Annotated in this window: 46 protein-coding genes (1 of these 46 only partly in view); 16 read left to right on the forward strand and 30 right to left on the reverse strand. The window is 61.2% G+C overall.

The genetic code is table 11. The annotated features are described in order from the left end of the window. Nucleotides 1–21 carry the 5' end (the start) of a bifunctional diguanylate cyclase/phosphodiesterase gene (locus tag AACW30_RS12515; protein ID WP_200625097.1) on the reverse strand. Its footprint begins 1749 nt before the window's first position, so the window shows 21 of its 1770 coding nt (coding positions 1–21); the start codon lies at nucleotides 19–21; its stop codon lies beyond the left edge, outside the window. A 117-nt stretch (nucleotides 22–138) separates the two neighbouring features. Continuing rightward, nucleotides 139–2220, reverse strand: coding sequence for a carboxy terminal-processing peptidase (locus tag AACW30_RS12520; RefSeq protein WP_234452694.1), 2082 nt, complete (start codon nucleotides 2218–2220; stop codon nucleotides 139–141). Nucleotides 2221–2358: 138 nt separating this feature from the next. Here AACW30_RS12520 and AACW30_RS12525 point away from each other — a divergent pair, with 138 nt between their 5' ends. Continuing rightward, complete coding sequence (locus tag AACW30_RS12525; protein WP_200625098.1) at nucleotides 2359–3321, forward strand: zinc-binding dehydrogenase; 963 nt, start codon at nucleotides 2359–2361, stop codon at nucleotides 3319–3321. Nucleotides 3322–3472: 151 nt separating this feature from the next. On the opposite strand, the gene AACW30_RS12530 is transcribed toward AACW30_RS12525, so the two are convergent. The 6 genes from AACW30_RS12530 to AACW30_RS12555 form a co-directional block, all read right to left on the reverse strand. Next, complete coding sequence (locus tag AACW30_RS12530) at nucleotides 3473–4126, reverse strand: HAD family hydrolase (RefSeq protein ID WP_179607099.1); 654 nt, start codon at nucleotides 4124–4126, stop codon at nucleotides 3473–3475. 30 nt (nucleotides 4127–4156) lie between these two features. After that, nucleotides 4157–5146 carry an ABC transporter ATP-binding protein gene (locus AACW30_RS12535; protein ID WP_200625099.1) on the reverse strand — a complete coding sequence of 330 codons (990 nt, stop codon included), beginning with the start codon at nucleotides 5144–5146 and terminating at the stop codon, nucleotides 4157–4159. After that, nucleotides 5143–5943, reverse strand: a complete 801-nt coding sequence (locus AACW30_RS12540) for an ABC transporter permease (protein ID WP_106580568.1) — start codon at nucleotides 5941–5943, stop codon at nucleotides 5143–5145. The genes AACW30_RS12535 and AACW30_RS12540 overlap by 4 nt, the downstream gene beginning before the upstream one ends. Next, entirely contained in the window at nucleotides 5930–6793 is an 864-nt protein-coding gene (locus tag AACW30_RS12545) for an ABC transporter permease (protein ID WP_442793537.1), read from the reverse strand. Before AACW30_RS12545 ends, AACW30_RS12540 begins: the two co-directional genes overlap by 14 nt. Continuing rightward, nucleotides 6772–7578, reverse strand: a complete 807-nt coding sequence (locus AACW30_RS12550) for an alkaline phosphatase family protein (protein ID WP_106580570.1) — start codon at nucleotides 7576–7578, stop codon at nucleotides 6772–6774. Before AACW30_RS12550 ends, AACW30_RS12545 begins: the two co-directional genes overlap by 22 nt. A gap of 204 nt (nucleotides 7579–7782) precedes the next feature. Further along, the gene (locus AACW30_RS12555) at nucleotides 7783–8850 is read right to left on the reverse strand and encodes an ABC transporter substrate-binding protein (RefSeq protein ID WP_200625101.1); all 1068 of its coding nucleotides are present in this window, start codon (nucleotides 8848–8850) and stop codon (nucleotides 7783–7785) included. A 353-nt stretch (nucleotides 8851–9203) separates the two neighbouring features. On the opposite strand from AACW30_RS12555, the gene AACW30_RS12560 reads away from it, so the two are divergent. Next, nucleotides 9204–9917 carry a UTRA domain-containing protein gene (locus AACW30_RS12560; protein WP_106580572.1) on the forward strand — a complete coding sequence of 238 codons (714 nt, stop codon included), beginning with the start codon at nucleotides 9204–9206 and terminating at the stop codon, nucleotides 9915–9917. Between the two features lie 170 nt (nucleotides 9918–10087). Here AACW30_RS12560 and AACW30_RS12565 read toward each other — a convergent pair whose 3' ends face one another. From AACW30_RS12565 to AACW30_RS12600, 8 genes are read right to left on the reverse strand one after another with little or no spacing between them, the layout of a single operon-like run. Next, nucleotides 10088–11044: a metal ABC transporter substrate-binding protein gene (locus AACW30_RS12565; protein WP_106580573.1), complete on the reverse strand. Its 957-nt coding sequence runs from the start codon at nucleotides 11042–11044 to the stop codon at nucleotides 10088–10090. Continuing rightward, the gene (locus AACW30_RS12570) at nucleotides 11044–11943 is read right to left on the reverse strand and encodes a metal ABC transporter permease (RefSeq protein WP_179677925.1); all 900 of its coding nucleotides are present in this window, start codon (nucleotides 11941–11943) and stop codon (nucleotides 11044–11046) included. Before AACW30_RS12570 ends, AACW30_RS12565 begins: the two co-directional genes overlap by 1 nt. After that, nucleotides 11940–12686 carry a metal ABC transporter ATP-binding protein gene (locus tag AACW30_RS12575; protein WP_200625102.1) on the reverse strand — a complete coding sequence of 249 codons (747 nt, stop codon included), beginning with the start codon at nucleotides 12684–12686 and terminating at the stop codon, nucleotides 11940–11942. The genes AACW30_RS12570 and AACW30_RS12575 overlap by 4 nt, the downstream gene beginning before the upstream one ends. Beyond that, nucleotides 12683–13603: a metal ABC transporter substrate-binding protein gene (locus tag AACW30_RS12580; RefSeq protein WP_179677923.1), complete on the reverse strand. Its 921-nt coding sequence runs from the start codon at nucleotides 13601–13603 to the stop codon at nucleotides 12683–12685. The genes AACW30_RS12575 and AACW30_RS12580 overlap by 4 nt, the downstream gene beginning before the upstream one ends. 20 nt (nucleotides 13604–13623) lie before the next feature. Beyond that, entirely contained in the window at nucleotides 13624–14184 is a 561-nt protein-coding gene (locus tag AACW30_RS12585) for a DUF6162 family protein (protein WP_200625103.1), read from the reverse strand. After that, on the reverse strand, nucleotides 14181–14510 hold the full coding sequence (locus tag AACW30_RS12590) for a hypothetical protein (RefSeq protein WP_200625104.1): 330 nt from the start codon (nucleotides 14508–14510) through the stop codon (nucleotides 14181–14183). The genes AACW30_RS12585 and AACW30_RS12590 overlap by 4 nt, the downstream gene beginning before the upstream one ends. Continuing rightward, nucleotides 14507–15043, reverse strand: coding sequence for a thiamine pyrophosphate-binding protein (locus AACW30_RS12595; protein WP_200625105.1), 537 nt, complete (start codon nucleotides 15041–15043; stop codon nucleotides 14507–14509). Before AACW30_RS12595 ends, AACW30_RS12590 begins: the two co-directional genes overlap by 4 nt. Further along, on the reverse strand, nucleotides 15043–16242 hold the full coding sequence (locus tag AACW30_RS12600) for a PepSY-associated TM helix domain-containing protein (protein WP_119735582.1): 1200 nt from the start codon (nucleotides 16240–16242) through the stop codon (nucleotides 15043–15045). Before AACW30_RS12600 ends, AACW30_RS12595 begins: the two co-directional genes overlap by 1 nt. A gap of 290 nt (nucleotides 16243–16532) precedes the next feature. On the opposite strand from AACW30_RS12600, the gene leuC reads away from it, so the two are divergent. From leuC to AACW30_RS12630, 6 genes are all read left to right on the forward strand, one after another. Further along, complete coding sequence (gene leuC, locus AACW30_RS12605; protein ID WP_200625106.1) at nucleotides 16533–17951, forward strand: 3-isopropylmalate dehydratase large subunit; 1419 nt, start codon at nucleotides 16533–16535, stop codon at nucleotides 17949–17951. Continuing rightward, entirely contained in the window at nucleotides 17948–18562 is a 615-nt protein-coding gene (gene leuD / locus AACW30_RS12610; protein WP_169368613.1) for a 3-isopropylmalate dehydratase small subunit, read from the forward strand. Before leuC ends, leuD begins: the two co-directional genes overlap by 4 nt. 517 nt (nucleotides 18563–19079) lie before the next feature. Further along, nucleotides 19080–20144: a KamA family radical SAM protein gene (locus AACW30_RS12615; RefSeq protein ID WP_234452695.1), complete on the forward strand. Its 1065-nt coding sequence runs from the start codon at nucleotides 19080–19082 to the stop codon at nucleotides 20142–20144. A gap of 20 nt (nucleotides 20145–20164) precedes the next feature. Beyond that, nucleotides 20165–21535: an ATP-grasp domain-containing protein gene (locus AACW30_RS12620; protein WP_234452696.1), complete on the forward strand. Its 1371-nt coding sequence runs from the start codon at nucleotides 20165–20167 to the stop codon at nucleotides 21533–21535. A 5-nt stretch (nucleotides 21536–21540) separates the two neighbouring features. Continuing rightward, entirely contained in the window at nucleotides 21541–22266 is a 726-nt protein-coding gene (locus tag AACW30_RS12625) for a 2OG-Fe dioxygenase family protein (protein WP_200625109.1), read from the forward strand. Next, nucleotides 22263–23495, forward strand: a complete 1233-nt coding sequence (locus AACW30_RS12630; RefSeq protein ID WP_200625110.1) for an MFS transporter — start codon at nucleotides 22263–22265, stop codon at nucleotides 23493–23495. Before AACW30_RS12625 ends, AACW30_RS12630 begins: the two co-directional genes overlap by 4 nt. Here the strand turns inward: AACW30_RS12630 and AACW30_RS12635 are convergent. The 4 genes from AACW30_RS12635 to AACW30_RS12650 form a co-directional block, all read right to left on the reverse strand. Next, nucleotides 23476–24390, reverse strand: coding sequence for a LysR substrate-binding domain-containing protein (locus AACW30_RS12635; RefSeq protein ID WP_200625112.1), 915 nt, complete (start codon nucleotides 24388–24390; stop codon nucleotides 23476–23478). The two genes, AACW30_RS12630 and AACW30_RS12635, sit on opposite strands and share 20 nt — an antisense overlap. A gap of 78 nt (nucleotides 24391–24468) precedes the next feature. Beyond that, on the reverse strand, nucleotides 24469–25779 hold the full coding sequence (locus AACW30_RS12640) for a dicarboxylate/amino acid:cation symporter (protein ID WP_106580587.1): 1311 nt from the start codon (nucleotides 25777–25779) through the stop codon (nucleotides 24469–24471). Between the two features lie 96 nt (nucleotides 25780–25875). Next, nucleotides 25876–26751, reverse strand: coding sequence for an alpha/beta fold hydrolase (locus tag AACW30_RS12645; RefSeq protein WP_119735587.1), 876 nt, complete (start codon nucleotides 26749–26751; stop codon nucleotides 25876–25878). 238 nt (nucleotides 26752–26989) lie between these two features. After that, nucleotides 26990–27448 (reverse strand): VOC family protein, encoded by a 459-nt coding sequence (locus AACW30_RS12650; protein WP_200625114.1) that lies wholly within the window; start codon nucleotides 27446–27448, stop codon nucleotides 26990–26992. A gap of 223 nt (nucleotides 27449–27671) precedes the next feature. On the opposite strand from AACW30_RS12650, the gene AACW30_RS12655 reads away from it, so the two are divergent. The 3 genes from AACW30_RS12655 to AACW30_RS12665 are packed head-to-tail and all read left to right on the forward strand — an operon-like array spanning nucleotide 27672 to nucleotide 30363. After that, nucleotides 27672–28895, forward strand: a complete 1224-nt coding sequence (locus tag AACW30_RS12655; RefSeq protein WP_200625115.1) for an SfnB family sulfur acquisition oxidoreductase — start codon at nucleotides 27672–27674, stop codon at nucleotides 28893–28895. A 3-nt stretch (nucleotides 28896–28898) separates the two neighbouring features. After that, nucleotides 28899–29564, forward strand: coding sequence for a methionine ABC transporter permease (locus AACW30_RS12660; protein ID WP_124416912.1), 666 nt, complete (start codon nucleotides 28899–28901; stop codon nucleotides 29562–29564). Between the two features lie 28 nt (nucleotides 29565–29592). Beyond that, complete coding sequence (locus tag AACW30_RS12665) at nucleotides 29593–30363, forward strand: MetQ/NlpA family ABC transporter substrate-binding protein (protein ID WP_200625116.1); 771 nt, start codon at nucleotides 29593–29595, stop codon at nucleotides 30361–30363. 122 nt (nucleotides 30364–30485) lie between these two features. Here AACW30_RS12665 and soxR read toward each other — a convergent pair whose 3' ends face one another. Beyond that, nucleotides 30486–30935, reverse strand: a complete 450-nt coding sequence (gene soxR, locus AACW30_RS12670; protein ID WP_106580593.1) for a redox-sensitive transcriptional activator SoxR — start codon at nucleotides 30933–30935, stop codon at nucleotides 30486–30488. A gap of 99 nt (nucleotides 30936–31034) precedes the next feature. Here soxR and AACW30_RS12675 point away from each other — a divergent pair, with 99 nt between their 5' ends. Next, nucleotides 31035–31400, forward strand: coding sequence for an antibiotic biosynthesis monooxygenase (locus AACW30_RS12675; RefSeq protein ID WP_124416913.1), 366 nt, complete (start codon nucleotides 31035–31037; stop codon nucleotides 31398–31400). Here the strand turns inward: AACW30_RS12675 and AACW30_RS12680 are convergent. The 4 genes from AACW30_RS12680 to msuE all read right to left on the reverse strand — a co-directional run bounded on the left by AACW30_RS12680 (nucleotide 31389) and on the right by msuE (nucleotide 35587). Then, on the reverse strand, nucleotides 31389–32492 hold the full coding sequence (locus AACW30_RS12680) for a sigma-54 interaction domain-containing protein (RefSeq protein WP_106580595.1): 1104 nt from the start codon (nucleotides 32490–32492) through the stop codon (nucleotides 31389–31391). The genes AACW30_RS12675 and AACW30_RS12680 overlap by 12 nt on opposite strands. Before the next feature lie 11 nt (nucleotides 32493–32503). After that, entirely contained in the window at nucleotides 32504–33691 is a 1188-nt protein-coding gene (locus AACW30_RS12685) for an acyl-CoA dehydrogenase family protein (RefSeq protein ID WP_200625117.1), read from the reverse strand. A gap of 180 nt (nucleotides 33692–33871) precedes the next feature. Further along, nucleotides 33872–35014: an FMNH2-dependent alkanesulfonate monooxygenase gene (ssuD, locus tag AACW30_RS12690; protein WP_119735593.1), complete on the reverse strand. Its 1143-nt coding sequence runs from the start codon at nucleotides 35012–35014 to the stop codon at nucleotides 33872–33874. Between the two features lie 9 nt (nucleotides 35015–35023). Continuing rightward, nucleotides 35024–35587, reverse strand: a complete 564-nt coding sequence (gene msuE, locus AACW30_RS12695) for an FMN reductase (RefSeq protein WP_200625118.1) — start codon at nucleotides 35585–35587, stop codon at nucleotides 35024–35026. 399 nt (nucleotides 35588–35986) lie between these two features. Here msuE and AACW30_RS12700 point away from each other — a divergent pair, with 399 nt between their 5' ends. From AACW30_RS12700 to AACW30_RS12710, 3 genes are all read left to right on the forward strand, one after another. Further along, entirely contained in the window at nucleotides 35987–36256 is a 270-nt protein-coding gene (locus tag AACW30_RS12700) for a hypothetical protein (protein ID WP_106580599.1), read from the forward strand. Between the two features lie 233 nt (nucleotides 36257–36489). Continuing rightward, on the forward strand, nucleotides 36490–37650 hold the full coding sequence (locus AACW30_RS12705; RefSeq protein WP_200625119.1) for a cysteine desulfurase family protein: 1161 nt from the start codon (nucleotides 36490–36492) through the stop codon (nucleotides 37648–37650). 49 nt (nucleotides 37651–37699) lie between these two features. Then, nucleotides 37700–39508 (forward strand): aminopeptidase P family protein, encoded by a 1809-nt coding sequence (locus tag AACW30_RS12710; protein ID WP_200625121.1) that lies wholly within the window; start codon nucleotides 37700–37702, stop codon nucleotides 39506–39508. On the opposite strand, the gene AACW30_RS12715 is transcribed toward AACW30_RS12710, so the two are convergent. Then, nucleotides 39501–40409 (reverse strand): LysR family transcriptional regulator, encoded by a 909-nt coding sequence (locus AACW30_RS12715; protein WP_200625122.1) that lies wholly within the window; start codon nucleotides 40407–40409, stop codon nucleotides 39501–39503. The two genes, AACW30_RS12710 and AACW30_RS12715, sit on opposite strands and share 8 nt — an antisense overlap. 124 nt (nucleotides 40410–40533) lie before the next feature. Between AACW30_RS12715 and AACW30_RS12720 the strand changes: the two genes are divergently transcribed. Beyond that, on the forward strand, nucleotides 40534–41514 hold the full coding sequence (locus AACW30_RS12720) for a zinc-dependent alcohol dehydrogenase family protein (RefSeq protein WP_200625126.1): 981 nt from the start codon (nucleotides 40534–40536) through the stop codon (nucleotides 41512–41514). Here the strand turns inward: AACW30_RS12720 and AACW30_RS12725 are convergent. The 4 genes from AACW30_RS12725 to rhtA form a co-directional block, all read right to left on the reverse strand. After that, complete coding sequence (locus AACW30_RS12725; protein ID WP_124416919.1) at nucleotides 41507–42097, reverse strand: 2-hydroxychromene-2-carboxylate isomerase; 591 nt, start codon at nucleotides 42095–42097, stop codon at nucleotides 41507–41509. The two genes, AACW30_RS12720 and AACW30_RS12725, sit on opposite strands and share 8 nt — an antisense overlap. 36 nt (nucleotides 42098–42133) lie before the next feature. After that, nucleotides 42134–42865, reverse strand: coding sequence for an SDR family oxidoreductase (locus AACW30_RS12730; protein WP_106580604.1), 732 nt, complete (start codon nucleotides 42863–42865; stop codon nucleotides 42134–42136). Nucleotides 42866–42978: 113 nt separating this feature from the next. Further along, nucleotides 42979–43260 (reverse strand): hypothetical protein, encoded by a 282-nt coding sequence (locus AACW30_RS12735; RefSeq protein ID WP_106580605.1) that lies wholly within the window; start codon nucleotides 43258–43260, stop codon nucleotides 42979–42981. Nucleotides 43261–43425: 165 nt separating this feature from the next. Then, a complete protein-coding gene (gene rhtA, locus AACW30_RS12740; RefSeq protein WP_106580606.1) occupies nucleotides 43426–44313 on the reverse strand; it encodes a threonine/homoserine exporter RhtA in 888 nt (295 codons plus the stop codon). Nucleotides 44314–44574: the final 261 nt, after the last annotated feature.

Consider the following 44574-nt stretch of genomic DNA (forward strand, 5'->3'; position numbering starts at 1 on the left):
CAGCTGTTCGGTCATGGTCATGGCGATCTCGATCGAAAAAAAGGACCGCAGGCTTGGCGCCTGCGGTCCTTCATTTCACGACAGAATGATGTCTATATGATGACACTCCGAGGAGCGATCACATTAAATTGCCATCATTTACTGCTTGGCCACCTGTTTGCTGATTTTCAGGTAGTCGAGCAGGATCCGGCCTGTTTCAGACAGGTAGGCGTCGTCTTCCGGCTTGGTTTTTTCCGGCTCGGTCGGCAGCGCATCTTCATCTTCTTTCTTCAGTTCCTTGAGCGGGTCTTCGCCTTTGGCCTTGCGGCGGGCGTTTTCCAGTACCAGTTGCTGATTTTCGATGCTGGTGTGCTGCGCACGGCGATCGGCTTCGTTGAGGCTGACGGTTTTCTCTTCCATCAGCTTCTTGGCCAGGGCCAGTTTGTCGCGGATGAACACAAACTCGGCATCCTTGGCGGAGCGCGCGTCATGGTCAGCCTTCAACTGCGTCAGGAACGGTTTGAACGGGTCCGACGCCGGCTTGATCGCAGGGCGGATGGTGTCCCACGGCATGGCTTCAGGCAGGGCGCTCTCGCCGATTTCCTTGGTGTCGATGATCGACGGGAAGTCGACATCCGGCAGCACGCCCTGATGCTGGGTGCTCTGCCCGGAAACCCGGTAGAACTTGGCCAGTGTCAGTTTCAGCTCGCCATGGTTAAGCGGCTGAATGGTCTGCACGGTGCCTTTACCGAAGGTCTGGCCGCCGACGATCAGCGCACGGTGGTAGTCCTGCATCGCGCCGGCGAAAATTTCCGAGGCCGAAGCCGAGAGGCGGTTGACCAGCAACGCCATCGGCCCTTTGTAGAAGGCACCCGGGTTCTCGTCCTCAAGCACATCGACACGGCCGTCAGCGTTGCGTACCAACACGGTCGGGCCTTTGTCGATAAACAGGCTGGTCAGCTCGGTGGCTTCCTGCAGGGAACCGCCGCCGTTGTTGCGCAGATCGATCACTACGCCGTCGACTTTGTCCTTCTGCAGTTCGGTCAGGATTTTCTTCACGTCGCGGGTGGTGGACTTGTAGTCCGGATCACCGGCACGGAACGCTTTGAAGTCCAGGTAGAAGGCCGGGATCACAATCACGCCCAGCTTGTAATCCTTGCCATCCTGCTTGAGGTTCAGGATCTGCTTCTGCACGGCCTGGTCTTCAAGCTTCACCGCTTCACGGGTGATGGAAACGATCTTGCTGGTCTGGTCGTTCGGTGCATTGGTGTGCGGAATCACTTCCAGACGCACCACGCTGCCTTTTGGCCCGCGGATCAGCTTGACCACTTCGTCCAGACGCCAGCCGACCACGTCGACCATCTCTTTGTCGGCCTGGGCCACGCCGATGATCTTGTCGGCCGGGGCGACCTGCTTGGTCTTGTCTGCCGGACCTGCCGGCACCAGACGCACGATCTTGACCTGGTCATTGTCGCTTTGCAGGACGGCACCGATGCCCTCCAGCGACAGACTCATGTTGATATCAAAGTTTTCCGCGTTATCTGGCGACAGATAATTGGTATGCGGGTCGTAGGACATCGCGAAGGTGTTGATGTAGGCCTGGAAGATATCTTCGGCACGGGTCTGGTCCAGACGTGCCAGCTGATTCTTGTAGCGCTTGGTCAACAGCTCTTGAATGGCCTTGGGCTCTTTGCCGGCGATCTTCAAGCGCAGCACTTCGTCCTTGACGCGTTTGCGCCACAGGTCGTCAAGGGCGGCGCTGCTGGTCAGCCAAGGCGCGTCCTTGCGATCCACCAGAAGGGTTTCCTTCTGGGTGAAGTCAAGCTTGTCGACGCCTTTGTCCAGCTCACCCAGGGCGAAGTCCAGACGCGCTTTGACGCGGTCCAGGTAACGCTTGTAGATGGTGAAGCCGGGCTGCAGGTCGCCGCTTTTGAGGAAGTCGTCGAACTGGGTCTTCCACTTATCGAACTCAGCGATATCGCTGGCCAGGAAGTAGCTGCGCGACGGGTCCAGCAGCTTGAGGTAGCTGTCGTAGATGATCACCGAGCGCGCGTCGTCCAGCGGCGGCTTGCTGTAGTGATGGCGCTTGAGCAACTCGACGACGTTAAGGCTTGCAATCACCTCATCGCGATCAGGCTGAAGGTTGTCCCAGCTGTTGGCTGCGAACGTATTGGTCGACATCGACGCGAAGCCGAGACCAATGAAAAAAGCGAGGGCGGTGCTGGGGAACAGATGCTTCATGCTGATTCGACGCGGGGGCAATTGATAACGCATATTAGGCCGTCTTTGAGGGAGCCGGTTCCATATGATCCGGTCGCATAATGCAAAAAGCCCGGCGCTACAGCTACGGGCTCAGTCCAGACTCACTATGGAGGCACTGTGAAAGCATTGCAAGGCGTTGAAGGTCATGTGGAGTGGCTGACAGAACCCAGCCCTACCTGCGATGTAGGCCAAGTTCGCGTTCGTGTGGCGGCTGCGGGCCTTAATCGCGCCGATTTATTACAGCGCGCCGGGCTCTATCCGCCGCCGCCTGGCGCCAGCCACGTGCTGGGTCTTGAGTGCGCCGGGGTTATCAGTGAGGTCGGGCCGGGGTCGTCCTGGCAGGTCGGTGACCGCGTTTGCGCATTGCTCGCCGGTGGCGGCATGGCCGAAGAAGTGGTGGTGGATGCGCGCCATGTACTGCCTGTGCCGGAAGGTTTGTCGCTGACCGAAGCAGCGGCTCTGCCCGAGGTGTACAGCACGGCGTGGCTGAATCTGTTCCAGCTGGCGGGCCTCAAGCCCGGTGAAAAAGTCTTGCTGCATGCCGGCGCCAGTGGCGTGGGCTCGGCGGCGATCCAGCTGTGCAAGGCGTTTGGCAGCCCGTGCTGGGTCAGCGTCGGCTCGGCGCAGCGCCTGGCGTACTGCGAGGCACTCGGTGCCCAGGGCGGCGTGGTACGTAATGACGGCATTGAAGGGCTAAGCGATTTCGGGCCGTTCGATGTGATCCTCGACCCGGTGGGTGGCAACTACGCCGCGCTGGACCTCAAGCTGCTGGCCCTGGACGGCCGTTGGGTATTGATCGGCTTGATGGGCGGGCGCGACGCGCAGCTCGACCTGGCGCAGGTGCTGGGCAAGCGCATTCAGCTGCTCGGCTCGACCCTGCGCAGCCGCAGCGATCAGTTCAAGGCAGACCTGTTCAGTGATTTGAGCCAGCATGTATGGCCCCTGTTTGCCGAGGGACGCTTGAGCCCGCAACTGGCCAAGACCTTCCCGATCAAGGATGCCGAGGCGGCGTTTGCCGAGTTGGCGAGCAACCAGATTTCCGGGAAATTGGTGTTGGTGATTGACGAGAGTTTGGTCTGACACCCGTCTCCGGCTGAAATGAGATCAAAGTGTGGGAGCGGGCTTGCTCGCGAAGGCGGAGTGTCAGATGAAACATTCTTCACTGACAAACCGCTTTCGCGAGCAAGCCCGCTCCCACAGTGGATTGGATTTCAATTCAAGGAGCGCAGTGTCACACCCAGTGATGAATCGGCCAGCCGGCCTTTTGCGCATGCTCACGCAACACCGGGTCCGGGTTCACCACCTGCGGGTGATCCACTTTCAGCAGCAGTGGCAAATCATTGCGTGAGTCCGAGTAGAAATACGCGCCGTCGAGCGTCTCGCTTTCTTGCTCCAGCCATTCCAGCAACCGCGTGATCTTGCCTTCACGGTACGTCAGTACACCCACGGTATGGCCGCTGTACACGCCATGGCTGACATCCAGGTCGATGCCCAGCACTTCATCAATACCAATACGTGCCGCAATCGGTTTGACCAAGTGGGTGCCCGACGCGGAAATCACCAGAATCCGGTCGCCGTTCGCGCGGTGGCGAGCGATGGTCTTGGTGGCGTCACTGTAGATCAGCGGCTCGATGACGTCCTCGACCCACGGCTCTACCAGGTGCTCGATCTCTTCCGGCGTGCGGCCGATCATGGGTTCCAGGCTGAAGTCCATGAACGCTTCCATGCGCAGCTTGCCCTGGCCGTAGGCGTCCATCAATTCGTTGTTCTTGCGCATGAATGACTCAGGGTCGACCCAGCCCAGGCGGCCCATCTGCTCGCTCCACAGGGTGGCGCAGTCGCCGTGGATCAAGGTGTCGTCCAAATCAAAAATTACCAATGCCATCCGTCATGCTCTCTGAAATAAATCGTGGCGTCAGGCTACTTCACACAACGCACTGGGGTCGATGGAAAGTGCCAGGCGCTGGCCATCCGGGTGCAGGTCCTCGGCGGAACGGTTGAGCACATCCACCACCAATTCCACGCCGCGTGCCTCGATGCGGTAGCGAATCACGTTACCCAGCAGGCTGTGGCTGCGCACCAGTGCGTCGAGTTCGCCGCTGCGGCTCAGTTCGATGGCCTCCGGGCGAATCGCAATGCGCCCACTGATCGGGCGTTGCAGCAATTGGCTGGCCTTGTCGGCGTCGAGCAGGTTGTAGTTGCCGATGAAACCGGCGGCGAACACATCCACTGGCGCGGTGTAGAGCGTCTCGGCATCACCGCTTTGCACAATCTTGCCCTGGTTCATCAGGAAGATGCGGTCGGACATGGTCAGGGCTTCTTCCTGGTCATGGGTGACGAAAATCGTGGTCAGCCCCAATTCGCGCTGGATCTGGCGGATCTGTTCGCGCAGGTGCTTGCGGATCCGCGCGTCCAGCGCCGACAGCGGCTCATCGAGCAGCAACAGGCGTGGGCGGGTCACCAGCGAGCGGGCGAGGGCCACGCGCTGGCACTGGCCACCGGACATCTGATGCGGGTAGCGGCCGGCGAGCTCTTTGAGCTCCACCAGTTGCAGCACTTCCTGCACGCGCTTATGGCTGTCGTCGGCGTTGACCTTTTGCATGCGCAGGCCGAAGGCAACGTTCTGCTCCACGGTCATGTTGGGGAACAGCGCGTAGCTCTGGAACACCATGCCGATGTGGCGTTTCTGCGGGCTGAGGGGAACGATGTCCTGGCCATCCAACAGAATTTTGCCACTGTCCACTGACGTGAGACCGGCGATGCAACGCAGCAAGGTCGACTTGCCGCAACCGGACGGGCCGAGCAGGGTGACGAATTCGCCCTTGGCGATCTCGCAATTGATGTCACTGAACACCGGGGTGCCGGCGTAGCCTTTTTGCAGGTGTTGGACGCTGACGAAGCTCATTGGCTTTTGTCCTTGTTCAAGATATTGGCGGCCCAGGTCAGCACCAGCACAAAGAAGAAATAGGAAATGACGACGGCACTGGTGAAGTGGCCGCTGCTGTTGCGCATGTTGTTGAGGTACACCTGCAGGGTTTCGTAGCGGGTGCCCACCAGGATGTTGGCGAACACGAACTCACCGAACAGGAACGAAAACGACAGCAGCAGCGCTACCATCAGGCCCTTGCGCAGGTTTGGCAGCACCACCAGGATTGCCGCCTGCCAGGTGCTCGCGCCGAGCAATTGCGAGGCGTCCATCAAGTCGCGCAGGTTGATCGCTTGCAGGTTGTTGGTGATCGCGCGGTACATGAACGGCAGGGCCACGGTGAAGTAGCAGCCGATCAGAATCCACGGCGTGCCCACCATCGCCAGCGGCCCGGAACCGTAGAGTTGCAGCAGGCCCACCGACGACACCACCGGCGGCACCGCGAAGGGCAGCAGGATGAGGATGTTCATCAGCGCGTCGAGCCGGGGGAAGTGGTAATGCACCACGAACAGCAGCGGCAGAATCAGCACCACTGACAGGATCAGCGCACCCACGCACACCAGCAGCGACTGGCCAAAGGCGGCCAGAAAGCGTGGGTCGCTCCACAGCTGCACATACCATTTCACCGTGAAGCCTGCGGGCAGGATCGTCGCTGACCAACTGCTGGCAATGGAGTAGACAAAGGTGCCCACCAGCGGCAACACCAAAATCGCAAACAACAGGTACACCACTACGCGATGGTAGAGGGAGGCCGAGCCGGCTTCAGCGCGAGACATGGTAGCTCCTCTTGAGCAGCAGTTGATGAACCACGGTGACCACGGTCATCAGCGCCACCAGCACCACCGCCAGGGCACTGGCCATGTTCGGGTCCAGGGAAATATCACCGGAGACCATCGCCGCGATGCGGATCGGCAACACGTTGAAGTTGCCGGTGGTCAGCGCGTACACCGTGGCATAGGCGCCCAGAGCATTGGCCAGCAGAATCACGAAAGTGCCGAGCAGCGCCGGGGTGAGCACCGGCAAGCCGATGTGCCGCCAGAACTGCCAGCCGCTGGCGCCCAGCAGCGAGGCCGATTCACGCCAGTCTTCACGCAACGCATCGAAGGCCGGGTAGAGCAGCAGCACGCCCAATGGAATCTGGAAGTAGGTGTACAGAATGATCAGGCCGGTTTTGGAATACAGGTTGAAGTCCTGAATGATTCCGGCCTGCTTGAGCATGATCGTGATGCTGCCGTTGAAGCCCAGCAGGATGATGAAGGCGAAGGCCAGCGGCACGCCGGCAAAGTTGCTGGTCATGTTGGCGAAGGCGGTGACGAAATTGCGCAACGGCCCATCGACGCGGCGCAACGAATAGCTGCCGAGCACCGAGATGATGATGCCGAACACGCTGGAGTAGAAGCTGATCTCCAGGCTGTACTGGATGGCTTGCAGGTAGAACTTCGAACTGAAGATCTTGATGAAGTTGGCCACGCCCCAGCCGAACTCGTCCGATTGCAGGCTGTTGATCAGTACCCACACCAGCGGGGCGATTTCAAACACGATAAAGAACAGCGCAAAGGGCACCAGGCAGAGGATCGCCAGCCATTTGCCACGGGTTAGGGAATTCACTTCAACAGCTCCCGGCATACAGGTTTGTCGTGGGGCACCCCGAGCAGTTCGCAGACAGTGCCACACAGTTCGGTTTGCTTGGGTCGGGCAGACGGGTCGAAGTTGAAGGCCGAGCCCAGCACAAACAGGGGCACTTCACGCTCCTCGGGCAGCAGGCCATTGTGCGAGCGATCGTTGTTCATGCCGTGGTCGGCGGTCACCAGCACCTGGTAGCCGGCGTCGAGCCAGCCTTGCAGGTAATCGGCGAGGATGATGTCGGCCGAGCGTGCGCTGTTGCGGTATTGCGAGGTATCGAGGCCGTGCTTGTGGCCGGCGTCATCGATGTTCATCGGGTGCACCACGAGGAAATTCGGCGCGTGTTTGCGGCGCAGGCTTTCGGCGTCGGCGAACAGGTGCGAATCCGGGTAGTGGTCATTCCAGTAGAAATGCCCGTGCTGGATCGCCAGCGCCTTGTCGTCGGTATGGCGATCACGCGCGGCAATAAAGGGCGTGCGATTATACAACTCGCTGACCCAGTGGTAAGCCGCCGCCGCTGTGGTGAGGCCGGCGTCGGTGGCGTAATGGAAAATGCTGCGCTGGTTGGACAGGCGCGAGACATTGTTGTGGACGATGCCGCTGTCGATGGGTGGCACGCCGGTGAGGATGCATTCATACAATGGCCGGGACAGGGCCGGCAGTTCACAGTCCAGTTTGTAAAGCGCTGCGCGTCCTGCGCCGATATAGGCCTGGAGATGCCCCATGGCATGTCGGGCAACCTCGTAGTTCAGGCCGTCGAGCACCACAAGGATGACGTTGTGCTTCATAGGGGCTGGGGCTCCGCGACGGTAGGTTCGACTCAATTTCCCTGGCTGAACGGGATCAAACATGTGGGAGCGGGCTTGCTCGCGAAAGCGGTGTGTCAGGCAACACTTCTTTCTCTGAACCACCGCTTTCGCGAGCAAGCCCGCTCCCACACAAGCCCGCTTCCACATTGGATCTCCAGTGGAGAGCCAATGTGGTTTGAAGCCTTACTGCATATTGATGATGACTTCTTCCTGCCATTTTTGCGGCAGTGCCTTGGAGGTCTTCTCCCAAGCGTCGGCATCCTTGATCGGCGTGACTTTCTTGTATTGCTCGTTCGGCAGCAGCTTGGCCTGCACGTCAGCCGGCAAGGTCAAGTGCTCGGCACGGATCGGACGGGCGTTGCCGCGCGCCAGGTTGGTCTGGCCGGCGTCGCTGAAGATGTACTCACGGGTCAGCTTGGCGGCGTTCGGGTGCTTGGCGTATTTGTTGATGATGGTGGTGTAGCCGGAAATCACCGAGCCGTCCGATGGGATCAGCACCACGTAGTCATCCGGGTTGGCCATCTTGGCTTTGTAGCTCAGGCCGTTGAAGTCCCAGACCACGCCCACTTCGACTTCGCCTTTTTCCATGGTGGCGATGGTCGGGTTGGCCAGCGACAGGCGGCCTTGCTTGGCGATGTCGGCGAACATCAGCAGCGCAGGCTGGATGTTCTTCTCGTCGCCACCGTTGGCCAAGGCTGCCGCGAGCACGCCGTTGGCGGCCTGGGCGGCGGTGCTCACGTCACCGATGGAAACTTTGTATTTGCCGGTTTTCAAGTCAGCCCAGCTTGTTGGGGCTTCGGAGCCGTGCAGCAGCTTTTTATTGACGATAAAGGCGATGGTGCCGGTGTAGGCCAGGGCCCAGTTGCCATCTTTATCTTTTGCCCAGTCCGGCACTTGCGCCCAGGTGCTCGGCTTGTACGGTTGGGCCACGCCCTGTTTCACCGCGATCGGGCCGAAGGCGGCGCCGACGTCACCGATATCGGCGCTGGCGTTGTCTTTCTCGGCGGCGAATTTGGCGATTTCCTGGGCCGAGCTCATGTCGGTGTCGATGTGCTTGAGGCCGTAGGTCTTGGCCAGGTCTTCCCAGGTGCCTTTCCAGTTAGCCCAGTCATCGGGCATGCCGACGCTGTTGACGGCGCCTTCGGCTTTCGCGGCGGCTTCCAGAGTCCTTAGATCGGTATCAGCAGCCATGGCGGCGGTGCACATGGCAATGGTCGAGCCTAACAGTGATGCCAGGAAAAGCTTTTTCATCCGAAGCTCCTTTGGGCGTTTTCAACGCGGCGTTTTTATGAACGTTTGCGGTGGTGTTGGTCTAGGTCAGAGCAATACCTGAGCCAATCTAGGCTCGGTGCATGACAGTTTCATGTCGATGTCGTTTTTTAATCGCTTTTGTCGCGCAGTGCAGGCTTAGCGTAGACCATGCCCAAGTGCCCGCAGGCCCTGGACTTGGCCGATGTATTGCAGGGTGTGGTGCAGGGCGTGGACAGCGACTGTCATCTGTCGGTCATCTGTAATGCCTAGGCTGGCACGCAGTAGCAAAAGCCCATTTACGGAGCGGTTTGTGCACCTGAACGGTGCTGGTCTAGTCCAGATAGGTAACGTTGATGCGTGATGAGGCAATCAAGGCGGTGACATCCATCGGCCTGGCGCTGCAAGAGCAGATCGACCACGGCCTGTTGCCGCCCGCGAGTAAATTGCCCGCCGAGCGCAAGCTCAGCGAGTTGTTCGGTACCACTCGCATTACCGTGCGGGAAGCCTTGTTACAGCTGGAAGCCCAAGGCCAGATTTACCGTGAGGAGCGCCGTGGCTGGTTCGTTTCGCCGCCGCGGCTGGCCTACAACCTGATGCAACGCAGCCACTTTCACGCGATGGTTGGGGATCAGGGCCGGGTGGCGTCCACCGAAGTGATTTCTGCGCGGCTGCAACCGGCGTCGGCAGCAGTGTGCGCGTGGTTGCAGTTGCCGGCGCTGTCGAGTGTGATCCAGATCTGCCGAGGCCGACGGATTGATGGGCGCCTGGTGTTGTATGTGGAGCACTACCTGAACCCGCAGTACTTTCCGGGGATTCTGGGGTGTGATCTGAATCAGTCGATGACCGAGCTGTATGCGCGCAAGTACGACCTGCACTATGGCCGTGTGCGCTTTGAAATCGTGCCGACGTCACTGCCGGTGGAGGCCGCCGCCGCGTTGCGCGTGTCGGTGGGCAGCCCGGGCTTGCGCATTGCCCGGGTCAACTATGACCAGCACCAGCGGTTGATCGACTGCGACCTGGAGTTCTGGCGCCATGATGCGATTCACGTAGGCGTGGATGTGGTGTGACATTCGGGTGCTGGGCTGGCCGACAGTCAGCGGATGCACCGCGAGCTTAATGGGGGAGCTGGCTTGCCTGCGATGCGGGCGCCTCGGTACATCAGGCAAATAACATTGATGCTATCGCAGGCAAGCCAGCTCCCACACTTGAACCGAGATCGACTTGAAGAATCGCTCGCCTATGGCATCAGTGTCTTGATCACCTGATCCACGTTGCCTTCCAACTCCGCCACCGGGTCCGCACCGTCGACGTTCAACACCAATAGCTGCGCACCGGATGCCGTCACTGCTGCTTTCACCGCTTCGCTCGGTTGACGATGGTGCAGCACCACGGCCACGTCGCTGTCCTTCAAGCGGGCGGTTAACCCCTGCAGCGCTTCGGGCGTCCAGTCGGCGTCCGGCCGTGCATCGGTGCTGACCACTTCCAGGTTCAGACTGCTGACCAGGTACGCAAAGTGATCGCTCAGGCTGACCACGCTCAGGTTATCGGCCTGCGCCAGGCGCGCTTCGCTGTCGGCGTTGAGTTTGAGCAGGCGCTGCTTGAGGGCGGCGAGGTTGGCATCAATCGTCGGTTTGGCATTCGGCGCCAGCCGGCTCAGGTCGGCGGCCATCACATCGGCCATGCGCCCCATATTGTTGCTTGACTGCCAGGGCTGGCTGTTCAGCCCGTCGGTGCTGCCTGGTTGCACGGCAATGCCCGGCAGGCCGCCGTCCACCGGGCGCGCAGCGTCGATTTCGACGATGCGGATATTGCTGCGCCGCGCCACCGGATACAGCGGGTCATCCGGCCACAACGAGCGCAGGCCGATGGCGGCGTCGGCGTCCGACGCGAGGGTATTCAGTGTCTGCGCGCCACGGCCGGTGAAGTAGGACACCTGCCGAGAACCTGGCAGGTTGGCAGGGGCGGCGCGTTCAAGCTTCACGTCGGTGCCTTTTAGCAGTACCTCGGCCAAGCCGTAAGTGATGGGCAACGAGGCCACGACTTTGACCGACTTCTTTGCTTTAGTCAGCGCGGCATGGCCGAGACCTTGGTTGACTTTGAAGTCGTTGGGATTAAAACCATCGACGGCGGCCAGCGCCGAAGTGCTGACCAAACAAGCGATGGCCAAGGCCAGTGGGCGAAAACAAGGGCGCATTATCCAAGATTCCCTTTGAGGCTGGGCACAGTGCCGCGCGCGATGGCGGCGAAGGCGAAAGCGATACCGGCAACCAGAATGATCGCGGCGCCGGACGGAATAGGCAGGTCGAAGATGATCGGCAGCAGGATGCCGCACAGCGTGCTGACGGTGGCGATCACTACCGACACCCAGAAAAAACCTTTGAGCGACTGGCTCAGCAGGCGCGCCGCCGCGGCTGGAATCACCAGCAGGGCGCCCACCAGGATCGCGCCGATGACCTTGACCGCCGCCACGGTGATCAGCGTCACCAGAATCACGAACAGGTAGTCCAGGGTCTTTACCGCCACACCGCGCACGGCGGCCAGTTGCGGGTTGAAACTGGCGAGCATGATGCGGTTGTACAGCGGCAACGCCAGCGCCATCACCAGCGAGCCGACCACGGCCAGCACCAGCAAATCATTGCCGTTGACCGTCAGCACCGAACCAAACAGCACGTTTTCCAGAATGTGCACGTTGATCTTGCCCGCCAGAATCAGCAACAGGCTCGCGCCCAACGCCAGCGACACGGAGAGGAACACGCCGATCAAGGTGTCCGGCGCCAGGCCGGTGCGGTTGCGCAGGTAATTGAGCAGGATGCCGAACAGCAGGCAGTAGCCGAACAGCGCACCATACGGCCCGGTATAGGGTTCACCTAACAGAATGCCCACGGCCACGCCGGTCAGCGCGGCATGCCCGACCGCTTCGGAGAAAAACGCGAAGCGCTTGACCACCACCAGCGTGCCCAGGCCGCCCAGTACCGGGCCGATCAGCAAACCGGCGAGCAAGGCATTGACCACAAACCCATAGGCCAGCGCTTCCGGCAGATAGCCGGAAGAGGCCCAGCTCTGGACCATCAGACGAAACGCTTCATAACTCATGGTGCCGGGCTCCGGGGGTGAGTGGAGAACAGGGTCAGCAGGCGGTCCGGGGTAAGCGCTTCTTTAGGCGTGGCGTCGAACAGCACACGACGGTTGAGGCCAGTGACGCGGTCGGCCAGGCGGCCCACAGCTTCAAGGTCGTGCTCGATCCACAGCACGGTGATCCCGGCCAGGCGCCAGTCATTCAGCAGGCGTTCAAAGACCTGGATGCCGGCTTCATCGAGCGCCGACATCGGTTCATCCAGCACCAGCAGGTGCGGAGCCGGAATCAGGCCCTGGGCCAGCAATACGCGCTGACGCTCACCGCCCGATAACGCGCCCATGCGGCGTTTACGTTTGTCCTGCATGCCCACCCGTTCGAGCGCCTCGCCGATTGCCCCGGCGTAGTGCCTGGACAGGCCGAGAAACGCCGGGCGCCGTTGACACATGGCGGCCATGAAGTCGTCGACGGTCATCGGCAAGCCACGGTCGAACTCCAGCGCTTGCGGTACATAGCCGATGGTGCCGGGCGTGGCCTGCCAGTGCAGGCGCAAGTGGCCCTGGTGCGGCATTTGCCCCAACAGGGTCTTGATCAGCGAGCTTTTACCGCCGCCATTGGGGCCCACCAATGCATGGATGCTGCCTGGCTCTACCTGGAACCTCACGCCGTCAAGAATGGTGGTGCGGCCCAGGGTCAGCGACACCGTGTCGAACTCGATTGTCGGACCAATGCTGGCCACCTTCAGCTGTTCCGCCGCCGTCATGCCCCGGACTCCTGAATCGCCCGCACCACGGTGTTGAGGTTGCCGGTCATTTCCACTTCGTACTTCTCAGGGGTGTATTCGCCGTAGGAGATATGCGATAGCGGGTACAGCTTCACGCCGGATTCGCGCTGGATGGTCTCGACGTAGGTGGACGGGAAATCCATCTCCGAAAAGATCACCTTCACGTCCAGGGCACGCAGTTCGTCGATGGTCTTCTTCAACTGGCTAGGGCTGGGCTCGATGCCGTGGGCAGGCTCGACCACCGCCGTGACTTCCAGGCCGAACTCACGCAGCAGGTAGTCGTAGGCCGCATGCACGGTGGCCACGCGCAGGTCGGGGTTGGGCGCGCTGGTCAGCTTGGCCAGCGCGTCGGCGCGCATCTGGCGCAGGCGCTTGCCGTACACACGGGCGTTCTGGGTGTAGGTCTTGGCGTTGTCCGGGTCGAGTTTGCCCAGCTCGCGGGCGATGTTGTTGACCTGGGCAATCGAGGCGCTGATCGACAGGAAGGTGTGCGGGTTGACCACCTTGCCTGCGCCGCGCGCGGCATTGCCGGTGGCGGCCAGCAGCGGCACGTTGGCGTTGGCCTCGATCACCGGGATGTCCGGGCGCTCGCTGGTGGCGATCATGCGGTCGGCGAAATCGTCATGACCGACGCCGTTGAGCACGATCACGTCGAGGGTGCCGATGCGCTTGATGTCTTCGGCGCGCGGCTCGTAGGCGTGTGGGTTGAAACCGGCCGGGATCAACGGCACCACCTCGGCCTTGTCGCCGACGATGTTGGTGACGTAGCTGTAATAAGGGTGCAGCGTAATGCCGATGCGCAGGCGTTTGGCCGCCTCGGCGTTGGCCAAAGGCGCCAGCAACACACTGAACAGACTGATCAGCAACAGGCGCAGCAGGGGAGATGAAATGGACATGGGCACTCGATCTTCTCGGGTCAGTGACGGTGCTGGCGCGTGACGCCGGCATCGAATTGCGCGACCACCTGCTGCCAGCCGGCCGCGATCAGCGCCTGGTCAGAGAGGTCGGAAGGGGCGGCGAGGTTGGCCTGGCGGTTGAGCCAGATATCCGGCTCGGCGCCGTGCACGCGCATCAGCAGCGAGCCGCTGGTGCTTGGCGTCTGGCTCACGCCCAAGTAGGCCGAAGGCTCCAGCAATTGCCAGCGATGGTCGCCACGGCTGACCGAACTGGCGTCCTGGGCAAACGGCGCAAACCCTTCTTCGGCCAATTGTTCAGGCGTTGGCAGGGCGCTTTGCTCCTGTTGCAGCAGCTGGATCTCATCCAGAGTCACCCGCAGGTCGGCGTAGATGCCTTGCTCGGAGGCACTGAGGTCGCGGCGTGCATCCAGCTGGTGGCTGGGCAGCGCCGCAACTTCCTGGGTTTCACCGTGCAGGGCGATCACCGAGCCGGCCACCGCCAGGATGATCAGGCACAGCAACAGCACGTAGAGGGTTTCGTGGCCGGCACCGGAGGGGCGTACAACTTGTGTGGTGCTCATTGAGGCTGGATATCCGCTTGGTCGATTTCCACCACGTGACCGGGGCCCGCGTCAAACAGCACATAGAACTCGGCGGCGGGCTTCTTGAAGGTCAGGGTCGAGTCCTGGCCAAGCTTGCCGGGCAGCAGGATGGTTTCGTCGTAGCCGATCACGTCCAGGGTCACGCCCGGGGCGCCGCTGCCGTCGGAGAAACCGCCGGTGCACTGGACCTGCTCGCCGGGGATTTCCTTGCATTCGCACATCGGGTTGTGGGCGAGGGCGGTGGTACTGAAACCGGCGCAGAGCAACAGTGCTGCACCGGCGCGGGTCAGGCGCGTCAACGTCATGGTTTAACTCCTTGCTTGTTCAGCCAGGCAATGGTGGCAGGCGAAGCCTGGCTCAGCGGGATGGAACCCTGGTGCATCGTGCCGTCCCAGCCTTCCATGGTGATCCACAGTTCGGCGTCGGCCGGCGTGCGTTCCGGCACCGGCAGGGCGGCGCCCATGCGGTACGGCGTGCCGAAGAAGATCACTCCGGCGGCGCGCAGGCTGCGGGGCTTGCCGATACGCAAGTAGGTGGCCTTGACCTGCTCGGCGCAGGTGTCGCACAGGGCAGCGTTGAAGAATTTCATCGGGCCGGCCGGGTCCGGGCGCGGGCCTTCATTGCGGAATTCGGCGAGTTTCAGGCTCCAGGGCCCGACCTGCACGTCACCGACCACTCGCTCACCAATGCCGGTATCCCCGCGAAACAACGCGGCATCGGCAAAGTACTTGGGCATGAACCCCAGCGGCACCAGCAACAGCAGGATGTTGATATGGAACCGCCATTTCAGCCAAACGGCGCGCAGCGGCGAAGGCGGTGTTGCACTGACCTTGCTCATTATTTGGCCTCCGAGGTTTCAGCCTGCAGGGCGGGAGCGGCAGCAGGCGCACGTTGGTTCTTGGCTTCGCGCTTGAGGGCATTGAGGGTGGCCAGCGCGGTGCGCTTGGTCCAGATCAGCAGGCCGCTCAACACCATCATGCTCAGCACCAGGCCGAAGAACGCCCAGATCAGCTTGATCCACAGCCCGCCAAAGTCGCCGGTGTGCAGCGGGCGCATGGATTCGGTGACGAACTCCAGCGTCGAGCGATCGGAGAGCAGGTGCGACACCGCGATTTCACCGCTGTAGGGGTTGAGTTGAGCGGTCTGGAACATCAACGGGTACCAGCCGCGCCCGCCGATTTGCAGGTGGCTGTAGGCGTTGAGCGGCAGGAACACGAATGTGGCGTCCAGCCCTGGAATGCGTTGGGTGGCGATTTCGATGGCTTCGTCCAGCGCGATCATCGGTGCCGGCACGCCGGGCGCAGACATCGGCACTTTCTCGCGAGCAATCACTGGGACGATCGGTTCGCTGGAGATGGAAATCTGGTTGTCCCCCAAAATCGCCTGGATCAAGAACCAGGTGCCGGTGATGGAAATCACCGCGATAAACCAGATCGACCAGATACCACTCAGGCGGTGGAAGTCGCCCCAGAAAATTCGCGCGCCGTGGCGGATGCGCAGGGTGGGGCGCAGAAAACCTTTCCAGAAGCGTTTATAGACGACCAGCCCGGTGACCAGCGACGCCAGCAATGGCAGGCCGAGCGCCGAAACCAGGTACCAGCCCCAACTGAAGCCGTTGGTGAACGGCACCAGCCACCAGCCATGCAGCGCGCGGGTAAATTGCTTGAAATCGAACGACGGGCTGATGCCCTGGATCGCCCCGGTGTACGGGTTGACGTAGACCTCCACGGAACGCCCGTCCGGGTAGCTGAGGTCGACACTCAGCGCAAAGTGCGTTTCGTCCGGGCGGATGATCGATTGCACGATCACCTGGGGTTCTTCGCGCTTGATGGCGGCAATCACCTGGTCAAAGCTCAGCATGTGGGCATCATCCGACGGCTTGCTCGCGCGGATATCCGGGTTGGCCAGCCAGACGATTTCCTGGCTGACCACCGCCAGGGTGCCGGTGACGCAGACGATCAGTACAAAAAACCAGATGGGCAATGCCAGCCAGCTGTGTACGAGAAACCAGAGTTTTGAGCGTGACTTCTTCGACATGTGAATGCGGGTCTTGATCGGAGGAGGGCGGAGGAGGCCCGGAAAAGGCCGGTCGTAGCTTTTGCTGACGCGACGGGCTGTATCTAAGTTAAGACGGATGAGGTTTGGAAATCCCTAACCCGGATATGAAAGAAAATGTTTCAGGTTTCCATTCAAGGCGCTGGCAGGCCTTCATCGAACACGAAACATGTTCCAAGCCATCACCCGGTCGCCATTGATAGGGCCCAAGGGCTGCGTAGGATGGATTTATACCGTTGAGCCCGCCTCAAGAAACGTGAGCCCTAAGAAAAATGACTGCCAGAACCCTCTACGCCAAACACATCGATTCCCACACGGTGTGCCCCCTGGATGACCAGGGCCATGTCCTGCTTTATATAGACCGCCAGGTGATCAACGAATACACCAGCCCCCAGGCCTTCAGCGGCCTGCGCGACGCCGGCCGCGGGGTGTGGCGTCCCGGCACGGCGCTGGCGGTGGTCGACCATGTAAACCCCACCACGCCCAAGCGCATCGCGGCGATGCCCGACGCAGGCGGGGCGCGGCAAGTCTCGTACCTGGCAGAAAACTGCCGCGATTTCGGCATCGAGCTGCTGGATATCCTCGACAAACGCCAAGGCATCGAACATGTAATCGCCCCGGAGCAGGGCTTTATCCTGCCGGGCATGGTGATCGCCGCCGGCGACAGCCACACCACCACCTACGGCGCCCTCGGCGCATTCGGGTTTGGCATCGGCACTTCGGAAATCGAGCACCTGCTGGCCTCGCAGACGCTGGTCTACAAACGCCTGAAAAGCATGCGCGTGACGGTTGAAGGCGACCTGGCGCGAGGCCTCACGTCCAAGGACGTCATCATGGCCTTGATCGGCAAGATCGGTGCCTCCGGAGCCACCGGCTACGCCATCGAATTTCGCGGCTCCACCATCGACGCGTTGAGCGTCGAGGCACGCATGACCATCTGCAACATGGCGGTCGAAGCCGGTGCGCGCGGCGCCTTCATGGCGCCGGACGAAAAAGTCTTCAGCTACCTCAAGGGCAAGCCCCGCGCGCCGAAGGGCGAGTTATGGGAACAGGCACTGGTGGGCTGGCGCCAATTGCATTCGGACGCCGACGCCGTGTTCGACCAGGAAGTGCACCTGGATGCAACCACCCTGGAACCCATGGTCACCTGGGGCACCAGCCCCGACCAGGCTGCCCCCATTGGCGCCCGCGTGCCCGACCCGCAGGACGTCAGCGACCTGATCCTGCGCCAGGACATGCGCCGTGCCCTTAACTACATGGGCCTGGAAGCCGGCATGCCGCTGAGCGACATCGTCATCAGCCATGCGTTTATCGGCTCCTGCACCAATGCCCGCATCGAAGACCTGCGTGACGCCGCCAGCGTGGTGCGCGGCAAACACGTGGCCGAGCACGTACGGGCGATGATCGTGCCCGGCTCCACCGAAGTGCGCGACCAGGCCGAGGCCGAAGGGTTGGCGGCGATCTTTATCGACGCCGGCTTCGAGTGGCGCCAGTCCGGCTGCTCGATGTGCCTGGCGATGAACGACGATGTGCTGGCCCCCGGCGACCGCTGTGCGTCCAGCACCAACCGCAACTTTGAAGGCCGCCAGGGCGCCGGCGCACGCACGCACCTGATGAGCCCGGCAATGGTCGCCGCTGCCGCGATCACCGGCCGCCTCACTGATATTCGCCACTTTGGAGACCGTGCATGAGCCTGCAACCTTTTACTGTGGTCACCGGCAAGGCCGCGCCGATGCTGGCCGCCAATATCGACACCGACGTGATCATGCCCAAGCAGTTTCTCAAAGGCATCGACCGCAGCGGCCTGGACCGGGGGCTGTTCTTCGATCTGCGCTTTCTGGCGTCCGGTGAGCCCAACCCCGCGTTCGTGTTGAACCAGCCGGGCTGGCAGGGCGCACGCTTCATGGTCGTCGGGCCCAACTTTGGCTGCGGTTCCAGCCGCGAGCACGCGGTGTGGGGCTTGAAACAAATGGGCATTCGCGCGCTGATCGGCAGCAGTTTTGCCGGGATCTTTTATGACAACTGCCAGCGCAACGGGGTGTTGCTCATCACTCTGGACGACGCGCAGGTGCACACACTCGGACAGGCTGTCAGCCAGGCGGATCAGGCGCAGATCAGTGTCGACCTGGAGGCTCAGCAAATTCGTCTGGCGGATGGCCAGGTCATTGCGTTCCAGATCGACACCTTGCGCAAGACCGCGTTGCTGCTGGGTCTGGATGCCATTGGCAGCACGTTGCAGCGCAGTGAGCAAATCAAAGCATTTGAACGCGAACATTTGGCTGCCAACCCTTGGCTCAGTTGATAAACACGTAGTTATATAAGTAGCCAACACAGCGCCCTCTTTTAATTAAGAGGGCGTTTTTGTGTGCTATTTACTTTTCAAATAACAGCCATTAAATGCCGGCTTCGCCCGCCATTACAGGCGGTGTGGCCAGTTGAAAGAGTAATCCCGGAAAAACCACAAGGGTATTGGGTTGACACCCCGCAGACCATCGGCTTAAGTGGGGGCTGGCTTGGAAGTCAGCACATTATAAGAAAGGGAAGTTAATATTATGGCCGTTGAGTGAGTGGTTATGTCTCCTGGGTGTCGGTGATCACGTTAATAACCTGATTGCGCGCGCTCGCCTGTAAACAGTTGTCTTTGTTGCAGATAGTAATGTTGTTCCGGTCCGGGACGGCAGGTACTTATCTGCCCATAACATAAGTTAAAACACAGAGAGTACCTACTCATGTCGATTTTTGATCAAGCCACCCATCGCTCGGTGCAATGGCAAGATTGGCGCTGGCAGCAAAAGCACGCCCTGCGCGATGAGCCGGCCTTGCGCATTGCCTGCGGGGGATGGAGTGAGGAAATAACGGCGCATATCGAGCACAACTTGCAAGACCGCAAGATGCAGATCACGCCTTATTACATTGATCTGATCAAGCGCTCACTCACCAGCGGCCCGATTACCGACCATCCGCTGTGGCGCCAAGTGGTGCCTTACTGGAGCGAGCAGGTGGCGGGCGATTACGACGGAACGTCGGAGAACTGGGAACTCGGGCATGAGATGAAAACGCCCATTTGCCAGCACAAGTACGACAACCGCGTGATCCTGCGCATGACCAACACCTGCAATGCCTATTGCCAATTTTGCTTTGAGGCACTGCGCACCTTGCAGGTCGGCACGGAGAAGGCCAACGCCAGCACCGACTCGTTCAAGGATTCGGTGGCGTACATCCGCGGCAACCCGGCCATTGAAGAAGTGATCCTAAGCGGCGGTGACCCGTTGATGCTGGGTGACCGCAAGCTGGAAGAAAACCTTGCGGCGTTGCGTTCGATCCGCGACGACCTGCTGATTCGAATCCATTCACGGGCGTTGAGTTTCAACCCGTTCCGGGTAACCGATGAATTGGTGGCCATGCTCGAGAAGTACAACGTCAACGCATTTGGGGTGCACGTTTGCCACCCACTTGAACTGACGGCTGATTTTGCGGCGGCGGTTAAACGTATTCAGCGTGCCGTGCCGATAGTGTTCTCCAACATGCCATTGTTGCGCGGCGTGAATGATGATGAAGCCACCTTGCATACACTCTTTATTGATCTTTATCGTCTCGGCGTAAAACCGTATTACTTGTATCACTTCATGCCGTTTTCGCCGGGGGCGTCCGAATATAAAGCCTCGATCAGCCAGGCGATCGCTATTATGGATCGGCTCAAACGGCGCGTGTCGAACATTGCCCTGCCCGAATATGTACTGCCGCACGCACAAGGCAAGTTTACGGTGCCGTTGCTGGACTTTGAAAAGCCTGAAGACTTGCCACATTTTGAAGTGCACGAGGGGCAGCGCCATTATCGTTTTCGTAATTGGGAAGGGCACTGGTGCAGTTGGCAGGATGCCTGAATTAACTCACGGAAGAGGCAATGATGGTCATGAAGCAAGAGGCGGTTCTTTTTATTGATGTCGATGACAGTGCCTCGGTGCGTTACAACTACCGCGAGCCGCACTTTGCGGTCGCCCGCGCACAAGGCCTGGCCTGTCTAACCGCCGGGGTCGCGGGGCGTCATCACCTGCAGCGACTGCGCGACGACAGTGATGAAGTGTTCCTGCTCGAGGCATTAAGCGAACAATCGATTCTGGACCTGGTGGGCCGGCTGGACGGGCGTTACCAGATTCGCGCGATTTTCTGCCAGGCCGGGCACCCGTCTGCATTGGGCGAAGTGGGTTGCATCGTTGCAAACACCTGCAAGCGCCTGGGGCTGGTGTACAGCTGTGCGCAGGCGATTGCCGCGTGCAATAACAAGTACCTGATGCGCAGCGTGCTGCAAAAGCACGGGCTGCGCTCGGTGCCGTTTGCACTGTGCAATAACGAGCAGGAGCTTCAGGCAGGCGCCGAGCGGGTGGGCTATCCGCTCATTGCCAAACCGCCTTTTGGCGGTGCGTCGGCCTTTATCAAGAAGTGCTCCAACTGGGCGCAGTTGCGCAGCCATTACGCGCAGTTCGTGAGCGGCCACGGCGCGGCGGCTTACGCGGATTTCTACGGTTGCGCGCACCGTTTGCCGGCAGTCGACGGTCAGGCGCGCGAGTACCTTCCGGGGCGTAGCATCCTGCTGGAAGGCTATATCCCGGGCATTGAAGGCAGCGTGGAATGCGTGGTTGTCGGCGAGCGCATCCACGCGCTGCTGATCAACGAGAAACTCATGCTGACCGAGCGCAGCGGCACCGTGCTGGAGAACCTGCTGATTTCTCCGCCGACCTCTTTCACGGCCGAGCAGTGCGAGCAGATCCGCACGTACGCCACGGCATGCCTGCGCGCGGTCGGGCTGACCAACGCGGTGGTGCATTTCGAATTTCGCATGACCGATCAAGGCCCCGTGGTCATTGAGATCAACCCGCGCGTGGGCGGGCTGTATGTCAACGCGGCGTTCCGAGACCTGGCCGCGATCAATCCCTACCAGCTGTATATGTCGCTGCTGCTGGGCGAGCCGGGGGTTAACGCGCAACTGGAGGCCGGCGCGCACAAGGTCGCCAACGGCAGCCAGCACTACGCGATGCTGGCGATTTACCCGGAGCACAGTGGCCGCTTCAAGGGGATTGAGGGCGTGCAGTTTCTCGATCACCACGCCGCCGTGCTGGAGTACGCTCAACTGGACGCCGGCCACTGCCTCGACGCCGATATCGAGGAGCACTATTTGCTCAAGTGCTGGGCCAAGGTCGACGATGCCGCCGACGCTTACGCCTTGCATGACGCGATCAGGCACAACCTGCACGTGATCATCGAGAATAAGGTTTAGCGCCTATGGACATCCCACAGATCTCTACGCATTTGCGCGACCATCACTACTGTCACCGTCGGGACTACGGCGCGTTGATCGGCGTTGAGCCCGGGCAAGAGCAGAGCTTTCGAGCCTACTGGGCCAATCTGGTGCGGGACGAGGCATTCAAGGCATACACCCACCGCGAGCGCCGCATCCTGCGCTATCGTCTATTGCCTTCGCGGCAGTTGCAGCTTGACCGCAACACCGCGTTCACGTCGCCGGTCACCTACGCCGTCAATTATCGGCAGGGCGTGAACCATTTGAGCTATTGCGAGGACGGCTTTATCGAGCACCCGCTGATGCAGAAGCTGTTGGCCACCGACCTCGCGGTGATTGCCCCGCACCTGGGCGAGCAGGCTTATACGATCGATATTCACCAGTTCCGCGTTTGCGCGGATGGGCAATCGAGCAGTCCGACGACCTCGGGAATTCACCAGGATGGCCTGGACTGGGTGTTCATGCACTTCATTGGCCAGAGCAACACGGTGCCGGTGGTTTCGGAAGTATTTACCTCGCCGGCCGAGCAAAGCCGGGTGTTCAACCTGGCGATGGAGGCGTTTCTGGAAACCATCGTGATCAACGACCGTGGGCTCTACCATCGCGCCAGCGATGTGCGGCCCCATGCCGATGCGGCGCCGGCCTGGCGCGACGTGCTGCTGGTGAGCCTGCGCGGCGTGCCGACTGACGAAGAGGCGCAACCTGCATGAGCCATGATCCACAGCTGACCCTGTCGACGCGCAATGCCCGCTTGATCTTCTTTGCCCGCGGCGTGTCGGATTTTGGCGCGTTCCTCAACCTGGTGGCGCTGTCCACCTACGTTTACTGGCTCAGCCAGAGCGTGGTGTTTGTCAGTGTGTTTCTGGCGTGCCGCGTCACCGGCGGGATTGTCGCCAGCCTGTTCGGCATTCCGTTTTTTCGGCGTTTTCCCGGGCGCAGCACACTGGCAGGGCTGGACCTGGCCAGGGCATTGCTGCTGTTGCCGCTGTTGGTGCTGATACCGGCGCATCAGCTCAACGTGCTGCCCTTTATCGCGTTCGGCATTGGCTTGTGCAACTCGCTGTTTGCCATTGGCCTGAACAGCCAGCTGCCCACCTGGGTCGCGCTTGAGCAGCGAGTGAGCACCAATGCGTGGATCACGTCGGCGGCGGCGACCGGTGCGGTGTTCGGCAGCCTGCTCTCCGGTTTGTTGATTGCCACGGGCGGATTCGAGGCGGTATTTGCCGTCAACATTGGCACCTACGTTTTGGCGGCCTGCCTGATCCTGCCGTTACGCGCGTTGTTCTCGATCGCCGTTGCCGCGCACCGCGGGCTCGCGGCTGAATGGCGCGAGCTGACCCAAGGCCTGCGCGGCGCACCCGTGCTCGCGGCAATGTTGTTGATCAGCATGCTCGACACCCTCGGCAGCGCCGCGCATAACGTCGGCTGGCCGGTGTTGTCGCAGTACATTTCGCCGGACACCGCCAAAACCGTCATGGGCTATCTGCTGGCGGTGTGGGCGTGCGGCAAGTTTGTCGGGGCGCGCATTGCCAGTGCGCTGTTGAAGGGCCGCGGCACTCAGGCCATGGAGCGCCTGTTCATGCTGGGCGTGGCGCTGATGTCCAGTGGCTTTATCCTGACCTTCCAGCAAACCGAGCTGTGGCTGGCGCTGCTGCTGGTGGTGTGGGCCGGGCTGGGCGATGGTGTGTCCGAGGTGGCGTTGGTCTCACGCGCGCAAAGCGAGCCCGATAGCCTGCGCTTGCCGCTGTTCAGCCTGTTGACCCTGATCCAGATGGCCGGCTTCGGTGTGGGCATGCTGGTGGTAGGGCCGTTCTACCTGACGTGGACGCCGGCCCAGGTGATCGTGTTGTTCCATGGTCTGCCGCTGACCGCGTTGCTGGTCATGACGGTGTGGCTGGGTTACAGCGCCCACCGGAGCGTCAGATCGACAAGCCCTTGAAGTGCTCCTGCAAAAACTCCACGCAGGCTCTTAATTTCCCGGAGTAGGCCAACCGTGTCGGGTATACCGCCCACACGTTGGCACTCTGGGTGCAGTCGTGCAGCACCTGCACCAGTTTGCCTTGTTCCAGCAGTGGCTTCACATCCCACATCGAGCGCAGCAATACGCCGCGCCCATCCAGCGCCCATTGCAACACGATCTCGCCGTTGTTGGAGGACAGCGGCCCGCGCACGCGCACGCTTTCAGGGGCGCCATCGCGCTCCAGGTTCCAGATGCCGAAGGCGTTGTCGCGCTCCTTGAGCACCAGGCAGTCGTGCTGCTCCAGGTCACTCAATTGCTGCGGTGTGCCGCGTCGCTTGAGGTAGGACGGCGCGGCGCACAGCACCCGGCGATTGCTCACCAGGCGTCGGCCGATATGCTGGCCGGGTATGTCATCGCCTACGCGAATTTCCAGGTCAAAGCCCTCGCTGACGATATCCACCACGCGGTCGAACAGGTCCAGGCGAATTTCCAGGTCCGGGTATTGCTCGGCCAACAAGGACAGGGCCGGCGCCACATGGTTACGACCAAAACCGAAGCTGCTGCACAGGTGCAGGTGGCCACGTGGGCTGTCGTGGGCGTCAGACAGCTCATCGGCCAGTTGCTGGAAATCTTCGAGGATGCGCACGGCCCAGCGCTGCACTCGCTCACCGTCTTCGGTCAAGGCGATGCGGCGGCTGGTACGGTGCAGCAGGCGCGTTGCCAAGGTGGTTTCGAGGATCTGGATGCGCTTGCTGACATACGCAGGCGACAGCCCCAGTTCATCGGCGGCGGCGGCGAAGCCAGCCTTGCGGATCACGGTCAGGAACACCCGCAGGTCTTCGGGTAGGGGCACGGTATCTTTCTTATGGGTCATCAGAAACAGACGTGGCGGCATGAGCCGCCAGAATAGCACCGGATCGGCGCGCCTTCCGGCACGCCCGGGCGTTATTGCTTATTCGGCAGCGATCTTCGCCTGTGCCGCCTGGGCCGCCCGCGCATGGCGGCCGCGCTTGAGGGCGATGGGCGCCATTTTCTCGCGATCCAGCTCACCCTCCCACGCAGCCACCACCAGGGCTGCGACGGCGTTGCCGATGATATTGGTCAGCGAGCGGCATTCAGCCATGAAGCGGTCAACGCCCAAGATCAACACCATCGCCGCCACCGGCACCGTCGGCACCACCGCCAGGCTGGCGGCCAATGCCACGAAGCCAGCGCCGACCACTGCACCGGCGCCTTTGGAGGTGAGCATGGCCACCGCCAGCAAGGTCAGTTGTTGTTCCAGCGGCAGGTGTGTATTGGTCGCCTGGGCCAGGAACAGCACGGCCAGGGTCATATAGATGTTGGTGCCGTCGAGGTTGAAGGTATAACCGGTAGGCACCACGATGCCCACCACGCCTTTGGAGGCACCCAGGCTTTCAAGTTTCTGGATCAGTTGCGGCAGCGCCGATTCCGACGAGCTGGTGCCGAGTACGATCAACAGCTCCGACTTGATATAGCCCATCAGTTTGAAAATGCTGAAACCGGCGTAACGCGCGATGCTGCCCAGCACCACTGCGACAAAGAAGAACGCGGTGAGGTAGAAGGTGCCGACCAGCTTCAGCAGCGGCAGCAGCGAGCCCACGCCGTACTTGCCGATGGTGAAGGCAATGGCGCCGAAGGCGCCGATCGGGGCGACGCGGCTGATCATGCCGACGATGCGGAAAAACACCTCGCTGGCCTGATTGATCATGCTCACCAGCGGCCGTGCCTTTTCGCCGACCATCACCAGGCCCAGGCCGAACAATACGGAAATAAACAGTACCGGCAGGATCTCGCCCTTGGCGAAAGCGTCGAAAAACGTGCCCGGGATAACATTCAGCAGAAAGCCGGTGACGCCTTCACTGTGCTGCGCCTGGCCGACGAAACCGGCGATGGCCGAACTGTCCAGGGTCTTCACATCGATGTTGAAGCCCACGCCGGGGTGCAGCAGGTGTGCAGAGAGAATGCCGATCAGCAAGGCAATGCTGGAGACGATTTCGAAGTACAACAGCGCCTTGCCGCCGACCCGACCGACCTGTTTCACATCGTGCATGCTGGTGATGCCGGAGACCACCGTGCAGAAGATGATCGGGCCGATGATCATCTTGATCAGCTTGATAAACCCGTCGCCCAAGGGCTTGAGGTCGATGCCGACTTGCGGCCATTGATGGCCGATCAACACTCCCAGCGCGATAGCGATGAGCACCTGCACATACAGGGTTCCCAGCAGTTTTTTGAGTGTCATTGTTATTATCTCAATCGTTTTTTTGGGCAAGCAGATCCCGTCGCAGGCCATCAGCAGCCTGCGAGGCGGGTCTTTCAGGTCACGGGGTTACAGCATTCAGCGCAGGAAGGTCAGGACTTCGCCGAGCAATAATTCAGGCACTTCTTCGGCAATGTAATGGCCGGCCGGCAAAGCCTTGCCACGCACGTCGGTGGCGACTTTCTGCCATTCCTTGAGCGGCTCGAAACAGCGGCCGACGGTGCCTTCGGCGCCCCACATCACCAGCAACGGCAGGTTCAGGTGATGGCCAGCGTCGATATCCGCCTGGTCGTGTTCAAGGTCGATACCGGCGGCGGCACGGTAGTCTTCGCAGATGCCGCGAGCGGTGCCCGGCAGCTGCAGGCAGCGCAGGTATTCGGCGAAGGCCTCATCGGTAAACGGCTTGAGCCCGGCACTGCGGCTGCCCATCACGCTGCGCAGGTACAGCTCGGGGTTGCTCTCGATCAGCGCTTCCGGCAACGGCGCCGGGCGGATCAGGAAGAACCAGTGCCAGTAGGCGCGGGCGAAGGCTTCGTCGGTCTGGGCGTACATCGACAGGGTGGGTGCGATGTCCAGCAGCACCATGCGTTGCACGGCGTCGGGATGGTCCAGTGCCAGGCGATGCGCGACGCGGGCGCCACGGTCGTGTGCCAGCACCGAGAACTGCTCGAATCCCAGGGCCTGCATCAGTTCGACGCCGTCGCGGGCCATTTCGCGTTTCGAATAGTTGGCGTGCAGGTCATCAGCCAGCGGCTTGCTGCTGTCGCCATAACCGCGCAGGTCGGCCGCCACCACGGTGAAATGCTCGGCCAGTTGCTCGGCGACTTTGTGCCAGATGACGTGGGTTTGCGGGTGCCCGTGCAGCAGGAGCAGACCGGGACCTGTACCGCCTTTGCGGTAGCTGATGTCCACGCCATTGACGTGGCACTGGTCTTTTTGGAATCCGGCGAACATGGAATGACTCCTTGTGATGATTGCCTGCATCCTGGAATCACGCGGCGTGCGGGGCAAGGGGGAAAGCGTGGAGGGGGTGTTCATGAAGTGTGTAGGAGCCTCAACCTTCCAAACACTGAGCACTGCTGTGGGCGCTGGCTTGCCTGCGATGGCATCGCCGCGGTCTTGCTGACGTACCGAGGTGCCTGCATCGCAGGCAAGCCAGCGCCCACATGGGATATGTATTGATGTTGAGATTTCAACCTTGCTTGAACATCGCCATCGCCCGCTCCCGGATCTGCGTTTCGGTCAGGTTTTCCTTGCGCGTAGCCAAAAACCACAAGTGCCCGAACGGGTCTTTCACGCTCGCCGAGCGGTCGCCATAGAACTGGTCCTTCGGCGCGGACACCACGCTGGCACCGGCCGCAACGGCTTGTTCGAATTGCGCATCCACGTCGTTCACGTACAGGTGCAGACCGACACTGGTGTGCTCAGCCGGGTTACGCAGGGCCATGTCTGCGCAGGGCGAGCCGAGCATGAGCGCCGAATCGCCAATGCGCAGCTCGGCGTGGCCGACTTTGCCGTCGGGCATGTCCAGGCGCATGACCTGGGTGGCGCCGAAGGCTTTCTTGTAAAACTCGATGGCTTCGCTCGCGTTGTCGATGCCCATATAGGGCGTGACGCTGTGATAACCCTCTGGGATAGGTTTAACGCTCATCTCGTTCTCCTTGGTGGTGGTTGTGGAGGCAGGCTTTTTCACTATAGGCCACGTATCGCGCGGCCTGCAGCTAGCCGACGAGTGTTGGCCCGGCAACAGTGAACAGGCAGATTGCTGCGCTGCAAGCGGCTCCGGGCCTCGCTGCCGTGGGCAAACCCCCGGTTTCAGGGCGCGGCACAGAAGCTGCAATAGACCAGGCAAACCATTCGCCCGAGAGCGTTGTATGCCTGTACTGCCTGTAGCTGCCGATTACCCCATTCACACGCCCCACGCCGAGCTGATCCGCGATGAAGCCCAGGCGATTGCCGTCGCCCACCAAGTCGCCGCCGTACTGCTGGAGCACGACGCCGAACGTGACCGCACCCGTCAGGTGCCCGCCGAGGTGGTGGACCTGTATTCCAACAGCGGCCTGTGGGGCATCAGCGTGCCGCGCGAGTTTGGTGGCGCCCAGGTGTCCTACGCGGTGCTGGCCCAGGTGATTGCGATTATCTCGGCGGCCGACCCGTCGCTGGGGCAAATCCCGCAGAACCATTACTGCCTGCTGGAAGATATCCGCCTGCAAGGCACTGCCGAGCAGCAGGCGCATTTTTTTGGCCTGGCGCTGCAGGGCCATCGTTTTGCCAATGCGCTGTCGGAAACCGGCGGCAAGAACGTGCAGGACATCCAGGCCACTGTTCGGCGCGCGGGCGACGGCTATGTGATCAACGGCCGCAAAGGTTATTGCACCGGTTCGCTGTACGCCCACTGGCTGGCGGTGCTGGCGCTGGATGAGCAGCAACATGCACAGCTGGCTTTCGTAAAGCGCGGCACCGAAGGGCTGGTGGTCGTCGATGACTGGGACAGCATGGGCCAGCGCACCACCTCCAGCGGCACTGTGCTTGCACAGGACCTGCGGGTGCCGGCCTTCAATCTGTTTCCTACGCACAAATCCTACGATTCCCCGACCCTGGCCGGCCCTTTCGCACAGCTGACCACCGCCGCCATCGATGCCGGGATCGCCCGCGCCGCCTTGCGCGACACCGTCCAGTTCGTGCAGCAATTCGCCCGGCCGTGGATCGACGCCGGGGTGGAAAAAGCCAGTGAAGACCCGCTGACCATCATTCAGGTCGGTGCCCTGGATATTCGCCTGGAAGCTGCCGAAGCCTTGCTGGAACGCGCCGGTCTGGCCCTGGACGCGGCACGCCCGGCGCCTAATGAAGACAACGTCGCCCAGGCCTCCCTGGCCGTAGCGCGGGCCAAGGTGCTGACCACCGAGATTGCCATCGAAGCCAGCAACAAATTGTTCGAACTGGGCGGTACGCGTTCGACGCTGAACAAACACAACTTCGACCGCCACTGGCGCAATGCGCGGGTACACACGTTGCACGACCCGGTGCGCTGGAAATACCACGTGGTGGGCAACTGGTTGCTCAATGGCACCAAGCCGCCACGTCACGACTGGTCATAAGCCATGGCCGAATTGTTCAAGCACATTTATTGGGCCGACATCGGCCAAGCCTGCCTGGAAACCCTGAGCATGCTCGGCGCCGCCCTGGGTTTTACCGTGTTGCTGGGGTTGCCGCTGGGCGTGCTGCTGTTTCTGACCGGCAAGCATCAATTGCACGAAGCGCGGGTGGTGTATCGGCTGTTGTCGGTGGTGGTCAACGTGCTGCGTTCGCTGCCGTTCATCATCCTGCTGATTGTGCTCATCCCGCTGACTACCTTGCTGGTCGGTACCTCACTCGGGGTGCCGGGCACCATCCCACCGCTGGTGGTGGGTTGCACGCCGTTTTTTGCACGGCTGGTGGAAACCGCGTTGCGCGAAGTCGACCGCGGCGTGGTCGAGGCCACCCAGTCCATGGGCGCCAGCACCTGGCAGGTGATCCGCCACACGCTGCTGCCGGAGGCCCGCGGTGGGCTGCTGGCGGCGGTGACCGTGACCGCCATTGTGCTGGTGGACTACACCGCCATGGCCGGCGTGATCGGTGGCGGTGGCCTCGGCGACCTGGCGATTCGCTACGGCTACCAGCGGTTCCAGACCGACGTAATGGTGGTCACCGTGCTGCTTTTGCTGGTGCTGGTGCAGGCCCTGCAGATGACCGGTGACCGTTTGGTGGCGCGCTACAGCCGCCGTTAATTCTTATAAAGCTGATCGTGGAGCATTCATGAAAAAGTCCCTGGCCATCTTGGCCGCTGTCCTGTCGTTCAATGCGTTCGCCAACGAGACATTGGTGGTGGGCGCGACCCCCGTGCCCCATGCGGAAATCCTCGAGTTCGTCAAACCGGTACTGGCCAAGGAAGGCGTGGACCTGCAGATCAAAGTCTTCACCGACTTTATCCAGCCCAACCAGCAGCTGGCGCTGAAGAACATCGACGCCAACTACTACCAGTACCGGCCGTTTCTGGATGATTACAACAAGACTCGCCACACCGACCTGGTGCCGGTAGTGGGAGTGCACATCGAGCCGTTTGGCGCTTATTCGACGCGGATCAAGAACATTGCTGAATTGCAGGACGGGGCCACCGTGTCGATCCCCAACGACCCGGTGAATACCGGCCGCGCGCTGGTGCTGCTGGATGAAGCCGGGCTGATCAAACTCAAGGACTCGAGCAACACCCTCAGCACCCCGCGTGATATTGCGCAAAATCCCAAGCACCTGAAAATCCGCGAACTGGAAGGCGCCTTGCTGGCCCGCTCGGTGAGCCAGGTGGACCTGGCGTTTGTGTTTGCCAATTACGCGCTGGAGGCGGGGATCGATACCAACAGTGCATTGATTGTGGAGAAGGGCAAATCGCTGTACGTCGAGTACCTGGTGGCGCGGCCGGATAACATCAACGACCCGCGCATCCAGAAGCTGGCCAAGGCGTTGAACTCCGACGAAGTGCGCCAGTTTATTTTGACGCGCTACAAAGGCCAGATCGCGCCCGGCTTCTGAGCCTCAACTGAGATCAAATGTGGGCGCAGGCTTGCCTGCGATAGCATCACCACGGTGTGCCTGGGGTACCGAGTTGCCTGCATCGCAGGCAAGCCAGCGCCCACATTGATCAAGTCTGCAGGTCAGGAGGGTGGCGTCGGTTCCAGCAACTGCGCCCCCGGCCCGCGCTCGCCGAGCTGGTCATCCTGATTGCGCAGCGGGCATGCCTCCAGCGACAAACACCCACAGCCGATACACCCGCTGAGCTTGTCGCGCAGCAGCAATAATTTGTTGATGCGAGCGTCCAGGTCCTCTCGCCACAGCGCCGACAAGCGTTCCCAGTCTTCAGTGGTGGGCGTGCGCTCATCCGGCAAGGTTTTAAGCGCCTCGCCAATCGTCGCCAGCGGAATGCCCAAACGCTGGGCGATCTTGATTACCACCACCCGGCGCAACACATCCCGTGGGTAGCGCCGTTGGTTGCCGGCATTGCGCTGGCTCTTGATCAGCCCCTTGGACTCATAAAAATGCAGGGCCGTAACCGCCACGCCACTGCGGGCGGCCAATTGGCCGACGGTGAGTGCTTTGTTGAGCATGAAAACTCCGAAACAATGCTTGACCTTGACTTAACTAGAGGTTTTACCCTGCGTGGCATCGAATCGCAAGATTTTGCCTACACAGAAAGGGGAGTGTTCATGCAGGTATCAGAGAAGAATCGCAGCTTCACTCAATTGATCGAATTTCAGATCGAGCCCCGGCAGCAGCTCGCGCTGGTGGCGGCCTTGTCCACCCAAAGCGAGCGCCTGGCCCAGGGCCATGGCGGCTTTATCAATGCGAGTGTGCAGGTCAGCGACGACGGCCGGCGGGTGCTCAACTACCTGCAATGGCGCTCGCGCGAGGAGGGCGAGGCAGCTTTCAAATGCTTTGAGCATGGCGAGGAAGATTTCTGGACGCTGATCCGCGCCCACCAGGCCACGGCGGTGACCTTTGACTCGTTCCAGGTACTGCGCAGCTTTGAGCGCAGCCATGACAACGCGTTGCACTGTCGCCTAAATGGATAGGTGCAACATGCGCTCGCCTTGCACGTTTTCACCGGGCCTGCGCTTGTTTACCGCCAGCTCACCGATCTTGATCAGGCGTGTGCGTGTGACGTTGCGGCTCAGGCCCAGCAGGTTGGCGGTGTGCACCTGGTTGTAATGGCTGAAGCGGTAGGCGGCGCGCAATAACGCGTCCTCGACCTTCTCATGCAGGGCGCCGGCCTGTTCCTCGAAGAGCTTTTGAAACGCGCGCGCCAGCAGGGCTTCGGCGCTGTTGTCGGTGCCGTGCTGGCTGTCGTCCTGGCGCTCGATGCGCATGTTCGACAAGCGCAGATCATCGCGCTCGATCACGCCATTCCGGCAGATCAGCAGGGTGTGGTGAATCACGTTCTCCAGCTCGCGGATATTGCCCGGCCAGCTGTAGCTTTTGAGTTTGTGCTCGGCCTCGCGGCTGATGGTGATCGGGCCGTAACCCAGGCGCTGGCTGTAGGCTTCGATGAAGTGCCGGGTCAGCGGCAGGATATCGCCGGGGCGCTCGCGCAGCGGGCTGAGTTCCAGGCTGACCACGTCGAGGCGGTAGTAGAGGTCTTCGCGGAAATGCCCGGCGTTAATGGCCTTTTCCAACTGCACGTTGGTGGCGGCCAGTACCCGCACATCGATAGGAATGCTCTTGCGTGAGCCCAGGCGCACGACTTCGCGCTCCTGCAACACGCGCAGCAACTTGACCTGGATCGCCATCGGCAAGTCGCCGATCTCATCGAGGAACAAGGTGCCGCCGTCGGCCTCTTCGAACCAGCCGGCCTTGGCGCTGAGGGCACCGGTAAACGCGCCTTTTTCATGGCCGAACAGTTCGGCTTCCACCAGCGACTCGGAGAATGCGCCACAGTTGACCGCCACGAACGGCCGGTTGCGGCGCGCGCTCAGGTTATGGATGTGGCGTGCCACCAGCTCTTTACCGGTGCCGGTCTCGCCGATGATCAGCACGCTCGCTTCGCTGGGCGCCACTTGCTGGATGTGGTCGAGCAGGGCCTGGGATTTGGGGTCTTCGAAGACCTGGGCCGTGGCGCGGATCGAGGTCGCAAGGGCGGGCGAGGGCGGTAAGGTTAAAAGCTGCATGGGCACCTCTTTTAGGAATAGAACGTGGGAATCGGCAGGGACTGGTTCAACGCCCACTCCCCCAGTTCGTGAAGTTTGTAGTCCACCGGGTCGTGCAAGGTTTGTGTGCGCAGGTTGCGCCAATGGCGGTCCAGGCGCAGTGAGGCGTGGGTGGAGCGCGCGCCGGTGACTTCAAACAGCCGGCTGCATATCTCCAGGCCCTGGCGGGTGGCGGCGACCTTGGCGGTGGCAATCGCGATGGCCAGTTGGCCGCGTTCGTGCTCGCTGAGCTTGGCGCCTTTGGCCCAGGCCCGGTCGAGCAGATCGGCGGCGCGCTCGACCAGCAGGCGCACGCCTTCCAGCGCCACCCAGAACTCGCCGTAGTGGTGCAGCATGTAAGGGTCCTGGCGTACATCGTTGGCTGTGGATTTGTGCCATGAGCGGGTTTCGGTCAGGGTGTAGTTGCGCGCTTCTTCAAAGGCGCCCTCGGCAATCCCGAGAAACATATGCGTGAACGTCAGTTGCGCGATCAGTGGGCGCAGGCAGGCGAAGGGCGTGCTCAGTGGGCCTGGATCGAGCAGCAGTTCCGATTCTTCGACACGCACCCGTTCAAAGCTGGCGCTGCCGCTGTCGGTCTGGCGCTGGCCGATGTTGTTCCAGTCATTGTGCAAGGTGATGCCGCTGCGCCCGCTGGGGATGGCCGCGATCAACAGTTTGCCGCCGGCACTTTCATCCACCGCCGAGGCGATGAGCATTTCCGAGTCGCTGGCGCCGGAACAGAAACTTTTTTTGCCCGAGAATTCGCGCCAGCCGCCGAAATCCTTGACCACCGTGCGCGTGTCCAGCGGGTTGAGGGCATTGCCCCAGAACCAGTTTTTGCGCGCGGTCTGTTCGAACCAGGGTTGCCATTGGTCCGGACGTGCAAACAGGCGCACGGTGGCGAGCATCAAGTGGTGGAAGCCAAAGACATGGGCGATGGAGCTGTCGACCTTGGCGAATTCGCGCACGATGCCCAGGGTTTCGCTCCAACGCGCGCCGAGGCCGCCGTATTGCGTGGGTATGCTCAGGGCCAGCAGGCCGCTGTGGCGCAGGGCGTCACGTTCGGCTTTCGGGGTGCCGCCACGCTCGTCGCGCTCAACAGCGGTGAGGGCGAATTCGGCGGCCAGCAGTTTGGCGGTTTGCAGCGGCGATGGCAGGACGCTGTGGGGGTTGGCTGTCACGGGGTTTCCTCAATTGGCTCAGAAGCCGTGCGCTGTAGGTCTGGCAATGCAGCTCAAGTGGAGCTGGCTTGCCTGCGATGGCATCAACCGGGGTTCACTGAAACACCGAGTCGCCTGTATCGCGGGCAAGCCCGGCTTCCACAGAAAAGCAGTTGCCCTATCAGGCCGATTTCAGCGCGCTCAGGCCTTTGTTTTGGGCAGCACATCATTGGCAATCATTTCGCCAAACGGGCCGGTGAGGTTGGTGATGCCGCGCCCGGCGAGGCTGGCGTAGGGTTCCGGCAGCAGCGGGAACACAAGCTCAGCAAAGCGATAGGCCTCTTCCAGGTGCGGGTAGCCGGAGAAAATAAAGCTCTCGATACCCAGGTCGGCGTATTCCTTGATGCGCTCGGCGACTTGCTGTGGGTTACCGACCAATGCCGTACCGGCACCGCCTCGGACCAGGCCGACGCCAGCCCACAGGTTGGGGGCGATTTCCAGGTTGTCGCGGCGCCCATCGTGCAAGGCGGCCATGCGGCGCTGCCCTTCGGAGTCAAAGCGCGAGAAGGATTTTTGCGCGGCCGCGATGGTTTCGTCGCTGATGTGCTCGATCAATTTGTCGGCAGCTTTCCAGGCGTCTTCTTCGGTTTCGCGCACGATCACGTGCAGGCGAATGCCGAACTTGACGGTGCGGCCGTGGCGTGCGGCGCGTTCACGCACATCCGCGAGTTTTTCCGCGACGGCGGCGGGCGGCTCGCCCCACGTCAGGTACACGTCCACCTGTTCGGCGGCCAGGTCGTGGGCGGCGTCTGAAGAACCGCCGAAGTACAGCGGCGGATATGGCTTCTGCACCGGTGGGTAAAGGGCCTTGGCGTTCTGTACGCGCAGGTGTTTGCCTTCAAAATCTACCGATTCGCCCTGCAACACACGGCGCCAGATCTGCAGGAATTCGTCGGAGACTTCGTAGCGTTCGCTGTGGTCTAGGAAACTGCCGTCACCGCGGTTTTCGTCGGGGTCGCCGCCAGTCACCACATTGATCAGCAAGCGGCCGTTGGACAGCCGATCCAGTGTGGCGGCCATTCGCGCCGAGACGGTGGGCGAGATGATGCCCGGACGAATCGCCACCAGATAACGCAGGCGTTCGGTCAACGGCACCAGCGCCGAGGCGATGACCCAGGAGTCTTCGCACGAACGACCGGTAGGAATCAGCACGCCGTAGTAGCCCAGGTTGTCAGCCGCCTGCGCCACTTGTTTCAGATAATTGAGGGTGACCGGGCGTGCACCCTGGGTGGTGCCCAGGTAGTGACCGTCGCCGTGCGTCGGCAGAAACCAGAAAACATCCATGACAAATCCTTAAGCGATTTTCAGCAGAGAGGGGGAGTGCGCGGCAAACAAAGGTGCTGCGCGTTCTGCGGCAAGGCGTATGCGGCCCTTCAAGGGCTCGCTGGTTATTAGGTAGTCGGTGAAGTCGGCTTCGGTGGCGTACACACCGATCGGCAAGGTCAGTGCCTGGAAGAAGCTGAACAGCGGGCGCAGCTGATGATCGAGCACCAGCGCGTGACGTTCGCTGCCGCCGGTGGCGGCGAGCAATACCGGCGTGTTGATCAGCGAGTTGAGGCCGACCAGATCGAACAAGTGCTTGAGCAGGCCGGGGTAGGAGCCACGGTATACCGGTGCGGCGACGATCAGCAGGTCGGCCTGTTCGATGGCCAACAGTTGCGATTCAACCTCGGCCGGCAGTTCGTCACGCGACAGGGCACCGCCCAATGGCCGGGCGATGTCGCCCAGTTCGATCAGCGTGGTCTGGATCGGCAGTAACGTCGCCAGTTCGGCCAATACGGCCTGGGTCAGCACCAGGGTGCGCGAGGGGCGCCAGGTTCCGCCGGAGAGGGCAACGACATTCAGGGGACGGGTCATGAACAGTTCCTTTATCAACAGGGGTACATAGCGGGTGAAGTGGAACGTGTTGAGCAAGAGCTGTACCAACGGCTGGAAGCCTTGATGGGCGTGGGCTTCAGGCTCACTGCTGAAAAGTGAAGCTGTTGGCTGACTGGTGTTTTGTTGAATGACTGTTGCTGGTGCAACAGTTGCGTGGCGAACAGTGTTGATTCGAGATGGGCTATTTATAGAGGGTTAGGTTTATTCCGTAAATGAACGTATTTCCATATTTATAGATCTTAAATGAATATACATTGCTGGCTATCGCAGGTCTCTGAACGGTTGATAGCGACTATCACGGCGGGTGATTTTTCACCGTGCAGAGGCGGGAGTAGCCTGTGTTCATTGACTCGAAACCTCCTTCGCAGGGCCTCCACCATGAACCATTTTCTGGCTGTTTCCGTACTGGTTGTCAGCGCCGTCCTCGCCGGCTGCGCGACCCATCCATCACCTGAATCCCGCCCTTACACGGCTGAAGAAACCAAGCAATTGGCCCTTGAAGCGCTGAGCCGTCGCGGCTTGTCGTTTGATGAATACCAGCAGCAGCGCGCCGCACTGACCGCTCAGCCACAGAAGCCTTTCGGTTTTGATCACCAAGGCGAAATGAACGCCGAACGCAGCGTGGTGCTGCATGGTCGTCCCAGTTGAGCCGGTGCTCAGCAGCAAAAAGCCCGAGGATTCCCCTAAGGAACCTCGGGCTTTTTGTTTGCCATTGGGCTACTTCAGCCTGTTAAGCTGAATTTCAGGAGCGTTCCTACGCACATTTGCATAAAGTTGTTCTTCTTTAATGGCATTCGATCGGTTAAACCTGACGACCTCTGTTCCGGTTGATGCCCCTGAGACGTTGCTCTCGGGAACACGCTCTGCGAGTCTTAAACGTCATGAATAAACGTCCGTTGTATTTCGACTACGCCGCCACCACGCCGGTGGATGAGCGGGTCATCCGGGTGATGGTCGAGTGTCTGGGCTTCAATGCCAATTTCGGTAACCCCGCGTCCAGTTCCCATGCGTACGGCCAGGCGGCCCGGCAAACGGTTGAACAGGCGCGACGCCAGGTCGCCGAGCTGGTCGGTGCCAGCGCTGAGCAGATCGTCTGGACCTCCGGCGCGACTGAATCCAACAACCTCGCGATCAAGGGCGTGGCCCAGGCGCGCGGGGTGTCGGGCGGGCACATCATTACCAGCCAGATCGAACACAAGGCCACACTGGACACCGCGCGTCAGTTGCAGGAAGCCGGGGTGGCCGTCACTTATCTGGAGCCGGACGCCGATGGGCTGATCAGCGCCACCGCGGTGAGTGAAGCGTTACGTGACGACACCTTTCTGGTGTCCCTGATGCTGGTCAATAACGAATTGGGCACCTTGAACGACATCCCTGCCATCGGCGCACGGGTGCGTGAGCATGGCGCGCTGCTGCATGTGGATGCCGCGCAAGGTGCCGGCAAAGTCGCGATCGACCTGGCTGAATGGCCGGTGGACTTGATGTCGTTTTCTGCGCACAAACTGTACGGCCCCAAGGGCATCGGCGCGTTGTATGTCGGCCCGCGAGCGCAGCAAAAAGTGTTGGCGCAGATTCACGGGGGTGGTCACGAAGGCGGCCTGCGCTCCGGCACCCTGGCGACCCATCAGATTGCGGGCATGGGCACCGCGTTTGCCTTGGCGGCGCAGTCCTTTACCGAGGAAAAGGCCACCATCGTCGCCTTGCGCCAGCGCCTGCTCGACCAGTTGGAAGCAGTGGCGGGCGTGCGCCTCAACGGCAGCGCCACACAGCGCATTCCTCATACGCTCAGCCTGACGTTCAGTGAAGGTGAGTTCAATTCCGCCGCACTCAGTGCCGGCATGGCGTTCTCGGCGACCTCGGCGTGTAATTCCGCGAGCAACGCGCCGTCCCACGTGCTTCTGGCCCTGGGCCATGACGCGCGCAGCGCTGGCCGTACCATTCGCCTGAGCCTGGGCCGGTTTACCACCGAACAGGACATCGATCAGGCCGTGCAGTTGATCAAAGCCGCACTCGCCAGTGCCCCGGCGTTCTGGGCGGTCTGATTTTTCATTCGCAACACATAACAATTATTAGTGGTTAGCAGGAGACACAATGAGTACGCAGCCTTTGACCCATGGAACGGTTCCCCAGCGCCTGGCGCACACCCGTGAACTGATGCGCCGCGAGGGCATCCACGCCCTGTTGGTACCGTCGGCCGACCCGCACTTGTCCGAGTACTTGCCGGGTTACTGGCAGGGGCGGCAATGGCTGTCGGGGTTTCATGGTTCGGTGGGCACGCTGATTGTCACCGCAGATTTCGCCGGTGTCTGGGCCGATAGCCGTTACTGGGAACAGGCGACCAAGGAACTCAAGGGCAGCGGTATCGAGCTGGTGAAGTTGCAGCCCGGCCAACCCGGCCCGCTGGAATGGCTGGCTGAGCAAACCCCCGAAGGCGGTGTGGTGGCGGTGGATGGCGCGGTCATGGCCGTGGCCTCGGCGCGTACCCTGGGCGGCAAGCTGGCAGAGCGCGGCGCGCGTCTGCGTACCGATATCGATTTGCTCAATGAAGTCTGGCAAGACCGCCCGGCCTTGCCGAACCAGCCGATCTATCAACACCTGCCGCCGCAGGCGACAGTCAGCCGTGGCGAGAAGCTCGCTGCGCTGCGAGCCAGCCTGAAAGAGAAAGGGGCCGACTGGCACTTTATCGCCACCCTGGATGACATCGCCTGGCTGTTTAACCTGCGTGGCGGCGATGTGTCGTTCAACCCGGTGTTTGTGTCGTTTGCCTTGATCAATCAGCAGCAGGCCATCTTGTTCGTGGCGCTGAGCAAGGTCGATGCCGAGTTACGCGCGGTGCTGGAGCAAGAGGGTGTGACCCTGCGCGACTACAGCGAAGTGGCGGATGCACTGCGGGCTGTGCCGTCGGGCGCGAGCTTGCATGTTGACCCGGCGCGGGTCACGGCCGGTTTGCTGGAAAACCTCGATGCTGGCGTCAAGCTGGTCGAAGGGCTGAACCCGACCACGCTGGCCAAGTCGCGCAAGAGCCTGGCGGACGCCGAGCATATCCGCCAAGCCATGGAGCAGGACGGCGCGGCGTTGTGCGAATTCTTCGCCTGGCTGGACAGCGCGTTGGGCCGTGAGCGCATTACCGAATTGACTATTGATGAACACCTGACGGCGGCGCGTACCCGTCGTCCAGGTTATGTGTCGTTGAGTTTCAACACCATCGCGGCCTTCAACGCCAATGGCGCGATGCCGCACTACCACGCCACTGAAGAAGAACACGCGCTGATCGAAGGCGATGGCTTGCTGCTGATCGATTCGGGCGGCCAGTACCTGGGCGGCACCACGGACATCACGCGGATGGTGCCGATCGGCACGCCGAGCGAAGAGCAGAAGCGTGACTGCACACGGGTGCTCAAGGGCGTGATTGCCTTGTCGCGTGCGCAGTTTCCCAAGGGCATTCTGTCGCCGCTGCTGGACGCCATTGCGCGTGCGCCGATCTGGGCCGAAGGCGTGGACTACGGCCACGGCACGGGTCACGGTGTAGGCTATTTCCTGAATGTGCATGAGGGCCCGCAAGTGATTGCCTACCAGGCCGCCGCTGCGCCGCAAACGGCGATGCAGCCGGGCATGATCACCTCGATTGAGCCGGGCACTTATCGCCCGGGCCGTTGGGGCGTGCGCATCGAGAACCTGGTGTTGAACCGTGAAGCGGGCAAGACCGAGTTCGGTGAGTTTCTCAAGTTCGAAACCCTGACCCTGTGCCCGATCGACACCCGTTGCCTGGCGCCGTCGCTGCTGACGGCGGACGAGCGCGAGTGGTTCAACGCTTACCATGCCGAGGTGCGCGAGCGGCTCAGCCCGCTGCTCAGCGGCGCTGCGCTGGAATGGTTGCAGGTGCGTACAGCGGCTATTTGATCGGTTGCAGTTCGGGCGCCTGGGCCAGGGCGTCGGCCATATAGTCGACGAACGCCTTGACCCGGGCCGACTGGCGGCGATTGGGCGCCGAGACCGCGTAAATGGGCAGTGACAGCGGGGTGTAGTCCTGCAACACCGCAACTACGCGGCCGGCTATCAAGTCGTCAGCGAACAGCCACAGGGGCGACAGCGCAATGCCGAGCCCCGTTAGCACCATCTCCCGCACCGCCTCGGAGTTATTACTCTGGGCGTTGCCGGTGATGCGCACCGTATGTCGCGCGCCGTCCTTGTCATAGATCCATTGATTCTGGCTGCTCAGCAGGTTGAACAGCAGGCAGTTGTGCTGCGTGAGCGCTTGCGGGGTGTGCGGGGCGGGGTGCCGCGCCAGGTACGCCGGGCTGGCCACGGTGACACGGTGGGTGATGCCGATCTGCCGCGCAATCAAGCCGCTGTCGCGCAGTTCGCCGATGCGCAGGGTCACGTCCAGGCCTTCGCTGACCAGGTCCTGAAGTTGATCGCTGAGTTGCAGGTCGACTTGCACGTCAGGGTAGTGCTGCAGGAAACCGCTCAGCCGCGAGGCGATCTGCAGGCGGCCAAAGCTCACCGAAGAGCCGACGCGCAACGGGCCGGCGATGGTTTCTCTGCCGGTCTGGAAGCTGTGTTCCGCCGCATCGACGGCTGTGAGAATTTCACGGCAGTGGTGGTAGTAGCGCTGACCTTCGTCAGTCAGAGACAAGTGGCGAGTGCTGCGGGCAATCAGCTTGCCGCCCAGTTCGCGTTCCAGGGCGCGCAGTACTTTGCTGATGGTCGGCTGAGTGGTCTGCATTTCCCGGGCGACGGCGGAAAAGCTGCCGCGTTCGATCACGCGAACGAATATTGCCATTGCATTGAGTTTGTCCATGAGCTGTCCGATTCATGCCATAGGCGCATAGGCACTATAGCTTTTTAGCGTCTTATCGGCATGAGTCGGTGGGCCGATCATTGGCCTCACTCCTCAACGAATCGAGATCGCCGACATGACTGATATGCACGCTTTGATTGTGGACGCTGTAGACGCGCCGCTGCGTTTGACCAGGATGCCCAGACCCGTGGCGGGTGCCGGGCAGGTGCTGGTCAGGATCAAGGCCAGTGGCCTTAACCCGCTGGACGCGAAAATTCTCGCAGGCCAAGCCGCACATGCCCGTCAGCCCTTGCCGGCCGTCATCGGCATGGACCTTGCCGGGATTGTCGAGGCGGTTGGCCCCGCGGTGCGGGAGTGGCGCGTGGGCGATGAGGTGTATGCGCTTGCGACGGGTATCGGTGGCGTGCAGGGTTCGTTGGCGGAATACGCGGTGGTCGATGCACGCCTGCTGGCAAAAAAACCTCAGGCCCTGAGCATGCGTGAAGCGGCGGTATTGCCGCTGGTGCTGATCACTGCATGGGAAGGGTTGGTGGACCGTGCGCACGTAGGCTTGGGCCACAAGGTGTTGATCCAGGGGGGCGCCGGGGGTGTAGGGCATGTCGCGGTGCAGTTGGCGGTTGCCTGCGGCGCCGATGTGTATGCGACCGGGTCCGCCAGGCACCGGGCGACGATAGAGGGCTTGGGCGCTACTTTTATCGACTATCAGCACCACAGGGTCGAAGACTACGTAGCGCAGCATACGGCGGGTGAAGGGTTTGACATTGTGTATGACACCGTCGGTGGCGAGACGCTGGATGCTTCCTTTCTAGCCGCCAAGGCATATCACGGCCACGTGGTCAGCTGCCTGGGCTGGGGGCAGCACAGCCTGGCGCCGCTATCGTTTCGCGGGGCGACGTATTCCGGTGTCTTTACTTTATTGCCGTTGTTGACGGGCAAAGGGCGTGAGCACCACGGACAGATACTGGCTGACGCGGCCAGGTTGATCGATGCGGGCAAGCTCAGGCCGATCATGGACCCGCATCAATTCGACCTGCAGACGGCAAACGCCGCCTACGATTTGCTCGCAAGCGGCGCTCAGGGGCGATTGGCGATAGCGATTAGCTGAGGGCTTCGCGCACAAAATCCAGACGGTCCTGACCGAAGAACAGCTGGTTGCCTACAAACATACTGGGCGCACCGAACACGCCGCGCTGAACGGCCTGCTCCGTGTTGTCCTTGAGGGCGGCTTTCACACTTTCGTCATTGGCCAGGGCCAGCACTTCTTCCGGGTTGAAACCGGCTTCGGTCAACACCGCGGCCACTACAGCGGGGTCGCCCATATTCCGACCTTCGACCCAGAGGGCGCGGAACAGGCAGTCGATGAAGCCCTGGAAGCGCTCGGGCTGGTGAAGCTGCATGCCGGTCACTGCGCGCATCAGCATCAGAGTATTGATGGGGAAATGCGGGTTGAACTTGAGCGTCACGTTGTAGCGCTGGGCATACCGCGCCAGATCGTTAAACAGGTACCGGCCCTTGGCCGGCACGGTGATGGGGGATGCATTGCCCGTGGCTTTGAACACGCCTCCGAGCAGCATCGGCTGGTACACCAGGGTCGCGCCGGTTGCAGCGCACAGGGCAGGCAGTTGGGTGTAGGCCAGGTAAGTGGCGGGACTGCCGAGGTCAAAGAAGAATTCCAGGGTTTTACTCATGGTCGATGCTCGCTGCTTATTGTTGTGAAGGCGTGCTTACCAGGGTTCATTCCAGGGGCGCAGGTCCAGTTCGAACGTCCAGGCGTCGCGCGGCTGGCTGTGCAGGTACCAATAGTTGTCGGCGATGTGTTCGGGGTTGAGGATGCCGTCCTGATCCTTCAGGGCGTATTTTTGCGGGAAGTTGTCGCGAATGAAGTCGGTGTCGATGGCGCCGTCGACCACTACGTGGGCGACATGGATATTCCTGGGGCCCAGCTCTCGCGCCATGCTCTGTGCGAGTGCGCGAATGCCGTGCTTGGCGCCGGCGAACGCGGCGAAACCTGCAGCGCCGCGCAAGCCCGCGGTAGCGCCGGTAAACAGGATGGTGCCGCGGTTGCGGGTGACCATGCGCTTGGCCACTTCGCGCGCATTCAGGAAGCCGGAGAAGCAGGCCATCTCCCAGATCTTGAAGTACTTGCGCGCGGTTTCTTCGAGGATGCTGCAAGGCACGTTGGCGCCGATATTGAAGACGAACGCTTCGATCGGGCCTAACTCGCTTTCGATCTGTTCGATCAGCGCGATGACCTCGTCTTCCTTGCGTGCATCACAGGCAAAGCCGTGGGCTCGGCCACCGGCCGCCTGGATGCTGTCGACCAAGGGCTGCAGCTTGTCCGCGCTGCGGCGGGTGACGCAGGCCACGTAGCCTTCGCGCGCGAAGCGCTTGGCAATGGCGCCGCCGGTGGCGTCACCGGCACCCACTACCAATACGATTTTGTTGTTTTCTGTCATGGGAACTCCGTTGCTCGATAGTCGAGCAGGAGTGTAGCCGCAACGTCGCAAAGGGCCGGGTCGAGATCAGATATTCACAAAGGGGAGCAGTCGGATGAAGACTGCTCGGGCGTTCACTTACAGATGACGATCATGCTGCGACTGGTGTAGCCGGCAGGGTTGAGGCCGAAGGGGTAGTCCCCAGGCTCCTCGGAGTTGTCACCGGACTTGGCGATAACCCGGTAGCCCTTGGCACCGCATGAATTGGCTGCGCTGGTGTAGCACTCGTCCCAGGAGGAGGACAGCCCTGAACAGTTGATATGCAGCCCTTTTTTGCCCCGTTTCACTTCTGTCTTGGTGGTCGCAGCACAGCCCGCAATGCCCACGACCATGAACAGTATCAATATTCTTTTCATCACTATCCTTAATAGCCGCTTCGCAAAAAGGCTCGATGCAGGCTTTACTCGCTCTCGATTGTAGCGTTCAGCTGTCCTTGTCGAAATTCTCCATGAAAGACATTCATTTACGGCCTAAACATGGCCTAAATAAGCGGCAAATACCAGAGCTACCTTTGATAGCGATCAATCGGCCGGCACCAGCGGTTTGGATTCATTGCGCATCGTCAGCGTAGCGCCTACAGAGGCCAGGATAATGCAGGTGATGGCCAGCCACTGTGCCAGCGACAAGTGCTCTTGCAGGAAGAACAGCCCGGAAAGCGCGCCGAATGCAGGCTCGATGCTCATCAGGGTGCCAAAGGTGCGGGCAGGAAGGCGAGTGAGTGCGACCATTTCCAGGGTATAGGGCAGCGCCGTGGACAAGATGGCGACAGCCAGGGCGACGGGGATCAGTGCAGGCGTCAGCAGCGCGGCGCCTGCGTGGACAATGCCGATGGGCGCGACGAACAACGCAGCAATCATTACGCCGAGTGCTGCGGTCTGGACGCCATTGTCGTTGCCGGCCTTTTGGCCAAATAGAATATAGAGCGCCCAGCAGATACCTGCGCCAAGGGCATAGGCTGCCCCCGTCAGATCGATACCGCTGCTGGCTTCGCCTATGGGTATGAGCAGTAGAAGCCCGGCGATCGCGAGGCCTATCCATAGAAAGTCCACCGCCCGGCGCGAAGCGTAGATCGCAACGGCGAGTGGGCCTGTGAATTCCAGCGCTACTGCGATCCCCAGGGGCACTGTGCGCAAGGACATATAGAAGAGGAAATTCATGCCACCCAGTGCCATGCCATAAATGACAACGGTACGCAGGGACTTGGCTGTGAGCTTGGCGCGCCATGGGCGTAGCAGAAGCAGCATGATCACACTGGCAAATATCAGGCGCAGGGTCGTGGTGCCCTGGGCGCCGACAATGGGAAACATGCTTTTGGCCAGCGAGGCGCCGGACTGGATGGACGCCATGGCTATTAATAGCAGGCCGACCGGGAACAACGCCGATGCCAGGCTGCGGGGTGGAGTGGTCATTGGGGTGTTTGTCCAAAGTCGTGGTGGAGAGGCAGGGGCATATGATGCTCAACCGGTGAGCTTTGAGCAATATATTGCTCAGTTGCTGGTTTTTGGGCGTCTATATAGAAGGTGTGACTAAGTTTTCGGGGTGTTTGATAGAAAAGCAAAATTAAGGGTTGACGGCAGATTCTGGAAGTCTATAATTCGCCCCACTTCCGGCGCAGTCGAAACGGAAAACTCCTTGGTAAACAAAGAGTTACGCAGAATTCGACAGCGAGT

The sequence above is a fragment of the Pseudomonas sp. MF6747 genome (assembly GCF_963890955.1).
In the GTDB taxonomy this organism is placed as follows: domain Bacteria; phylum Pseudomonadota; class Gammaproteobacteria; order Pseudomonadales; family Pseudomonadaceae; genus Aquipseudomonas.

Excerpts from the sequence above, each read along its gene's own strand:
- AACW30_RS12520 (WP_234452694.1), bottom strand. The coding sequence starts at position 2,220 with ATGAAGCATCTGTTCCCCAGCACCGCCCTCGCTTTTTTCATTGGTCTC.
- AACW30_RS12530 (WP_179607099.1), bottom strand. The coding sequence starts at position 4,126 with ATGGCATTGGTAATTTTTGATTTGGACGACACCTTGATCCACGGCGAC.
- AACW30_RS12535 (WP_200625099.1), bottom strand. The coding sequence starts at position 5,146 with ATGAGCTTCGTCAGCGTCCAACACCTGCAAAAAGGCTACGCCGGCACC.
- AACW30_RS12540 (WP_106580568.1), bottom strand. The coding sequence starts at position 5,943 with ATGTCTCGCGCTGAAGCCGGCTCGGCCTCCCTCTACCATCGCGTAGTG.
- AACW30_RS12545 (WP_442793537.1), bottom strand. The coding sequence starts at position 6,793 with ATGCCGGGAGCTGTTGAAGTGAATTCCCTAACCCGTGGCAAATGGCTG.
- AACW30_RS12550 (WP_106580570.1), bottom strand. The coding sequence starts at position 7,578 with ATGAAGCACAACGTCATCCTTGTGGTGCTCGACGGCCTGAACTACGAG.
- AACW30_RS12555 (WP_200625101.1), bottom strand. The coding sequence starts at position 8,850 with ATGAAAAAGCTTTTCCTGGCATCACTGTTAGGCTCGACCATTGCCATG.
- AACW30_RS12560 (WP_106580572.1), top strand. The coding sequence starts at position 9,204 with ATGCGTGATGAGGCAATCAAGGCGGTGACATCCATCGGCCTGGCGCTG.
- AACW30_RS12565 (WP_106580573.1), bottom strand. The coding sequence starts at position 11,044 with ATGCGCCCTTGTTTTCGCCCACTGGCCTTGGCCATCGCTTGTTTGGTC.
- AACW30_RS12570 (WP_179677925.1), bottom strand. The coding sequence starts at position 11,943 with ATGAGTTATGAAGCGTTTCGTCTGATGGTCCAGAGCTGGGCCTCTTCC.
- AACW30_RS12575 (WP_200625102.1), bottom strand. The coding sequence starts at position 12,686 with ATGACGGCGGCGGAACAGCTGAAGGTGGCCAGCATTGGTCCGACAATC.
- AACW30_RS12580 (WP_179677923.1), bottom strand. The coding sequence starts at position 13,603 with ATGTCCATTTCATCTCCCCTGCTGCGCCTGTTGCTGATCAGTCTGTTC.
- AACW30_RS12585 (WP_200625103.1), bottom strand. The coding sequence starts at position 14,184 with ATGAGCACCACACAAGTTGTACGCCCCTCCGGTGCCGGCCACGAAACC.
- AACW30_RS12590 (WP_200625104.1), bottom strand. The coding sequence starts at position 14,510 with ATGACGTTGACGCGCCTGACCCGCGCCGGTGCAGCACTGTTGCTCTGC.
- AACW30_RS12595 (WP_200625105.1), bottom strand. The coding sequence starts at position 15,043 with ATGAGCAAGGTCAGTGCAACACCGCCTTCGCCGCTGCGCGCCGTTTGG.
- AACW30_RS12600 (WP_119735582.1), bottom strand. The coding sequence starts at position 16,242 with ATGTCGAAGAAGTCACGCTCAAAACTCTGGTTTCTCGTACACAGCTGG.
- leuC (WP_200625106.1), top strand. The coding sequence starts at position 16,533 with ATGACTGCCAGAACCCTCTACGCCAAACACATCGATTCCCACACGGTG.
- leuD (WP_169368613.1), top strand. The coding sequence starts at position 17,948 with ATGAGCCTGCAACCTTTTACTGTGGTCACCGGCAAGGCCGCGCCGATG.
- AACW30_RS12620 (WP_234452696.1), top strand. The coding sequence starts at position 20,165 with ATGATGGTCATGAAGCAAGAGGCGGTTCTTTTTATTGATGTCGATGAC.
- AACW30_RS12625 (WP_200625109.1), top strand. The coding sequence starts at position 21,541 with ATGGACATCCCACAGATCTCTACGCATTTGCGCGACCATCACTACTGT.
- AACW30_RS12630 (WP_200625110.1), top strand. The coding sequence starts at position 22,263 with ATGAGCCATGATCCACAGCTGACCCTGTCGACGCGCAATGCCCGCTTG.
- AACW30_RS12635 (WP_200625112.1), bottom strand. The coding sequence starts at position 24,390 with ATGACCCATAAGAAAGATACCGTGCCCCTACCCGAAGACCTGCGGGTG.
- AACW30_RS12640 (WP_106580587.1), bottom strand. The coding sequence starts at position 25,779 with ATGACACTCAAAAAACTGCTGGGAACCCTGTATGTGCAGGTGCTCATC.
- AACW30_RS12645 (WP_119735587.1), bottom strand. The coding sequence starts at position 26,751 with ATGTTCGCCGGATTCCAAAAAGACCAGTGCCACGTCAATGGCGTGGAC.
- AACW30_RS12650 (WP_200625114.1), bottom strand. The coding sequence starts at position 27,448 with ATGAGCGTTAAACCTATCCCAGAGGGTTATCACAGCGTCACGCCCTAT.
- AACW30_RS12655 (WP_200625115.1), top strand. The coding sequence starts at position 27,672 with ATGCCTGTACTGCCTGTAGCTGCCGATTACCCCATTCACACGCCCCAC.
- AACW30_RS12660 (WP_124416912.1), top strand. The coding sequence starts at position 28,899 with ATGGCCGAATTGTTCAAGCACATTTATTGGGCCGACATCGGCCAAGCC.
- AACW30_RS12665 (WP_200625116.1), top strand. The coding sequence starts at position 29,593 with ATGAAAAAGTCCCTGGCCATCTTGGCCGCTGTCCTGTCGTTCAATGCG.
- soxR (WP_106580593.1), bottom strand. The coding sequence starts at position 30,935 with ATGCTCAACAAAGCACTCACCGTCGGCCAATTGGCCGCCCGCAGTGGC.
- AACW30_RS12675 (WP_124416913.1), top strand. The coding sequence starts at position 31,035 with ATGCAGGTATCAGAGAAGAATCGCAGCTTCACTCAATTGATCGAATTT.
- AACW30_RS12680 (WP_106580595.1), bottom strand. The coding sequence starts at position 32,492 with ATGCAGCTTTTAACCTTACCGCCCTCGCCCGCCCTTGCGACCTCGATC.
- ssuD (WP_119735593.1), bottom strand. The coding sequence starts at position 35,014 with ATGGATGTTTTCTGGTTTCTGCCGACGCACGGCGACGGTCACTACCTG.
- msuE (WP_200625118.1), bottom strand. The coding sequence starts at position 35,587 with ATGACCCGTCCCCTGAATGTCGTTGCCCTCTCCGGCGGAACCTGGCGC.
- AACW30_RS12700 (WP_106580599.1), top strand. The coding sequence starts at position 35,987 with ATGAACCATTTTCTGGCTGTTTCCGTACTGGTTGTCAGCGCCGTCCTC.
- AACW30_RS12705 (WP_200625119.1), top strand. The coding sequence starts at position 36,490 with ATGAATAAACGTCCGTTGTATTTCGACTACGCCGCCACCACGCCGGTG.
- AACW30_RS12710 (WP_200625121.1), top strand. The coding sequence starts at position 37,700 with ATGAGTACGCAGCCTTTGACCCATGGAACGGTTCCCCAGCGCCTGGCG.
- AACW30_RS12715 (WP_200625122.1), bottom strand. The coding sequence starts at position 40,409 with ATGGACAAACTCAATGCAATGGCAATATTCGTTCGCGTGATCGAACGC.
- AACW30_RS12720 (WP_200625126.1), top strand. The coding sequence starts at position 40,534 with ATGCACGCTTTGATTGTGGACGCTGTAGACGCGCCGCTGCGTTTGACC.
- AACW30_RS12725 (WP_124416919.1), bottom strand. The coding sequence starts at position 42,097 with ATGAGTAAAACCCTGGAATTCTTCTTTGACCTCGGCAGTCCCGCCACT.
- AACW30_RS12730 (WP_106580604.1), bottom strand. The coding sequence starts at position 42,865 with ATGACAGAAAACAACAAAATCGTATTGGTAGTGGGTGCCGGTGACGCC.
- AACW30_RS12735 (WP_106580605.1), bottom strand. The coding sequence starts at position 43,260 with ATGAAAAGAATATTGATACTGTTCATGGTCGTGGGCATTGCGGGCTGT.
- rhtA (WP_106580606.1), bottom strand. The coding sequence starts at position 44,313 with ATGACCACTCCACCCCGCAGCCTGGCATCGGCGTTGTTCCCGGTCGGC.